Source organism: Bacteroides sp. AF39-11AC, assembly GCF_003474285.1.
GTDB lineage: Bacteria > Bacteroidota > Bacteroidia > Bacteroidales > Bacteroidaceae > Bacteroides.
This window is the reverse complement of record NZ_QROH01000003.1, coordinates 575639-633309: the sequence shown is the minus strand read 5'-3', so window position 1 is coordinate 633309 and position 57671 is coordinate 575639. Positions and strand designations below refer to the sequence as shown.

The 57671-nt window shown below is 42.1% G+C and carries 30 protein-coding genes (2 of these 30 running past the window's edge); 22 read left to right on the top strand and 8 right to left on the bottom strand.

Going from position 1 to position 57671, the window contains the following annotated elements; genetic code table 11:
• From DW036_RS08225 to DW036_RS08145, 16 genes are all read left to right on the top strand, one after another.
• Positions 1–2130 carry the 3' portion of a hybrid sensor histidine kinase/response regulator transcription factor gene (locus DW036_RS08225; RefSeq protein WP_118462910.1) on the top strand. The gene continues 1929 nt to the left of window position 1, outside the view, so only the last 2130 of its 4059 coding nucleotides appear in the window; the start codon falls outside the window, past its left edge; the stop codon is at positions 2128–2130.
• 91 nt (positions 2131–2221) lie between these two features.
• Positions 2222–2578, top strand: a complete 357-nt coding sequence (locus tag DW036_RS08220) for a hypothetical protein (RefSeq protein ID WP_147401445.1) — start codon at positions 2222–2224, stop codon at positions 2576–2578.
• A gap of 165 nt (positions 2579–2743) precedes the next feature.
• Positions 2744–2950: a hypothetical protein gene (locus DW036_RS08215; protein ID WP_187374569.1), complete on the top strand. Its 207-nt coding sequence runs from the start codon at positions 2744–2746 to the stop codon at positions 2948–2950.
• A gap of 180 nt (positions 2951–3130) precedes the next feature.
• On the top strand, positions 3131–6274 hold the full coding sequence (locus tag DW036_RS08210) for a TonB-dependent receptor (protein ID WP_118462902.1): 3144 nt from the start codon (positions 3131–3133) through the stop codon (positions 6272–6274).
• A 23-nt stretch (positions 6275–6297) separates the two neighbouring features.
• Entirely contained in the window at positions 6298–7872 is a 1575-nt protein-coding gene (locus DW036_RS08205) for a RagB/SusD family nutrient uptake outer membrane protein (RefSeq protein WP_118462899.1), read from the top strand.
• A 142-nt stretch (positions 7873–8014) separates the two neighbouring features.
• Entirely contained in the window at positions 8015–9442 is a 1428-nt protein-coding gene (locus tag DW036_RS08200; protein ID WP_147401443.1) for a hypothetical protein, read from the top strand.
• A gap of 99 nt (positions 9443–9541) precedes the next feature.
• Positions 9542–11146 (top strand): sulfatase, encoded by a 1605-nt coding sequence (locus DW036_RS08195; RefSeq protein ID WP_233560350.1) that lies wholly within the window; start codon positions 9542–9544, stop codon positions 11144–11146.
• A gap of 207 nt (positions 11147–11353) precedes the next feature.
• A complete protein-coding gene (gene galB / locus DW036_RS08190) occupies positions 11354–13795 on the top strand; it encodes a beta-galactosidase GalB (RefSeq protein ID WP_118462893.1) in 2442 nt (813 codons plus the stop codon).
• 200 nt (positions 13796–13995) lie between these two features.
• The gene (locus DW036_RS08185) at positions 13996–14976 is read left to right on the top strand and encodes a hypothetical protein (RefSeq protein ID WP_118462890.1); all 981 of its coding nucleotides are present in this window, start codon (positions 13996–13998) and stop codon (positions 14974–14976) included.
• A gap of 416 nt (positions 14977–15392) precedes the next feature.
• Positions 15393–18677 carry a type I restriction-modification system subunit M gene (locus DW036_RS08180; protein WP_118462887.1) on the top strand — a complete coding sequence of 1095 codons (3285 nt, stop codon included), beginning with the start codon at positions 15393–15395 and terminating at the stop codon, positions 18675–18677.
• 17 nt (positions 18678–18694) lie between these two features.
• Positions 18695–19690: a virulence RhuM family protein gene (locus DW036_RS08175; RefSeq protein WP_118462884.1), complete on the top strand. Its 996-nt coding sequence runs from the start codon at positions 18695–18697 to the stop codon at positions 19688–19690.
• A 35-nt stretch (positions 19691–19725) separates the two neighbouring features.
• Positions 19726–24027, top strand: coding sequence for an HsdR family type I site-specific deoxyribonuclease (locus DW036_RS08170; RefSeq protein WP_118462882.1), 4302 nt, complete (start codon positions 19726–19728; stop codon positions 24025–24027).
• A gap of 425 nt (positions 24028–24452) precedes the next feature.
• A complete protein-coding gene (locus tag DW036_RS08160; protein ID WP_118462876.1) occupies positions 24453–24947 on the top strand; it encodes an HU family DNA-binding protein in 495 nt (164 codons plus the stop codon).
• A gap of 204 nt (positions 24948–25151) precedes the next feature.
• On the top strand, positions 25152–25412 hold the full coding sequence (locus tag DW036_RS08155) for an OadG family protein (protein ID WP_118462873.1): 261 nt from the start codon (positions 25152–25154) through the stop codon (positions 25410–25412).
• A gap of 37 nt (positions 25413–25449) precedes the next feature.
• Entirely contained in the window at positions 25450–27285 is a 1836-nt protein-coding gene (locus DW036_RS08150) for a biotin/lipoyl-containing protein (protein ID WP_118462870.1), read from the top strand.
• 6 nt (positions 27286–27291) lie between these two features.
• Positions 27292–28527, top strand: a complete 1236-nt coding sequence (locus DW036_RS08145; RefSeq protein WP_118462867.1) for a sodium ion-translocating decarboxylase subunit beta — start codon at positions 27292–27294, stop codon at positions 28525–28527.
• A gap of 148 nt (positions 28528–28675) precedes the next feature.
• On the opposite strand, the gene DW036_RS08140 is transcribed toward DW036_RS08145, so the two are convergent.
• The 6 genes from DW036_RS08140 to DW036_RS08115 form a co-directional block, all read right to left on the bottom strand.
• Entirely contained in the window at positions 28676–29947 is a 1272-nt protein-coding gene (locus tag DW036_RS08140) for a TolC family protein (RefSeq protein WP_118462864.1), read from the bottom strand.
• 2 nt (positions 29948–29949) lie between these two features.
• Complete coding sequence (locus DW036_RS08135; protein ID WP_118462861.1) at positions 29950–32979, bottom strand: efflux RND transporter permease subunit; 3030 nt, start codon at positions 32977–32979, stop codon at positions 29950–29952.
• A gap of 278 nt (positions 32980–33257) precedes the next feature.
• The gene (locus DW036_RS08130) at positions 33258–34310 is read right to left on the bottom strand and encodes an efflux RND transporter periplasmic adaptor subunit (protein WP_118462858.1); all 1053 of its coding nucleotides are present in this window, start codon (positions 34308–34310) and stop codon (positions 33258–33260) included.
• Between the two features lie 100 nt (positions 34311–34410).
• Complete coding sequence (locus tag DW036_RS08125) at positions 34411–36723, bottom strand: family 65 glycosyl hydrolase domain-containing protein (RefSeq protein WP_118462855.1); 2313 nt, start codon at positions 36721–36723, stop codon at positions 34411–34413.
• Positions 36724–36952: 229 nt separating this feature from the next.
• On the bottom strand, positions 36953–38329 hold the full coding sequence (locus DW036_RS08120) for an MFS transporter (RefSeq protein ID WP_118462852.1): 1377 nt from the start codon (positions 38327–38329) through the stop codon (positions 36953–36955).
• Between the two features lie 113 nt (positions 38330–38442).
• Positions 38443–39450 (bottom strand): LacI family DNA-binding transcriptional regulator, encoded by a 1008-nt coding sequence (locus DW036_RS08115; RefSeq protein WP_118463226.1) that lies wholly within the window; start codon positions 39448–39450, stop codon positions 38443–38445.
• A 412-nt stretch (positions 39451–39862) separates the two neighbouring features.
• Here DW036_RS08115 and DW036_RS08110 point away from each other — a divergent pair, with 412 nt between their 5' ends.
• A complete protein-coding gene (locus DW036_RS08110; RefSeq protein WP_118462849.1) occupies positions 39863–43876 on the top strand; it encodes a two-component regulator propeller domain-containing protein in 4014 nt (1337 codons plus the stop codon).
• 15 nt (positions 43877–43891) lie between these two features.
• Here DW036_RS08110 and DW036_RS08105 read toward each other — a convergent pair whose 3' ends face one another.
• The gene (locus DW036_RS08105) at positions 43892–44374 is read right to left on the bottom strand and encodes a PepSY-like domain-containing protein (RefSeq protein WP_118462846.1); all 483 of its coding nucleotides are present in this window, start codon (positions 44372–44374) and stop codon (positions 43892–43894) included.
• A gap of 214 nt (positions 44375–44588) precedes the next feature.
• Here DW036_RS08105 and DW036_RS08100 point away from each other — a divergent pair, with 214 nt between their 5' ends.
• The 3 genes from DW036_RS08100 to DW036_RS08090 are packed head-to-tail and all read left to right on the top strand — an operon-like array spanning position 44589 to position 50894.
• Positions 44589–47156, top strand: coding sequence for a hypothetical protein (locus DW036_RS08100; protein WP_118462844.1), 2568 nt, complete (start codon positions 44589–44591; stop codon positions 47154–47156).
• Positions 47157–47203: 47 nt separating this feature from the next.
• Entirely contained in the window at positions 47204–48388 is a 1185-nt protein-coding gene (locus DW036_RS08095; RefSeq protein ID WP_118463223.1) for a glycosyl hydrolase 53 family protein, read from the top strand.
• A gap of 25 nt (positions 48389–48413) precedes the next feature.
• A complete protein-coding gene (locus tag DW036_RS08090; protein WP_118462841.1) occupies positions 48414–50894 on the top strand; it encodes a glycoside hydrolase family 2 TIM barrel-domain containing protein in 2481 nt (826 codons plus the stop codon).
• Between the two features lie 42 nt (positions 50895–50936).
• Here DW036_RS08090 and DW036_RS08085 read toward each other — a convergent pair whose 3' ends face one another.
• Positions 50937–52487 carry an ATP-binding protein gene (locus DW036_RS08085; protein WP_118462838.1) on the bottom strand — a complete coding sequence of 517 codons (1551 nt, stop codon included), beginning with the start codon at positions 52485–52487 and terminating at the stop codon, positions 50937–50939.
• A gap of 1674 nt (positions 52488–54161) precedes the next feature.
• Between DW036_RS08085 and DW036_RS08080 the strand changes: the two genes are divergently transcribed.
• Positions 54162–57194, top strand: a complete 3033-nt coding sequence (locus DW036_RS08080) for a TonB-dependent receptor (RefSeq protein WP_118462835.1) — start codon at positions 54162–54164, stop codon at positions 57192–57194.
• A gap of 20 nt (positions 57195–57214) precedes the next feature.
• Positions 57215–57671, top strand: partial view of a starch-binding outer membrane lipoprotein SusD gene (gene susD / locus DW036_RS08075; protein WP_187374568.1) — the 5' end (the start) only. The gene runs 1220 nt beyond the window's last position; only the first 457 of its 1677 coding nucleotides appear in the window; its start codon is at positions 57215–57217; its stop codon lies beyond the right edge, outside the window.

Here is a 57671-nt window from a genome sequence, read left to right as displayed (position 1 = left end):
ACCAATGGAATTGATTGTTATATCCCTAGTCAGAATGTGATAGATTCTGTTATTCCTAAAACTGCTATTGTGGATGTTTCCATAATGAATGTACCGTTACAAGAGTTGGTTGATAAAGGACAGGTGGGTGAGACGTTTTTACCACCTTATACAAAAGAGCTTTTATTGGCATACAATCAGAATAATGTTCAGATGAGCTTCAGTTGTCTCTCCTATACCAATCCGCAGGCGAATCGTTATGCATATCGCATGAAAGGGGTGAATAAGAATTGGATTTATGTGGATGCCAATAATCGGCATATATCCTATAATAATTTGGATACGGGAGAATATGTATTTCAGGTTAGAGCATGTAATGAAAATAGTGTATGGTCGCAGCCTGTAGAGATGAAACTGACGATTATGCCACCGCCTTGGTTGACTTGGCAGGCTTATGTAATTTATACTTTGCTAATTGGTATAATAACATATATGGCTTTTCGTATCATAAGAAAACGTATTCGGTTACAAAATGCTTTGAAGATAGAACAAATCGAGCATAAGAAATCCGAAGAAGTAAATCAGGCTAAGTTGACTTTCTTTACTAATATTTCGCATGAGCTATTTACCCCTCTTAGTGTGCTGCAATGTTCGATTGACAGTCTGAAACAGGATGGAAAGGCTGATGGGCAAACTTTGAATATTATGAGGCTGAATCTGAAACGCCTTCAGCGACTTTTGCAGCAAATACTGGAGTTTCGTAAGGTTGAAAGCGGTAATTTGAAATTGAAAGTTAGCTATAACAATATAGTGGCATTTGTGAAAGAACTATGTGAAGAAAATTTTTATCCTTTGCTGCAATCAAAGAATATCACATTGAACTTTCAGGCGGAACAAGATGTCATAATGGCTTATTTCGATGTGGACAAGTTGGACAAGATTATCTATAATCTGCTCTCTAATGCTTTGAAATATAATTATCAGAATGGAATGGTTCTGGTTTCTTTGTCACAGATGATTCAGGATAACAAAAACTATTTTATTCTTAAAGTAGAAAATACGGGAGATGGAATTCCTGAAAATAAGATACCTTTACTATTTAAACGTTTTTATGAAGGAGACTACCGTAAGTTTAAGACGAAAGGCACAGGTCTTGGACTTTCATTAACTAAAGACTTGGTGGAATTGCATCATGGAACGATTTCTGTACAAAGTATACTTAATGAAACTACAGTATTTACAGTGATGATTCCTTCTGATAAACAGAGCTATACAACAGAGCAAATTGATGAGGAATCTGAAGAAATGAAAAATGAAAATTTGAAAAAGGAACTCGAACCGATTATTGAAGAAGCTGTAATTATTGAAGAAACGAATAATGAACGTGCACATTTGCTTTTAGTAGAAGATGATATGGATTTGCTGGCTGTAATGACGAAAGTGTTAAGTAAACAGTTTAATGTGAGTACAGCTGTCAATGGAAAGATAGCAATTGATATACTACAAGAGGAACAGAATATTGATGCTGTCATAACTGACTATATGATGCCAGAAATGAATGGTGTTGAATTGTGCCGAATAATAAGAAATGACACTGCGTTGAATCATTTACCTATTGTAATGCTCACTGCCAAAACCCAGACTGAATATCATTTGGAAGGATATGATGCTGGGGCTGATGTATATATAACTAAGCCTGTAGAGATGGTGTTATTGACTGCTCAAATCCAAGTGTTAATAACGAATCGTAAATTGCTGATCCAGCAATTCCGTCAACAAGATAATTTAGATATATGTGATTTGGATTTGTCTGTGTTTGACCGAGATTTTTTGGATAAAGCAATTGCAGCCATTGAACAACAAATGGATAATAGTGAGTTTTCTAATGAAATTTTTTCCGAAATGATGAATATGAGCCAATCTACATTATATCGAAAATTGAAATCGCTTACAGGTATGTCTCTCAATGAATTTATTCGTGATGTTAGAATTAAAAAAGCTTGCATGCTCTTACGGCATTCAGATTTGCGAATAGCAGAGATCGCTTATATGGTTGGTTTTACAGATCCTAAATATTTTAGAGAAATTTTTAAGAAAAAGAAAGGAATGACCCCAAAAGAATATCAGGAGTCATTAAAACAAGGCAATTGACGGGATTTTCTCCTCTTTTTGCCTTAATCTTCCCCTGTGTATGAATAGCAGATGGACTACTTTTGAGCCATAATTGTTATTCGCATTTATTATGAATACACACACTTTAATAGAAAGCTTCTTCTATGTATTTTATATTGGTTTTATTGCTATTATTTCTTTTTTGAATGGTAGTAAGGAGGATGTAACAGGATTGTTTATTGGCAATGCTTTTGAAACCACGTTCTTTGGGAATGAGGACGAAAGAGAAATAACTCTATATCATATTAATTGTGGCGGTTACCCTGTTTTAGACAGAGTAAAGCATTACTATGCTCCTCAAATATTAATCGTCTGGTTGCGTAGATGGCGTCCTGTACGATCGGTTATCTGGAATGAACGGGATAATAAGGTTCATGTAATGACATATATGAAACTGTGTAAAATGATAAACAACGTTACCGGGTAGGATGAAAATCCATAAAGAGCATACTGAAAGCCGTTTTTGACTCTTTTTCCCCCGCTGAATGACTTGATTCTCCCTCCCTTCTACATATATAATGCACTATTTTTGCTTTAGAAAAACGTAGATGATTAACTTTAATTTAAAGAATGAAATCACAATATGGATATTATGAATAGACTATTATTTGCATCTGGTACGTTGAAAAACGATTTGGAATGTTACGGCCAGGATCGGATTAGAACTCCGACTATCGATACATGGGGTAGCACAGAGCATGAATTCATTTACCATTATTTCTGTTCTATGGTCAGTGTACTTTTCTGTTATGTACCTTTATGGATAAGTATCCGGATATTTTATATAGGAGAGGATTAGGTATATAAGACAGAGAATGGGCGATGAAGAAATTGTTATATGTGAAATGATTACTTACGAAAATAATGTAGGAAGTAAGAATGACCGATGAGAGCTGGAAGCTCGCCTTTGAGAAATAATCTTTTAGAATCATTTCTTCTTCATGAGAAGAATTATATAACTTAATATTAAGATAATTTTATGAAAAACTACAATCTGAAATCCTTAAATGCTTTTACAAAGTTTAAGTGTACATCCAAGTTATTAGGATGTACGTGGGTTCTCTTGGGATTAATATCTACAAGCACTCAAGTGTACGCTTCTGATTTTAATTCCAGTATAAGTACTTATGGCGTCAGCCAATCTAAAGTAACAATAAAAGGAGTGGTGGTGGATGAACGGAACGAGCCAATTGTCGGTGCCAACATTATGGAAAAAGGAACAAGTAATGGTACAATATCTGATATTGAAGGAGCTTTTACTCTTACTGTAAGTTCTGATGCAATTCTGAAGATTACTTTTATAGGATATGTTGATAAGCAATTATCAATTAAAGGAAAAACAAATTTTCGTGTAGTGCTTTCCGAAAACACCAATGCTTTAGATGAAATTGTAGTGGTGGGCTATGGAACAGCAAGAAAACAGGATTTGACAAGCGCTATTTCATCGGTTAAGAGTGAAGATATTGACAAGTTCTTTAGTGGAAACGTTCAATCCTCTTTGCAAGGACAAGTAGCAGGTGTTACAGTCGTGAATTCGTCGGGTGCTCCTGGCAGTAATCCAAGTGTGACTATTCGTGGTATATCAAATTTTGGAGATAACAGACCATTATATGTGGTTGATGGCATTCCAATGGGAACAGATATTAGATACTTGGATCCAAATGACATAGAAAGTATGGAAGTACTTAAAGATGCTTCTGCCACTGCCATTTATGGTACTCAGGCTTCGAATGGTGTTATTCTGATCACTACTAAAAAAGGTAAAGCAGGTAAAGTTAATTTTCAGTTTGATGCATCGTTTGGCTTTCAAACTATTGGTTCTCCTAATATGGCCGATGGTCTGGAATATGCTAAAGTGTTGAATGAAAAAGCTAGAAATGACAACGGATCGGATGCAGCTTTGCCATTCCCCGACTTAAATGATGTACATACCACGAATTGGTGGAGAGAAGTTATGAACAAAGTTGCTCCACAACAGAAATACAATCTATCATTCAATGGTGGTTCTGATAAGATTGTTTATTCTGCTTCTCTGGGGTATTATCGTCAGGATTCTCAGATGGACAAAGGCTATTGGGAGAAAATATCATCTCGTTTTAATTTAGATTTTAATTTTAATAAATACGTCAGTTTTACACAAAATCTGAATGTTAGTTTTGAAGGACAGGAAGATACTCCGGGAGTCGTTGGTAATATCCTTAAGATGGACCCGACTACTCCAGTTTTTATTCCAGAAGAAGAACGTGTAAATGATGGAGTTAACGATCGTTCCAAACCGCTCAATTGGTATCATCGTTCCATACATAACCAAGCTCATAACCCGGTAGGTGCTGTGGCACGTGCAGGTAATGATTCTTACTCCAGCTATCGTTTCATAAGTAACTCCACACTAACAGTGAAACCGATAGCAGGATTGACTCTTCGTTCGCAATTAGGATTGGGATTTAGATTTAATGAAAAGGATATATTTAGCCCTACTTTTTTTATTGATAATTTGGAAAGAAATGAAAGATCCAAGATAGAACGCAGACACAACAACAGTTCTAATTGGTCGTGGAACAACACAGCTACGTATGAAAAGAAAATCCAAAAGCATTCGTTTACTCTCATGGCTGGTATGACCATGGAGAAATATAGAAGTAGAACATTGCAAGGATCCAGAAATGATTTGCCTGGAGAATTTGAGTCTTTGAGACAAATTGATGCTGCTACGGGAGAAATGACTTTAACTGGTAATACAAGTATCAATACTCTTCTTTCATATTTGTTCCGTGTGAATTACAACTATGACAATCGTTACTATTTAACTATGACAGGACGATACGATGGCTCATCCAAATTTATGGATAAGAACAAATGGGCTTTTTTCCCCTCTGTTTCTGCTGCATGGAGAATAAGTGGTGAAGGCTTCCTAAAAGATTCTGAAATCGTTAATGATCTTAAGTTACGTGTTGGATGGGGGCAGATTGGTAATCAAAATATTGACAACGGTGCTTATCTTGACATCTTGAGCGGTAGCTATTATCCTTTTGGATCGGATAAAGATTTGCAGATTGCTTATCTTCCCGGTGGCGTGAAGAATCCTGATGTGAAATGGGAAACAGTAAAGGATGCCAATGTCGGTGTTGATGCTTCTTTCTTTAGGAACAGATTCTCTGTTTCTGCTGACTATTACGTGCGCAAAACAGAAGATATGTTGATGCAGTGTGCTAATCCATGGTATAGTGGCTATCCCGGAAAGATCTGGACTAATGTCGGATGCATTCAAGTGAACGGTTGGGAAGTTTCTGCAACTTATATGGAAAAGTTCAAGGATTGGAGTATGAAAATTGGATTGACAGCTTCGCACTCTAAAAACAAAGCTAAGACCTTAGCTGATGGTGAGGCTTTGTGGGGTGGTAGTTTCGATGGAGGTGGAAATGTTACCCGTACCGTTGAGGGCGGAATTATCGGTGAATACTATGGCTATATTGTAGACGGAATTTTCCAAAATCAAGACGAAATAGACAATTATGCAAAGGATGGAGTACCTATTCAGGGTAACGCCCGACCTGGTGACTTGAAGTTTAGAGATTTGGATAATAGTGGTACTATTGATGACAAAGATAGAACGGCGATTGGCAATCCTTATCCCGATTTGAATCTTGGCTTAAATATTAACTTAACTTATAAAGATTTTGATTTCTCTACTTCCTTTTACGCATCGTTGGGTGGCGATAATTTCTGCAATACGAAGTTTAGACATACTACGGCTAAAAACGACTTCAATGTATTCAAAGGAGTGTATAATTCTGTATGGCGTGAAGGTAATGAACGAAATGCTACTATGCCTAGATTGTCGGGTGTAGACTTGAATGGAAATCTTAGCAAGGTGTCTACTTACTTTGTTGAAGATGCATCATTCTTGCGTTGTAGGAGCATGCAGTTGGGATATACAATTCCCAAGAAATTTTGGGGCATGTCAAAGCTCCGTGTGTATGCTTCTGTAGAGAATTTGTTTGTTATAACGGGCTATTCCGGACAAGATCCTGAAGTTGGAGGTAGTACATTGAGCGCTGGTATTGATAATGGATTGTATCCTCAACCTCGTACCTATATATTTGGATTAAAAATGTCATTTTAAGTTGTATTTAAAAGAATATTATCATGAAAAAAATTGCAAACTTATATCTTTTGATCATTTTATTATTGGGAGGAACTTCTTGCGAAGGGTTTCTCGATCAGCCAGTTTATGGATCGTTGGATGCTGACTCGTTCTACAAAACCGAGCAAGAATGTATTTATGGACTGAATGGATGCTATCGCTCTTTGATGCCTATTGAATGGGGACAAATCTGTATACTCAGAGTTATGTCTGACATGGCTACTGATGATTGTTGGGCTGGAAATACTACTCAAAATGGAGAGAAATATCTGGAGATAGCTCATTACCTGTTCAAGGGAAAGGCTAACAATGAACATGTGGGTAATTTCTATGCAAGAAACTTCAAAACAATCTATAATTGCAATTTGATAATTAAAAAGATTACCGAAGCTCCTTTTGATAATCAGGAGGCCAAAGATGAAATGATTGCTGAAGCTAAATTTTTGCGTGCTGTTGCTTACTTTGAATTAGTGAAAAACTTTGGCGGAGTACCTTTAACGAGTGAACCTTTGACTCCTATTGAACTGCATTTGTCAAGATCATCGGTAGCGGATACATATGATTTTATTAAGAAAGACTTGATGGAAGCTCGCAAAGTATTGCCGGTAGTTGCAAAAGAAGCAGGAAGAGCCACCTGGGGAGCTGCTACAGCATATTTGGCAAAAGCTAATTTATATACGGAAGATTGGGATCTAGCAGAACAATATGCCTTTGAAGTTATCGATTCTGGTCAATATGACTTGGAAGATGATTTTTCCGATGTATGGAATGTTGATAATAGTAATGGTAAAGAAGCTGTATTTCAAATACAATATAGTAACAATAGCACTTTTGGACAATATGGTTCATATTATACAACGATCATGGGTTGCCGTGATGATAATGGATGGTCATGGGGATTACCTACTTCTGATTTAGAAAAAGCATATAAAGATGAAGGAGATGATATACGCTTGAAAAATACCATTATGGTGCATAACCAAGATGTATATGGTGATCCTGATGCTTTAAAATATAAAATCACCCCTGCGAAACATAAATCCGCACGCGTGTGCCGTAAGTACTACATACCCAAAGCTAAAAGAACAATTCCTTATAATCAACCAAGGCATCCTTTGAATTACCATATGATGCGTTTTGCAGATGTGTTATTGATTCATGCCGAAGCTGCTTATCATAACAATAATGAGTCTGGTGCGTTGGGGTCTCTGAAGCGTGTACGTGATCGTGTTGGTTTAACTACAGACATGGCACTGACCGGTGATGATTTAAAATATGCCATTTACAAAGAACGCAGATTAGAATTTGCTTGTGAAGGGCAACGCTTGTACGACCTTCGCAGATGGAAGAATCCTAATGATGAAAGTAAGTCTATGCTATCTTATATCATGGGGCCGACCGGAACATTTGTAGTTCGTAACATGAATGAAAGTACGGCTGATAAATGGGAATGGGATAACAAAAAGGAAGCTCAAAATAAGGGTTATTATTTTGAAGAAGGTGTTCACAATTTGTTCCCAATTCCTCAAACAGAAATAGACCTTTCCGGTGGTCTGATTGAGCAAAACCCGATGTAGATGTATATATCATTGTGTTTGCTTAAAAAACAATAAATATAGATTACTGTATAGTATTTACTTAAGTGATACTATACAGTAACTTTTCAATAACAGAATAATAATATAGCTCCTGACTATTTGAGAGTGCAATATATTTTATATGAAAAAAAACATTTTGGTGTTAGTATTTCTTGCAATGGTTTTATCCTGTAAAGGTGAAAGTATTGATACTTCTCTCCCTTCCGATGGAGAAGGCCCAGAGATACCTGATTCTGAAGAGGTAATACCTGTAAATATATCAGAAACAGAAAAACAAGATATTTATTTGGGAATTGACGCTGAAAGATTATGGTATTGGAAAAATTATATCAAAGATGAATTAGCCGATTTGGGTGTAAAAGAATTGCAATCGAAATTTGTCCGTGTTGCCATCAATTGTAAGTACGAACGTGAAAAAGGTGTAAAAGATGAGACAGCTTATACGGAAGATATTTTAGTAATGATGGAAGCTATGAAAAAAGCTAATCCAAATATCGAGTTCTTTGCAAGTCCGCGTCCGTTGGGAGAGGCATACACTAAAGAAGAAAAAGAGAGCATATGGGGACATGAAAAAAATGTTCCATGGTCTCCTGTTCCTGCTTGGATAATGAAATTCAAACAGAATGGAACTAAAAAAATAGATGGTGTCGAAGTGCCCAAATGGGTGGATGGTGAATTAGACCTAGATGCATTAATACAATATTATGCTGATTATCTCAATTATATGGGATCAAAAGGATTTAAAATTACTTATTTGGATGTAACCAACGAAAAACCTATAGTGAATCCTGCTCAAGTGAAAATTATGAATGAGCAAATTCGTAGTAAATTGGATCCGGGCGTGAATATGCCTAAACTGATAGGACCCTCTTCCTGGAACTATAAGCGAGGTATTGCTTGGATAAATTCTATTAATACCGGTAATGGTGAGGTGAATGCTATAGATATACTTTCTACTCATAATACAAATGAGGAAGGAAGTAGAGAAGATTTTGTTAAAAAGGCTCAGGAACTTGGGAAAGCACCTTGGAATACTGAAGTGCATGGATGGATAGGCATTGAAACGAAAGATGAGATTATGAACTCTGAAAGTTTATGGAATCATTTCCGTGCTGGTTTTGTAGGGATGAGTACTTGGTTGTTTTATGGTCCTTTTTCAGGTAAGAATCATTCAATGATTTGGGCACACTGGCAAGATGGAAGAATCATAAAAACTACAAAATATGAAATATTCAAGAAGGTTGTAAACAATGTGAATGGAGGTAAATATGTCGATATAGATATGCCGAATTCTGCAGTAACTGCTGCTTTTATAAAAGGTAATATTCTATCAGTTTGGATATTAAACAAGTCGCAAGATGATCTTAAGAATGTTGAATTTAGGTTAGGTAGTAGAAAAATAAAAGGTTCGTCTATTGAGTATACAGTGTGGAATGAAAACTTGCCTAAATATGGAAGTTCTAAAGAACTAACAAAGACGACTCGGAATTCTTTCAGACAAACTATTGGTGCAGAATCTCTTTATTTCTTCAAAGTGGAAGTGGAATAGTAAGAATTCTGCCTACTATGTACAGATATAATTTAAGTGTTTTAAAATAAAAAAAAACGGTAGATACTTGAAGTTCTACCAAATTAAAAATAACTTAATATGAAAACTTTTTTAGTTTTAGCAGGCTCTTTGTGCGCTACTATTGGAGCGCAAGCCCAAATGCAGAAAAAACAAGTAAAATCTCCGTCAAAAGAGCCTATGAATGTGCTGTTTATTTTGGCTGATGACTATGGTTGGAATGATTTGTCTTGTATGGGGAGTAAATACTATGAAACCCCTAACTTGGATCGATTGGCTGAACGTGGCGTAAAGTTTACTAATGCATATGCTACTTGTCAGGTATCCAGCCCTTCGCGTGCAAGTATTATGACGGGAAAATATACTCCTCGCCATGGAGTTACGGATTGGATTGGAGAAAAATCTGGTGAAGATTGGCGTAGCATGAAACGTCACAGTAAGCTTCTTCCTGCTGATTATGTATGGAATCTTCCACAGGATGAATATACATTGGCAGAATGTCTTCGCGATAATGGTTATACCACTTTTATAGCAGGTAAATGGCATTTGGGTGAAGAAGGCTCTTGGCCCGAAGATCATGGATTTGATATTAATAAAGGTGGTTGGAGTGCCGGAAATCCCAAAGGCGGCTATTTCGCACCTTATAATAATCCTAAATTAACAGATGGACCCAAGGGGGAGAACTTATCCATGAGGTTAAGTAATGAAACGGTAAGTTTTATACGTGAGCACGAAAAGAAGAATAAGAAGAAACCATTCTTTGCTTATCTCTCCTTTTATGCAGTACACGGGCCGATTCAAACGACTAAAGAAAACTGGAATTATTTCAGAAATAAAGCGGAACAGTTGGGAATAAAAGAAAGTGGGTTTGCAGTAGATCGTACGTTGCCAGTACGACAAACACAAGACAATCCTGTCTATGCCGGATTAATTAAACAAATGGACGATGCCATAGGCAATGTGTTGGATGCCATAGCTGAAATGGGGTTGGATAAGAATACTTTAATCATTTTTACGAGTGACAATGGAGGTGTCTCTACAGGAGATAATTATTCCACTTCATTATTGCCCTTGCGTGGTGGTAAAGGTCGCCAATGGGAAGGTGGAATTCGGGTTCCTTTGTTGATGCAATATCCCGATTGTCAATCAGGAACAATTTGCGAGACTCCTGTGATAGGTACCGATTTCTATCCTACGATACTTGATTATGCTGGGCTTCCTTTTGTGCCCGAACAGCACAAAGACGGTGTCAGTATATTCCCCCTTATCAATAAAGATAAGATAGAAGAACGCGCCTTGTTCTGGCATTATCCGCATTATGGAAATCAGGGTGGAGATCCTTCGTCAGTAATTCGCAAAGGAGATTGGAAGTTGATATACTATTATGAAGACCAACACTGTGAGTTATACAATTTAGCCATTGATATTAGCGAAAGCGAGCCGTTGAATATTCAATATCCGGAGAAGGTTAAGGAATTAAAGACTTTGCTTGACGCTTGGCTAATAGAAGTAGACGCTAAACTACCTCTGCCTGATCCTGAATATATTCCTCAAAAAGAAGCTCAAGTAAAGCTGGTATGGAAAACTGAAGTTTTACAAAAGCAAGAAGAGAATAGAATGCAAATGTTTAGACCTGACTGGGAGCCTAATGAAGATTGGTGGGGAAGTATGATTACAATAGATTAACTCACATAAACTTAATGTTACTGCCTGATTTATTTGTTTGAATAATAGGAACATAGCGATAAAAGTTTTAAATTTATAGTGTCCAATTATAACATTTATACGATTATCACTATGTTCTTGTAGTCTAAAATTATGGAGGCTTATTTAGTTTTTAATTCACCCTAATTTTAGTGGGGTATTAGTGAGTTATCTATTAAAATTGATATCATGGAAAGGAAAATCATATTTTTTGTTTTGATACTATGGAATGTCTCTGTCATTGCTTGCGAACAGATTCCATTGACCTCTTGGAAATTTCACTTTGGTGATGTTCCTAATGCTATTAGACCAGACTTTGACGATAATGATTGGGAACAAATACGTGTACCTCATGACTGGGCGATAGATAAGCCTTTCGACATGCGTATTGATATGCAATCGGTTCAAGTTTTAGAAGATGGTGATAAGGCTCCTCGGATACGCACTGGACGTACAGGAGCCTTACCGGCTTTTGGTGTAGGATATTATCGTACTGATATAATGTCCAATGCTTCAATGGCAGGTAAGCGGATTAGGGTAGAGTTTGATGGAGCTATGAGTTTGTCTAAAGTTTACCTGAATGGGCAATATATTGGAGAATGGCCCTATGGTTATTCTTCTTTCGCCTTTGACTTGACTGATAAATGGAATTACTCAGGGAAAAACATATTGGTAGTGCGTCTGGAAAATAAGCCGGAATCGTCTCGTTGGTATTCAGGAGCCGGACTTTATCGCAATGTACGTTTAGTGGTAGCAAATCCGATAAATATTGGGCATTGGGGAATATTTGTCACGACGCCGGAGGTATCCAAACAGAAAGGAAAAGTACATATCTCCACATGCATAGAGAACCATGCCGATGAGAAAAGTGCGATACTTTTAGAAAGTGTTATTATTGACGCCCAAGGTAACGTGGTAGGAAAAAAAAGAACTCAAAGAAGAATCATAGGAGAAAGAAATTCTACATTCGAGCAGGATATAAGCTTCCCAAAGCCTCTTTTATGGAGTATCGATACCCCCCACTTATATCAACTGGTTTCCAATGTATATGTAGGCGACCAACTGATGGATACCCATAAAATTAGTTTTGGTTTACGTTTCATCCGTTTTGACAAAGACAAAGGCTTTTTTCTGAATGGTGAATCTATAAAGCTAAAAGGAGTCTGCTTGCATCATGATTTGGGACCTTTAGGAGCAGCTGTCAATGTGCGGGCTATAGAACGACAGTTGGAAATTATGAAAGAAATGGGGTGCAATGCTATCCGCACGTCCCATAATCCTCCTGCTCCCGAGCTGCTTGATTTGTGTGATCGTATGGGGTTTGTAGTACAAGTAGAGGCCTTTGATGAATGGCGAATCGGGAAAAATGCCAATGGTTATCATTGTTATTTTGACGAATGGGCAGAGCGTGATTTACAGGCTATGATTCGGCGTGATCGAAACCATCCATGTGTTATCATGTGGAGCATCGGCAATGAAATACGCGAGCAAAATCAACGTGATGGTGCAGAAGTAGCCCGAATGCTTGCTGACATTTGTCATCGGGAAGATCCGACTCGTCCTGTGACAGCAGGTTTCAATGGGCATATTGCTGCTATAAAAAACGGATTGACGGATGTAGTCGATTTGGTTGGCTTTAACTATAAACCTCACGATTACAGAAGGCAACATGATGCACATCCCGATTACATACTCTATGGAAGTGAAACCGCATCTACAGTGAGTAGTCGTGGTGAATATAAATTTCCAGTAACCGAGAAACCAGGAGCCTGCTATGAAGATTACCATGTGTCGTCTTATGATATGGAATATCCAAGGTGGGCATCTACGCCGGATACAGAATTTGAACAACAAGATGATTGTGATTTTATATTCGGTGAATTTGTTTGGACTGGCTTTGATTATTTGGGAGAGCCGACGCCTTATAATGAAGGTACTCCGGCACGTAGTTCTTATTTTGGTATTGTCGACTTGGCAGGAATGAAGAAAGATCGATTCTACCTTTACCAGAGTAAATGGAGTAAAACGCCTGTATTGCACCTACTTCCGCATTGGAATTGGGAAGAGCGCTTAGGACAAAACGTTCCTGTGTTTTGCTATACTAATTACCCTAAAGCAGAACTGTTTATTAACGGTAAAAGTATGGGGATGAAGGAAAAGAGCAAGGAAAGCAAATATAATCGTTATCGTATGATGTGGCAAGATGTCACCTATCAGCCTGGAGAAATCAAGGTTGTGGCATACAATCATGAAGGTTTGCCTGTAGATACTGCTGCTATAAAGACTGCTGGAGAAACTTATCGCCTACGGACAACAGTCGATCGTCGGGAAATTAAGGCGGATGGTCAAGATCTTGCTTTTGTCACAGTTGAAATTGTTGATAAGGAGGGCAATCTATGTCCCAAGGCCGACAACTTACTTTTCTTTGAGGTAGAAGGCAATGCTCATTTAAAGGCTGCTTGTAATGGTGACCCGACAAGTCAAACTTCTTTTGCTTCTTCTTACATGAGAACTTTCAATGGTAAATTAATGTTGATTGTAGAAGCTGGTGATGCAGTAGGAAGCGCTACCCTGAAGGTTTATGGTGGGCATCTACTACCCGCTGTTGAAAAAATCCTGTGTATTGATTAAAGCTTCATACGTATCTCGATATTTTATGACTCTTATATGCTTGAAGTACTTCAAATATAAAATACCACTTTACAAGCGAGTTCTAAAAATCTATTTATATTGTTACAGGGGCGCAAAGGACAAAAACTTTGCGCCTCTGTGCTTTTTGTAGGTAGAAAGCGCTACCTTTGCACCTTATTATATTAATAGATACATTCAAGATGAAACACGCGTCTCTTCTTCTCTTGCTGACTCTCCTTTTCGGGCTGACAGCCTGCTCGAAACCTGCCGACCCGACTTTGATGAACTACGAACAGTCCCTTGTCCGTGCCGACTCGCTGGTACAATCCGGTGTCGCCGACAGTGCCCGGATAGCCCGTCTGCTCTCCGGCTTGCATCGTGAATACAATCAGGTGAAGGAACATTCCGGTGGAAACCTGGTTCGCCTGAAGCCCGCCGACAAGCGGAAACAATTTCTGTGGGGAACATTCACCGCACTAATGATGGGCCTCAATGTATGGCTTTCCATCAAGGATATTCAGTTTTCCAAGGAGCGCAAGCACCGCCGTTATCTCATAAATCTGAGCGAGAACGAACAACGTCTGCGTAGCAACGAGCGCGAACGCGAAGAATTGGAAGCGTGTTTGAACGAAATGGCGTTGATGGACGAAGAGCGAGAAGAAGTAGAAGAGTCTTTGCTGAATCTCACGGACCGGAATGTACTCTTGCGAGGAGAGAACGACTCCCTCCGTATTCGCCTTAAAGAATATGAAAAACGTCCGTTGCCTCGTGAAGCTGAACTGCTGGAGAAGCAGAATGAACGCATCTGTCTGCTTGATAAGCAAGTGCAGATTCTTACTTCAACGTTAATAGACCGTGATGATGCGGTGGAACGTCTGCGCCGCCAACCCAAGTTTCTCTCTGATAAAGACTGGGAACACCTGATAGAACTCGCAAATCGTGTGTACAATGACTTCACCAACCGCCTTGTCACACGTTTTCCTTCATTAACTGCTGCCGACCTGCAACTTTGCCTGCTGATACGTCTGCATTTCACGAATGCACAGGTGGCTACGCTTATTGCGGTGTCGCCTGCTTCGGTTTCACAACAAAAGTTCCGGTTGAAGAAGCGGTTGGCGCAGGCGAACGAGACACTGTTCAAGGAGGGGGAGACGGTGGATGCGGTTATTGGGGAATGCTGATACCTGAAGTCTTTATCTTGCTGATTGATTTTTTTTGTTACAAATATTTTCTAAAATCCTTCGTTTTGCAGAGAGCTTTCGTTTCACTCCCTGAGTGAACGTGATTCAGTCCCTGACTGAAAGCCTTTCACTCAGGGACTGAATGCCTTTCTGTTCCTGACTCATTGTTCCCCCTCTCAGAAGGTGTTCTGAAGGGAGGGTATAGGAAGGAGAGCAGACATGAGGTGGGAGTAGTAAAAAATGCGGAGATAATTCTTACGCTTGTCTCTAATTGTTGCTTAAACAAATATTTTTTCATCTATTTGGGAGTTATATTTTCCAAATCGGCAATAAATATGAGAATAAATTGTTAATTTTGTATGTATATAATTGATGATGAATTGTAGGAAATAAAAGATAATTAAGACATTAAATATATGAATAAGCAGCAGCTTGCAAATAAAATATGGGCCTCGGCCAATAAAATGCGTTCTAAAATAGATGCCAATGAATATAAGGATTACATTCTTGGACTTGTGTTCTATAAATTCCTATCAGACAATGAAGTGAACTATCTTCGTAGTATCGGATGGAATGATGATGACATGAAGACTCTTGTAGAAGATTATGAAGACCCGGAAGCAACGATGATGATTGCTTATTGTAAAAATAATATAGGATATTTTATCGAATATAAATACTTGTTCAGTACTTGGTTGTTGCCCAATTCTGATTTCAGTGTGGCGGACCTTAGTGCTGCGTTGAATAGCTTCGACCGACTAATCAGTACAAACTATAAGCATGTATATGCCAACATCTTCAAGACGCTACAAGCCGGATTGAGCAAATTGGGTGAAAATCCTTCTTCTCAAACCCGTGCTTTGAAGGATTTGATTAAGCTCATTAAAGATATTCCTACCGATGGCAGTCAGGATTACGATGTGCTGGGTTATGTTTATGAGTATCTCATCAGTAATTTTGCAGCCAATGCCGGAAAGAAAGCCGGTGAATTCTACACTCCTCACGAGGTAGCGATACTGATGTCGGAGATTGTAGCAGAGCATCATAAGGACAAACAGCAGATTGAAATATATGACCCGACAAGTGGATCCGGTTCTCTGCTGATTACCATTGGTAAATCTATTGGCCGCCATATCGCCGATAAAAACCAAGTGAAGTATTATGCTCAAGAACTGAAGGAGAATACCTATAACCTTACCCGAATGAATCTCGTGATGCGCGGTATCAAGCCAGACAATATTGATACCCGTTGTGCTGATTCTCTGGATGAAGACTGGCCTTTGCAAACCATGGGTAGTGATATTGGCAAACCACTCTATGTGGATGCGGTTGTGTCAAATCCGCCTTATTCACAGCATTGGGATGCCACGGATCGTGAACTCGATTCTCGTTTCAAGAATTATGGTGTAGCACCTAAAAGTAAAGCCGACTATGCTTTCTTACTTCACGAACTGCATCACCTCAAACCCGATGGCATTCTCACCATCGTACTGCCTCATGGAGTACTTTTCCGTGGCGATGTGGACGCAGATAGCGAAGGAGAAGGGAAAATCCGTCGGAATCTTATTGAGACTAATAATATAGATGCCATTATCGGGCTGCCGGCTAACATCTTTTTTGGAACAGGTATTCCCACACTGATTATGGTCTTGAAGCAGCATCGGGATAGTGACGATGTGCTTATTATTGATGCTTCCAAAGGATTTATCAAGGAAGGCAAGAACAATAGACTCCGTGCCTGCGACATAAAGCGCATTGCCGATGCCATTCGTGAGCGTACGCCTATTCCTGGCTTTTCTCGCCCGGTAAGCCGTGACGAAATCCGGCGGAATGGATATAACCTCAATATTCCCCGTTATGTGGATTCTTCGGAGGCTGCCGAACAATATGATATCTATGCCACTATGTTTGGTGGCATTCCCGAAAGCGAGATAAATAAATTGCAGACCTATTGGGATGCGTTGCCTTCACTTCGTGCAGACCTTTTCCAGCCCAAGGAGGACGGTAGTCCGTATGCTACGGTGAAGAGCAAAGATGTGGCTAAAGCTATTGAAGAGAATGTGGATGTGTGCAATTTGAAGCAAACCTTTGCGAATGCATTCTCCGATTTTGGAAGTCTTCTTCATAGCCGACTGATTACGAATGTCAGTACTGTAAAGGAGCAAAATGAACAGGACGATATAGCTGACGATATATTTAATCGCCTAAAGCCGATTCCTTTGGTGGATAAATACGTCGCTTTCCAAGCTCTTTCAGATAATTGGCAGGTGATAGCGGGGGATATAGAGACTATACAAAGTGAGGGAATTGATGCTGTGCGGGTAGTAGAGCAGGCTTATAAACTTGTGAAGAAAGGTGATGAAGAGATAGAAGTGCCCGATGGATTGAAGGGGCGCATCTTGCCGTTTGAATTGGTACAACATGAGAAATTTCAAGCCGAACTGGATGCTATCAGTGAAAAGCAAGCGGAAGTAGAGGAATTTACATCCTCGCTTGAAGAACTGCGTGACGGTTTCACCGAAGAAGAAGGGCAAGCCTATCTGGATGAAGATGATAATACCAAGTTCAATAAGAATGCCATAAAGGCCGATGCCAAAGCTAAAGGCGATGAAGTGGAACCGGAAACCAAAGTTAAACTGAAAGAGATTGTGAGTTTATGGGATAAAATTACTAAGCTCAATAAAAATATCAAAGAGGATAAAGCTGCATTGCTGCAACTTACTATTGATGCCATAGAACATCTAAGCAATGAAGATATAGAGTTCTTCTTGCACAAGAAGTGGATTGACCCGGTGTGTGGTGGCATTAATGGCACATTGTCATCTGTCTTTTCTGCTCTTGAGAAATCAGTCACGGCACTGGAAGCAAAGTATGCCTTATCATATAATGAAATTGAAAACAATATTGTTGATGCTCAAAAAGAGTTGTCGGAATTGATTGGTCAGCTTACGGGTGATGAGTTTGCGGTGAAGGGGTTGCAGGAATTGCAGAATAGATTAAAGAATTGGGGAAAATCCTCTTCTCTTATTTCTATGTTTCCACAAGCAGGAGAAGTGAAACCACGTGTCCGTTTTAAAGGGTTTAAGGAAGACTGGAAGACAGTCCCTTTTGATATTGTTTTCCGTTATCTAAAAAACAATACCTTATCACGCGCAGATTTAAATGAAACATTAGGGAGTGCTAGAAATATACATTATGGTGATATTTTAATTAAATTTGGAACTTTGATTGATATTAGAAAAGACGATCTACCATACATTACAAATCATTTTTTAGCTAATCAATTAACCAATAATTGTAAATTACAAAAAGGCGATATAGTTTTTGCCGATGCAGCAGAGGATAGTACCGTAGGTAAATGTACGGAGATTACATTCATTGGTGAGGAAAAAGTTGTAGCAGGATTACATACGATACCGTGTAGAACTTTATTTGAGTTTAGCGAGGGATATTTAGGCTTTTATTTAAATTCCCCTTCTTACCATAACCAACTATTACCACTTATGCAGGGTACTAAAATTTCCAGTATTTCAAAGTCTGCATTATTGAATACAAGTATCTCCTTTCCGAGTAGTATTGCCGAGCAGCGTCAAATCGCCTCTTTCTTCCGTTCCCTCGACACGCAAATATCCTTAGAGGCTCAACGACTTGAGAAGCTCAAGCAAATAAAGTCAGCCTGCTTGGATAAAATGTTTGTATAACGAAACAATTCAATAAAATGGAAGAAAAGGATAAGAGCAATATCATCATCTATCAGAGTGAGGACGGGCAGACGCACATAGAGGTGCGGATGGACGAAGATACCGTATGGCTCACACAACAGCAAATTTGTGAGTTGTTCGACAAGTCGAAATCAACCATTAGCGAACATATTAAAAACGTATTTGAAGAAGGAGAACTACAGCGTGATTCAGTTGTTCGGAAAATCCGAACAACTGCCGCAGATGGGAAATCATACGAGACCTTGTATTACAATCTGGACGTAATCATATCTGTTGGATATAGAGTGAAATCAATACAAGGCACCCATTTTAGAATTTGGGCGACGGCACGTCTTAAAGAATATATCATCAAGGGCTTCACTATGGATGATGAACGATTGAAACAAACGGGAGGAGGAGGTTATTGGAAAGAACTGCTCGACCGCATACGCGACATTCGTTCATCAGAAAAAGTGATGTATCGACAGGTGCTCGATATTTATGCTACGGCGATTGATTATGACCCACGTTCTGATGTATCCATCGAATTCTTCAAAATAGTGCAAAACAAACTGCATTTTGCCGCTCATGGGCATACTGCCGCCGAAGTGATTTATGAACGGGCAGATGCAGATCAATACATGATGGGACTGACCTCTTTCAAGGGAGACCATCCTACATTGCGCGATGCCAAAATAGCGAAGAATTACTTAAGCGAAGAAGAATTGAAAGTTCTGAATAATTTAGTTTCCGGATATTTCGATTTTGCCGAAGTGCAAGCCATGAAGCATCGGGCTATGTATATGAAAGATTATATTCAGCATCTTGAAGCAATCCTTTCCTCTACGGGAGAACAACTCTTGAATGGTTGTGGAACCGTCAGTCATGAGCAGGCCATGGAAAAAGCGGAAAAGGAATATAGGAAGTTTGATGTCCGTACACTTTCTCCCGTAGAACAAGCCTATCTGGATAATATAAAGATATTGAACAAAAAAGTTAAAGGAAAGAAATAGTCTTGTATGTATAACCTATAAATGCCCAAAGCTATATGCCAAACGACAATACGCAATTCTTCATCAAAGAAAGTGCTTTTGAACAGGCACTTGTTGATTTGCTTCCCCACCACGGATGGGAGAAGGAGGTAATAATGCAACCCAGTGAAGCAGATCTGATACAAAACTGGGCCAATATAATCTTTGATAATAATAGAGACATCAACCGACTGGGTAATGCTACGCTTACTACGAGTGAGATGCAGCAAATCATCGACCAGGTGAATCGTTGCGACAATCCATACGCCATGAACAGACTTATTAATGGCGGGCAGGTATGTATCAAACGTGATAATCCTATGGATACGAATAATTGTGGTAAAGAGGTATATCTCAAAATATTCGACGCTCGTGAAATCAGTGCCGGACAAAGCCGTTATCAGATAGTACGCCAGCCTCGTTTCAGAACTTCACACCCTTTAGGTGGAGACCGGCGAGGCGATGTGATGCTATTGATCAATGGTATGCCTGTTATCCACATTGAACTGAAACGTTCGAAAGTGGATGTGAGCCAAGCTACTTTTCAGATCAAACGCTATACCCACGAAGGTGTATTTGGCAGTGGCATTTTTAAGATGGTACAGATATTTGTTGCAATGACTCCTGAAGAGACGCTTTACTTTGCCAATCCCGGACTGGAAGAAAACTTTAAACCTGAATATTATTTTCATTGGGAGGATTTCAATAATACCATCGTTAGTGATTGGCGAAGAGTTGTATCCGATCTGTTAAGTATTCCTATGGCCCACCAGCTTGTGGGATATTACACCATTGCGGACGATAAAGACAAGACGCTGAAAGTACTTCGCAGTTATCAATATTTTGCAGTCAATAAGATAAGTGATGTGACCCATAAAACCAATTGGGATACGCACCAACATCGTGGAGGCTTCATCTGGCATACAACAGGGTCTGGCAAAACCATGACCAGCTTTAAATCGGCACAACTGATAGCTAACTCAGGCGATGCGGACAAAGTGGTATTCCTTATGGATCGTATTGAGCTGAGCATACAGTCGCTTGATGAATATCGTGGCTTTGCCGGAGAATCTGATGTAATACAAGACACACAGAATACTGCCATTCTGGTCAGCAAACTGCAAAGTACTGATAACGATGACCGCTTGATTGTGACCTCTATCCAAAAAATGTCGCATGTTAACAGCGAACATGGCATTTCACAGGCCGAAATAGATAGCATCGGACGTAAACGATTGGTATTTATTATAGACGAATGTCATAGAAGCGTATTTGGCGATATGCTTATCGACATTAAGAATACATTTCCTCGTGCGTTGCTTTTTGGCTTCACAGGTACGCCGGTGTTTGAAGAAAATGCCCACAACGAAATCATGACCGAAACGCTTTTCGGCGATATGCTTCATAAATACACCATTGCCAATGGCATCCCCGATCATAACGTACTTGGATTTGATCCTTATCGCATAAACACCTACGATGACAACGAACTACGCGAAAAAGCTGCATTTGCTCAGTTAAGAGTGAAGCGCATCGAAGAGATTGAAGGTGACGAGGAGAAAATGGCAATCTACAATAAATTTGTCAATGAGTTGCAGATGCCCAGAACTTACACTGAAGGCGGTGAGACAAAACATGGTATAGAATATTATCTTCCCAACGATATCTATCAACAGCCCATTCATCACCAAGCTGTAGCGGCCGATATTATAAAAAGTCGTGTCCGGCTAAGCAAGAACGACAAGTTTCATGGAATATTGGCTACACAAAATATACCGGAAGCTATAGCTTACTATAAACTATTCAAAGCGCAATATCCCTCGTTGAATGTGGTAACTGTGTTCGACAATAATATCGACAATTCCAATGAAGGAATCGCCAAGGAAGATGCATTATTGGAAATACTTAAAGATTATAATGATAAATATCACACCTCTTTTCAGCTTTCTACTTACGCTAAATATAAGAAAGATGTGGCAAAACGATTGGCTCACAAAAAGCCCTATCTTGGTATAGAGCATGACCACAATCAGCAGATAGATTTACTCATTGTGGTTACGCAGATGCTTACCGGCTACGATTCAAAATGGGTGAATACACTCTATGTGGATAAGCTGATGAAGTATGTGGACATCATCCAAGCTTTCTCGCGCACCAACCGCTTGTTTGGACCTGATAAACCTTTTGGCATTATCCGCTACTACACATTCCCATACACTATGCAGCAGAATATTAACGATGCGCTTGAGGTATATGTGGATCGCCCGCTTGGTGTGTTTGTAGATAAGTTAGAAAGTAATTTGGTTAATATCAACCAACGTTTCCTGCATATATGCGACATATTCCAATCACACCGGATAGCCAACTTTGAACGGTTGCCCGATACTCGTGAAGACCGCAATATGTTTGCTAAGGACTTCAGCCAGATGACTCATCTACTCGAAGCTGCTAAACTGCAAGGATTCTTATGGGATAAAGTCAAGTATGAATTTCAGCATGGTGATACTTATACTTATGTAAGAATGGAGCTTGATGAGCAGACCTATTTAATTTTGTTACAACGCTATCGCGAGTTGTTTGAAGGTAGAGAAGGTGGCGGTGAAGCCAACGATTTTGACTATCCTATCGATACTTATATCACCGAAACCGGTACGGGCACCATAGATGCGGAATATATCAACTCGAAGTTTGTGAAGTTCATCAAAAACCTTTATACTACTGGTCCTGGTAGCGAACTTACGAAAGAGGCTTTTAAAGAGCTGCATAAAACATTTGCCTCACTTTCGCAGAAAGACCAACGAACGGCAATGGTGATACTGCACGACATTCAATCGGGTGATTTGCATCTTGCCCCAGGCAAAACTATCTATGACTATATCATAGAATATCAACTCCGTGAGCTACACAAGCAGATAATGATTTTAGTAGAAGCTACAGGTATAAATGCCAGTCAGTTGGAACATATCATGAACAGAGACATTACGGAACAAAACTTAAATGAGTATAGCCAATTTGATAATCTGAAGTTAACCTTGAATATGGCTAAGACTCGTGAGTTCCTTACCAAAACAGAAGGTGTGGAAGTTCCTGCACGCATGGTTATGCCCAAAATTGATAAGATACTTAGAGAGTTTATCCTTGACGGAAGCTGTAGAGAGCGTATCCTAAAAGCCTATCTGAATGAAGATGAAAATTACTCTACTGATACAATCAGTCAGAAATCATTAACGGAACAATCCGTTGTGGTTTTAGAAAATTCACAAGAAACCGAAAGAGAGCAGTCTTTCGACATTGATATCGTAAAAGCAAAAGTAAAAGATATACTGACAACGACTTTAAGTGGAGTACTTCCGCAAATGCGTTCCATAGAAGAAGTGCTAAATAGCGTATTCTATGTGATTGGTAAGGAATCCGTTGAATCGCTTGACAATGTGGGGTTGTTCATCAATAGGGCTTTCAATAATCTATATGGAAAGAAAGTAACCATAGTAGATAAGTTTGTGGCATTCAATTTGCTTGTGACCAAATATGAAGCCTACCTTAAAAAACTATATTACTTGATGCATAACAGTGGTGTACCTGCACGAAACGAAGGTGAGGATGTGACATGGAAAAATGTAATCTATGCTCATAGATGCCTTTGGAACTTGAAATTTAGTACTGATGTAGCCAAACAGCAATTGTATCAATACCTAATGTTAATTAAGGGTTGGCGTAATGATGAATCGCATATTTCGCCTACTGCTTCTGAACAGGAAGTAGATACTGCCATCAGTATAATTATTTCAATGTATTTCTATGCTACAGGAGCCTCTATCACCGATTTGGAAATGGCGGGTCATGATGTAAGTGCACATCGTAGCTGTAGACTTTATTCCGTTACTAATGATGAAAATTATTCTGGTGTAGCTGCAGAAACTATTGATATCAGAAAATTGCCAGAAGAAAAGCGAATTGAAATACTCAGGAAGTGCATTGTTAAGCTTCTGGGGTATAATCCTAAGAAATCGGCTTTCTCCAAGCAACGGCACTGGGAGGCAATTTACCGTATAGCAGCTGATAAAGGATTCATTATTGATGGTGATTACGTTTATTTTAAAAGAATTATTGATGGGATGCAACTATTAAATATTTCTGTACCTTTTAATATGGACTTATTGGAACGGTTAAATCAAGGTATTTATGCAAAGAATATTGGAGATTGGTCACCTGAAGGGCTTGACGGGAAAAAGCTTCAGGAGTACAAAGACATCAAAAGCTGTGCCGATGCGTTCAGTAAAATAATAGATGAAAATACTCAGCAAAAAGATAGTCTTTAAAAATGTATGGCAGTGGTTGAAGTATATGATAAAGATTTGAAATATTCACTGACTACATTGGTTATGCAATTATGAATGGCTATTTCCTTGTTGTAGAGACTACTTTGAATGCTATCATTCATTATCAGTGCTTTACACCTCTTGCTTGTAGAGATTGCCAGAATATTTTGGTTTCCCCTGTTTCTTTGTTTTTTCTCCCTTGTAGAGATATGTATTCTGTAATGTGTTGTTTATGAAGAGTTTGTGCGAAATGATTGTAGATGCCATTTTCTTGTTTTCTCTTGCTATCCACCCTAACTTTGCAACATCGAATTTGAGAAAAGCAGATGGTTGAATCGTTGAGGCCTCACGGTGAAAGCTTCTGCTTCTCGGGTGAGACAAGAGAAATCATATATACATTATTAATCATTTAAAACATTATTATTATGGCATTTTACAAGAAATTTCAATCGAAACTGAATGATTTGTGGTATCCGAAAGCAATTACTATCGGTATACCTATTTCTACAGACAAAGTGGCTGACAAACTGTCCTTGCAATCTACCGTCACCCGTGGTGACACGTATGCCGTGCTGAAAAACCTGGGAAGTGTGATGGCCGATTACATGGCTATGGGGCGTACGGTGAAGATTGAGGGGGTAGGTACTTTCTACTATACCACAGCTACGAACAAACAGGGAGTTACTACGCCTGCTGAGGTGAGTTCGGCACAGATTAATGGCATACGTGTACGTTTCATTCCCGAAGTGAAACGCAGTAGTAGCAAGAAGATAACTACTCGCTCTATGGTGGATGTAGATGTTGACTGGACGGACATAGAGAAGCTTGCCAACGGTGGTAATATCGATGGAGGTAATGGTGGTAATCAGGGCGGCTCCGCCGGCGGCGACGGCGGCATCGAGGGCGATCCGCTGGGCTAATCTCCCGGTTCCGGTAAGTTGGTAACTTCTGATATTTCATGACTTGTGACAGATGGTTTCCATGCTATCTCTCCGCTTGGAGGGAAAACATGGAAACTTTCGTTTTAGCATCTTTTAGTGTTATTTTTCTGTTTTAATTCATCGAAAATCCGTAATTTCGGACGATTTTTTGCAAAACAGACCGAATAACTAATAATTTATAATATGGAAAATCTCAACACAGCGCTTCTGCTGATGGTGGTAGGTATGACGACAGTGTTCGCTATCCTGCTGATTGTAATCTACTTAGGTAAAGGACTTATTCTTCTGGTAAACAAATACGCCCCTGAAGAGGTGGTGCCGGATAAGAAAGGTGCGCAAAGTCCTGCCGCAATTCCCGGAAACATTTTGGCTGCTATCAGTGCCGCTGTAACAGTGGTGACACAAGGCAAAGGTAAAGTAGCCAAGGTCGAGAAAATAAAATGATAATCTTTAATAAAAAACACACACCTATTTATTTAGTATGAAAAAGGAAATTAAGTTCAGTCTGGTTTTCAGGGACATGTGGCAGAGTGCCGGAAAATATGTGCCCCGTGTAGACCAGCTGGTAAAGGTTGCTCCAGCTATCGTTGAAATGGGCTGTTTTGCCCGCGTAGAAACCAATGGCGGAGGTTTTGAACAGGTAAATTTATTGTTTGGTGAAAATCCTAATAAAGCTGTACGTGCATGGACGAAACCGTTCCACGAAGCCGGTATACAAACTCATATGTTGGACCGCGCGTTGAATGGTCTTCGCATGAGTCCCGTGCCTGCCGATGTGCGTAAGCTGTTTTATAAAGTAAAGAAAGTTCAGGGAACAGATATCACGCGTACATTCTGCGGATTGAATGATGTTCGCAATATTGCTCCCTCTATCACTTATGCAAAAGAAGCGGGAATGATTTCCCAGTGTTCACTTTGTATCACTCATTCTCCCATCCATACGGTGGAGTATTACACCAATATGGCATTGGAACTGATCAAGCTGGGTGCTGATGAAATCTGTATCAAGGATATGGCAGGTATCGGACGCCCGGTATCATTGGGCAAGATCGTAGCCAATATCAAGGCTGCACATCCCGAAATTCCTATTCAATACCATAGTCATGCAGGTCCCGGTTTCAATATGGCAAGCATCCTCGAAGTTTGCGAGGCTGGTTGCGATTATATTGACGTGGGCATGGAACCGTTGTCATGGGGTACGGGACACGCTGACTTGCTGAGTGTGCAGGCTATGCTGAAAGATGCAGGTTTCCAGGTTCCTGAGGTGAATATGGAAGCATACATGAAAGTGCGTGCATTGATTCAGGAATTTATGGATGATTTCCTCGGTTTGTACATCAGTCCGAAGAATCGCTTGATGAACTCCCTGTTGATCGGTCCGGGACTTCCGGGTGGTATGATGGGTAGCTTGATGGCTGACTTGGAATCCAATCTGGAATCTATCAATAAATATAAGGCGAAACGTAACTTGCCGTTTATGACGCAGGATCAGTTGCTTATCAAGCTGTTCAATGAAGTGGCTTATGTATGGCCGCGTGTAGGTTATCCTCCGTTGGTAACTCCGTTCAGCCAGTATGTTAAGAATCTGGCGATGATGAACGTGATTGCTATGGAAAAAGGCAAGGAACGTTGGGGTATGATTGCTGATGATATCTGGGATATGCTGTTGGGTAAAGCAGGTAAATTGCCGGGTACATTGGCTCCTGAACTCGTAGAGAAAGCCGAACGTGAAGGTCGTAAGTTCTTCACCGGAAACCCGCAGGATAATTATCCGGATGCACTCGACAAGTATCGTAAGATGATGAAAGAGAACAAATGGGATTTGGGTGAAGATGATGAAGAACTCTTCGAATATGCCATGCATCCGGCACAATACGAAGCATATAAGAGTGGTAAGGCGAAAGAAGACTTCTTGGCAGACGTGGAAAAGCGGAAAGCGGAACTTAATAAGTCTCCGTTGGATGACGCCAAACCGAAAACGCTTACCGTACAGGTGGATGGACAGGCTTATCGCGTAACGGTGGCTTATGGTGATATTGACCTACCGGCAAATGCTACTGCAAAAGTGGAAGCTCCCGTAGGCGAAGGTCAGGATGTGATCGCTCCGTTAGAAGGTAAGTTCTTCCTGACGAAGAATGCACAAGAGACTCCGGTGAAAGTGGGCGACAAGGTGAAGAAAGGTGACTTGCTTTGCTACATTGAAGCTATGAAGACATACAATGCCATCCGTGCCGACTTTGACGGAACAATTACGGCTATTTGTGCCACTCCAGGGGACACTGTTTCAGAAGATGATGTATTAATGAAGATAGGATAAACAGCGATGGAAGAAATATTTGCAAAACTCTATGATATGACGGCGTTCAGCAATATCATTGCCGACCCGTCGTTTCTGGTGATGTATGCCATTGCTTTCATTCTGCTGTACTTGGGTATCAAGAAGCACTACGAACCGTTGTTGCTGGTGCCCATCGCTTTTGGTGTACTTATCGCCAACTTTCCCGGTGGCGATATGGGGGTCATTCAAGCAGATGAAAACGGAATGGTAATGGTAAATGGGGTATTGAAGAACATCTGGGAAATGCCGTTGCATGAAATTGCACATGACTTGGGATTGATGAACTTCATCTACTATATGTTGATTAAGACAGGCTTCTTGCCGCCCATCATCTTTATGGGTGTGGGTGCTTTGACGGATTTCGGACCAATGCTTCGCAACCTGCGTCTCTCTATCTTTGGAGCAGCAGCACAGTTGGGTATCTTTACGGTACTGTTGTGTGCGGTGATGATCGGTTTCACGCCGCAGGAAGCAGGTGCTCTTGGCATTATTGGTGGTGCTGATGGTCCGACTGCAATTTTTACGACTATCAAGTTGGCTCCGCATTTATTGGGTCCGATTGCTATTGCCGCCTATTCTTACATGGCGTTGGTTCCGGTGATTATTCCGTTGGTAGTGAAGTTGTTCTGCTCTAAGAAGGAATTGATGATCAATATGAAGGAGCAGGAGAAACTCTATCCTTCGAAGACGGAAATCAAGAATCTGCGTGTACTGAAAATCATTTTCCCGATAGCAGTGACTACGGTTGTCGCTCTCTTTGTACCGACGGCAGTGCCTTTGATTGGTATGTTGATGTTCGGTAACCTGATTAAGGAAATCGGTGCGGATACCAGCCGTTTGTTTGATGCAGCTGCCAATAGCATTATGAATGCGGCAACTATTTTCTTAGGATTGAGTGTAGGTGCAACTATGACAAGCGAAGCATTCCTGAACTGGACAACTATTGGTATTGTTATTGGTGGTTTCCTTGCATTTGCACTTTCCATTACAGGTGGTATCTTCTTTGTGAAGCTGTTCAACCTGTTCAGCAAGAAGAAAATAAATCCGCTGATTGGTGCAACAGGTCTGAGTGCTGTGCCTATGGCAAGCCGTGTGTGCAATGAGATTGCTACGAAGTATGATCCGAAGAACCATGTGTTGAATTACTGTATGTCCAGTAATATCTCCGGTGTTATCGGTTCGGCAGTGGCTGCGGGTGTGCTGATCTCGTTCTTGGGATAAGGAGAATAGATACGCGGACGACGCGGATTGATGCGGACGAACGCGGACTTTTTAGGCGCGGATTACGCGGATTACACGGATTCTTTTGTTGCAATTTGTTGCAATAAAGAAATGATCCGCGTAATCCGTGTAATCCGCGCCTGAATCTTTATTCACTAATCACTTTCTTGTATTCTGCCACTGCCATTTTCTCTGCCAGATATGCATTAATCAGGTTCGTATGCGCCTGTGTCCACGATAATTGTGCGGACAAGACATCTGCCATACTGGATTTTCCTTCATTATAAGAGAAAGTGACAAGGTCCAGATTCTCTTCGGCAAGAGCCATATTTTCCTTTGCTGTCTTTACTTGCTGCTCCGTTTCCGTCAATTTGGTAGTGGCGGCGGAGAGTTCTTCAAGAATATTATCAGTGATATAACTTTGTTGCAGCTTCTGGATGCCAATGAATGCTTTCTGTTGCCGGTTTGTTTTGAAACGCGCCCCCCAACGGAAGATGGGGATACTGACGTTTACTCCGGCTACAGGCGTATGGGGGATTTCCTGTCCCATGTACGTGATACCGGTATCCCAACCTGTGGCAAGGAACATGCTTACCTGAGGATTGTACTTGCTGAGGGCGGCACGGCGTTGTGCTTCACTTCGGGCTATGTTTACCGTTGTGCTGGCATAATCGGCACGGCGTGGAAGTACATCGTCAAGTCCAAGAATGTCGACGGGGTCACTGGATATACTGATTTCACTTAGGCTATCTACAGGGGTATTGGGGGCTGCTCCCATCAAAATGTTCAGTTGTTGCAGGGCAAGGGTATAGTTCTGGCGGGCCTTGATATACTGCAATTCAGCTTCTTTCTGGCGGGTGGAAATCATCAGCAGGTCTGTACGACTGATAGCGCCATCGTTGAAACGATCCTGAATAATATCGTGCTGTTTCTTTATGATATCTTGAAATGTAGCAGCAGCCTCAAGACTGGCATAGGCGGCTGAAGCATTCCAGTAAACGGCATCGCTTTGATAATGAATCTGGTCGAGAGTTAGTTCAGTGGTGAGTTGACTCAGTTCTTCGTCAGCCTGTGCCATACGCTTCTGAGCCATTAGAGAACCACCGGTATAGAGGGGCTGTGCCAAAGTTGCGAGTGCCTGATAGGTGTAGGGGCGGTATTCACCTTTCGGACTGTTCCACTTATCCAGGTGGTTGAGGTTGGCGGTCCCTTCAGCAGTGATGTCTATTTGTGGCAGGAAACCGGTATTTGTTATTTTTCGCGCTTCGGTGCTTGCCATGGTTTTCAGGCGTTGCTGTTTCAACACTTGGCTGTAAGCTTCTACTTTGTCACGATATGCTTCGCGGCTTAAGTACTGCTGGGCTCCGGCTTTCAGGCCGAAACTGCAAAGTAATGTAAGTATGGTTATTATCTTTTTCATAATTATTTAATTTTATGTATCGCGCAATATGCCACCGGAAGCACGAACAGCGTCAATGCTGAGGCTACCAGCAGACCACCCATGATGGTTGCCGCCATACCACCGAACATGGCGTCGAATAGCAACGGTAACATACCCAGAATTGTGGTTCCGGACGCCATGGCTACAGGTATGATACGGCTGGTTGTAGCACTGATTACCGCATTCAACGGCGCTTTTCCGGAGGCAGCTTCTATATCGATCTGGTCTACCAATACAATTGCATTTTTGATATTCATACCAATTAACCCCAGTAGGCCGAGTACAGAGAAGAAGTCGAATGATTTACCAAGCAAGATTAATCCCAGCACGATGCCGATAAAGATAAGCGGCAACATCAATAGGATGACAATTGGCTTGCGGTAGGTCCTGAACAGGAACAATAGGGTGATGAACATTAGGAAAAACGTCAATGGCATATTAGCTGCCAATGCTGCATTACTTTCTGCCTGGCTTTCCTGTTCACCAAAATACTTCATGGTGTATCCTTCCGGTACCTGAATTTCTTCTTGTACTTCTTTCCATATCTTATTGAATGCTGCTATGGCATTTACTCCCCGGCGTGGATCGGCTTGCGCCATCATTACCATCTGGCGGTTATAGTCTTTCACATTCGAGAACTTATATTGGAAATCAAATTCACTGACTACTTGTTCCAGGGTAGTGGTTTCCTGTGTTGTTCCGAATACGGGTAGTGTACGCAGGTCGTTGATGCGGAAAGAATCGACTGTATTATCCTTTAGAAGGATAGGCAATACTTGATCACCTTCACGATATTCACCTAATGTCATACCACTTGTACCGATCTGAATGCTCTGTGCCATACTTTGCCGGGAGACTCCTAACGGTTGGGCGCGTTCCGGACTGTAAACAGGTTTCCATACGGGAATCTTATTCCCCCATGAATTTCGTACATTGATGAGATCATCATCCCGATGCATGATTTCCAAGACTTTGTTGGTCAGCATCACCAGTGAATCGACATTATTACCGATAAAGCCGATTTCAATGGCGGCATCTACCGCAGGCGATAGCTTAAACAAAGTGGTACGGGTTATGGCATTCGGATAGTTTGACTTCATATACTGGTCGAAGTTCTCTTCGTATTCCTTTGTATATTTACTGTCAGTCAGTTCAATAAGTATATTGGCAAAGTTGGGCTTGGGACCGACGGAAGTAGAAGCCAGATAATAACGCAACGGTGTACTTCCGAAAGTGGTGGATATTCGTTTCACTTCCGGTTGTTGCAGGAGGTGTGCTTCCACTTGTTTCATTTCCTTTTCCACATCACGGATGCTGTAACCGTCCGGATAGAATATATCGGCACGGAAATAGGGCTTATCCAGTGAAGGAAAGAAGTTTTGCGGCATCATTCCCATGATGACCAGTGAGATGATAAACAGGACTACCATACTGCCCAGTGTGAGAGTCTTCTTCTTGATAAGTACTCTGAGAATAGATGCGAACTTGTGATAGAAAGGTTTATCATACGGGTCTTTATTGGTATCGCCGGATTTGGCTTTCAGAATAAAGTTACCGAAAGTGGTGGTTTGTGTGAGTGCCAGTATCCAGCTTAATCCCAAAGAAATGGCAAGCACGACAAACAGAGGTTTCACGATTTCCGCTACGGCAGAAGGGGCGAGGTACAACGGCAGGAATGAACAAATGGCGATGAACGTGGCACCAAGTAATCCCCATTGCGGTCCGGTAGCTCCATCTATCAGGGCTTTTCGCCGGTCTATACCTCGGGCAATGGCTATTTGTGCATTGTCCGTGACTACGATGGCATTATCCACCAGCATGCCCATGGCAATGATGAAACCTGCCAGGGAAGTACGGTTCAGTCCTACACCCATGAAGGACATGATGAGTAACGTACCGCCAATGGTGAATATCAGCGAACTGCCGATAAGTATACCTGCACGCAGCCCCATTACCAGCATTATGATAACGATTACAATGAGGAGGGATTCTATCAAGTTAATGATGAAACCATTATTTGCTTCCTGAGCTATGACATTTTCCGGATACAGACTTTCCAATTCCAGTCCTACCGGGATGAGGGGAAGAAGTTCAGCCAGTTTCCGGTCTACCAGTTCTCCGGTCTTTACTACATCCTTCGTCGGGTCGGTGGAAACGCCGATACCTATGGCACGCTTTCCGTTGACATGCATGATGTTGCCGGGAGGGTTCATATATCCTTTTTCAATGACAGCAATATCGCCCAGTTTCACCTGCCCGCCCGGAGTGGTAATCACTTGGTTCCGGATGTCATTGACGGTGGTATAGGTTCCGTTGGCTACAATGCGCAGTTGTTGCTCACCGGCATTGATTTCACCCGTATTGATAATCTGGTTTTGTGATTGCAACAGGCTTGCCACTTGCTTGGGGTCTATACCCATGCCGGCCAGTTTGTTGACGGATATAAAGATATTCACCACTTCGGTTTGTGTACCGAACAGGGCTACTTTCATTACTCCGTCGGCAGTGATAACCTGGGTTTTGATACGTTCTGCCCAGTTGCGCATTTCTTCGTAAGAGAAACCTTCATCGCCTACCAAGCCGTAGTATATACCGAATACATCGCCGAAATCGTCCGATACCGTGGGAGTGGAAGCGCCGGCGGGTAGCTGCGGTTGTATGTTGAGCACCTTACGGCGCAGTTCATCCCACTTCTGCGGAATAGACTCTGCGGAAAGGGAAGGTTGGAGCTCGAATGTTATCTTGGATAGTCCGTACATGGACTCCGATTTAATTTTATATACACCACTCATCGACTGTATCTCGCGGGAGATCGGTTCGGTGATCAGTCGTTCTACTTCTGCTGGTTCTGCTCCCGGGTAGCGGGTCATAATGACCGCTGACTTGATAACGAAGGGGGCATCCTCTTTCTTTCCCAACCGGTCGAATGATAGTATACCTCCGACGAGCAACACAGCCAGGAAGAAATAAACAATCTTAGTGTTGTCTAATGCATATTTAGCTAAATTCATATGATTTATATTTATGTTTTAGATTCATGAATGATAATTTATCGGGCTGAATTTTAAGCCTGAAAGGCTTGCATTATATAGCGTAGGGTATAGCCCTACGTAATGTGCATCCCCATTTCTAAGCCCTGAAAGGGCGATATAAAGGTTGATGTTTAATTGCGCCCTTTCAGGGCTTAAATTAAAGATATACATAATCACGTAGGGCGTTGCCCTACGCTATGTAATCTCAGGCTTTCAGCCTGTCTTGATTTCAGGTATTCAGTTCCCTAAATTATCATTTAATTGATAACTTTCACCGTCTGTCCGTCTACCAGTTGATGCACTCCGGCAATCACAATAGTTTCTCCCGGCTGTACACCGGCAGAGATAAGAGCATTGGCTTCTCCGGTAGGAGAGTATACGGTTACTTCCCGCTTGCTTACCTTATTATCCTTTACTACCCACACATAGGTTTTCTGGTTCTCGCTTTCACCGAATATGGCACTGAGCGGAATATTCACAAGCTTTTCTTTCAGGAAGGGGGCTACGTCCGAAGCCAGCTTGATTTTACATGTAAATCCCGGTTTCACATCGTATAAGGAGCGGTTGAAAGCAGGATCTTCAATCGTAATAGTTACCGGGATACCTGTTCCGGCTGTAGAAATGTCCAGATATTCTTCCAGTTTTGCATTGAATACCGTGTTCGGATAGGTATCGAATACCACTTTGAATGTTACGTCCTTTGCTTGGAGTAGATAGAGATAATCATCCGGTACGGTGAATTTGATACGGAGTTTTTGTGTATTCACCAATTGTACAATGCCTTCCCCGGAGTTCACGCGCTGATAGTTTTCCACCAGACGCTTTTCTATGGAACCATCGAAGGGAGCGGTCAGTTTGGTATCCCGCATATTATTGCTGGACAATTCATAAGCAGACTTTGCCTTTTGATAATTGGCAACGCTGATTTCATATTCCTGCACGGAGATAGCCTGGCGTCCCAACAAGCGTTTGTTACGTTCTACCTGTGCTGCGGCAGTTTCGTAAGTGGCTTTGTCAGCGGCATATTGCAGGGAAATGTCGCGCGGATCAATGGCGGCGATCAGCTGCCCTTTCTTTACCCGCTGGCCTTCTACCACAGGCAGGTTTATGACCTGTCCGCTAACGCGGAAGGCCAGTTTTACGTATTCTACGGCTTCTACAATACCGGAGAAATCTTTCCGGATGACCGATTGGGAGCTGGCAGTAGCCGTCTTGACAGGTCGGATCAGAGTGGCATCGCCCTCTTTCTTGTGCCCGCATGATGTGGCAAGCAGCATCACGCTGATGGCGAACAAATAGATTTTCTTCATACTGATGTATAGTTGTTCGTTTAGGTATAAAAACATAAAACCGGAAAAACAGATAATTGTTCTCCCGGTTTATTTTGCGCGTTGTTATTGATATAGGCTTCTACTCCTCTATCTTGAGCAACAAATCGGTGCCCAATTTGAGCATATAAACGTTTTTATATACCTGTATGTTCAGTTCTTCTCCGGTGATAAGTGAAATATTTATTTCCTTGCCTACACGTATATAAAGTGTACGTCCCTGATAATTTATCTGGAAGGAGTAGCTGTTCCATTTTTCGGGAATGATTGGGGAGAAAGAGAGTATGCCCTCCAAAATCTGCATCCCGGCAAAGCCTCGTACAATGGCAAGCCAGCTACCCGGCATACTGGTGATATGCAGTCCTTGGTGAGTTTCGTTGTTGTAGTCATCCAGGTCGAGACGGGTGGCATGCAAAAAGAGGTGGTAAGCCTTTTCTACTTCACCGATGCGGGCGGCAAGAATGGAATGGATGTGCGGGGAAAGTGAAGATTCATGTACCGTCATCGCTTCATAGAAATCAAAGTTACGACGGACAGTTTCCTTGTCGAAATTGAAGTAATACAGATATAGGCCCAACAATACATCGCTTTGTTTGATGTAGCATGAACGAAGAATACGATCCCAGGACCAATGCTGATTGATGGGACGTTCTTCGGGTGGAATGGCATCGGTACTTTCCAGTTCCTTATCCAGGAAACCATCATTTTGTACAAAGATTCCCAGTTCTTTATCTTCCGGCAGATACATACGGTTGATGATGTCGCGCCAGCGTTCAGCCTCTTCCTGCTGGCGGAGGTTGGTGACACGGCGTACACGTGCATATTCGTCAGGGTATTCTCCGGCAATGATTTCAAGATAGTTAAGTGTCATCTGCAGGCACTGCACACACGAGTAGTTGGTGTACCAGTTATTATCCACATTATTCTCATATTCATCCGGTCCGGTGACACCTAATATCACATATTTCTGTTTTGGTTTGGAGAAAGATACGCGCTGGCTCCAGAAACGGGAGATGGCAATCATGACTTCCAGTCCGTACTTAGCTATATAATCTTTGCTGCCTGTAAGTGCAGCATGTTGTGCAATGGCATAGACGATGATATTGTTGCGGTGTATTTCTTCAAAGGTGATCTCCCATTCACTGTGACACTCCTCGCCGCTGTAAGTGACTTGTGGAAAGAGGGCTGCACCCGCTTTGAACCCTAATTTACGAGCATTCTCTATCGCTTTCGGCAGTTGGTTATAACGGTATATCAACAGATTTTTTACAATCTCCCTCGGAGTAGAGAGTAGGAAGAACGGTACACAACAAAGTTCCGTATTCCAGTATGTGTTTCCGCCGTATTTTTCACCTGTGAATCCTTTCGGCCCGATATTCAGACGCGGATCATCACCGCGGTACGTCTGGCAAAGTTGGAAGATGTTGTATCGGACCCCCTGTTGTGCTTCCGGGTCCCCTTCGATAACCACATCCATTTCCTTCCATATATTAGCCCAGGCTTGCTGATGATCGTTTTCCAGCTTATCCCAGCCGTCAATTTTAGCTTGACGCGCTTTGGTGATGGAATGCTCTATCAATTCCTGACGTTCATCATAGAGTGACGAACTTATAGCGGTGTATTTGATGAGTATCATATTATCTCCCGGTTTCACATCTGCTCCGATGCTGAATCCGGTTTGTTTCTCCTTTTCAATGCGTATCGGGTTCGAAGTGGTTTCTTTACCGTTCTTGAAGAACTGATAAGTCATGGCATAGCACACTTGCGCATCTTCCCGCCGGGTCTGCGTCCATAGATAAGCGCAATCCTTTGTGACGCCGGAACGTAGGATATTCCATATCTTTTCGTTCGGCTCATCGTCCTTATTGATTATGATTGCATCCAGGGAGGGGATCAGTGATATTCTTCCCGTATAATTGATGGAGGTGACACTGTATTTTATCAGACATAAGTCGGGGTGAGCCATATTGTTGATATGTTCCACATGTACCCGTATTTGGTGTCCTTTGGGAGATGTGGTTTCGAAATCACGGTAGGAGATACCCGCTTTCATATCGAGCTTGCGGCTGAAGTTGTTTACGTCCCATTGTGCCAGGTCCAGTTCTTCGTCAATGAGGCGCAGGCTGACACGACTCCAGTCTGCTGCATTGGGAATACGGGTATAGAAATGAGGAAAACCGTTTTTCCACCAGCCTACACGCGTTTTATCAAGAAAGGTGATACCGGCAACGAATGAACCACGGTATGAGTCGCTCGAATAAGGTTCCTCGAAATTGCCCCGTTGGCCAAAGCGACCGTTCCCAAGACTGAATATACTTTCTGACATTCGCAGGTTGTCGGCGTGAAAGTTATCTTCAATAATATTCCATTCATCGGTTTTAAGGTATCTTTTCATGGTGTGTATCTCAATGGTGATTATGGCGGTAAAGATAAACAAATAAACGGATAAACGGCAATGATGAGGAAAAAAAAGAAGACAAAAAATATCTAAAGAATAAGATGTGTTTGATTCCTTTATAAGAATCGCCCCAGTCCTTTTAAAGGAGCGAGGCGATTATCGTAGAGAAAAGAGTTGTTCGTCGTAGAGGAATAGATATCCCCTTCAAAGTATGTTCTTGTGGGGATTATGCTTTTGCTTGTTCCCCCTTGGTCTCTTTAATTAAATATACACAGACGGCACCGATGATCAGCATCACACCTGCCATGACGAGCATATTTATTTCAGGTGGTAACATGCCTTTTGGGGTAAACAGGGCAAGAATACTACCACCCAGTGCAGCAGCTACAATCTGTGGAATACAGATTGTTCCGTTGAACAGTCCCAGGTAGGTACCCATGTGTCCGCCGCTCAGAGCATTGGTCAAAATGGTGAAAGGCAATGCCAGCATAGCTGCCCATGCGCAACCGATAAGCAGGAATGAGATAAATAATATATATTGATTATGAACGAAATACGTGGAGATAAAACCTATACCACCCAAAATAAGACTGAGTGAGTAGATCTGTTTGCGATTCTTGAACATCGGGATACATACTGCCCAGAGTACGGAGCCGATGGCCTGTACGGCAAACAGTACGCCTACCCAATCGGCAGCATTCTGATACTGGATACTCTTAGTGTCCAGCATTATTTTACTTATGCCATTTACCACTGTTTCAACAGTAGGAGCATCGAATACATTGGCAGCTACACTACCATTGGTATAAGTCCACATGAACATGAAAGCAAACCAGCAGAAGAACTGCACTAAGCCTACTGTCCAGAAAGCTTTCGGTGCTTTCACCAGTAGCTTCACCATATTGATCTTTTCCTTTTCTTCCTCTTCGGTGATACCATGGTATTCTGCATATTCGGCAGGTGGCATTTCTTTCACCTTTACCGTGGTGTAGATGACGCAAAGTATCAGAATGGCTGCTCCAATATAGAAGGAATAGATAACTGAGTCGGGAACTACACCTTGGGGAGCTATGTTACTGATGCCTATCCATGTAAAGATGAACGGGAACAAGAAACCTACCAAGCTACCGGCATTACACAGGAAACTCTGGATAGAGTATGCAAGGCCCTTTTGCTTTTCATTGACCATGTCGCCCACCATCATTTTGAATGGCTGCATCGCCATATTGATGGATGTATCCAGAAACATCAACGATACTAATCCGAATATCATTGCCGTGCTGACTGCCATACCGAAACTACCGGCATTCGGCAGCAGGCACATTACCAGTACGGCTACCAGTGAACCGACAAACAGGTAAGGAATACGTCGTCCGAAGCGTGTCCACGTTTTGTCGCTTGCAGCACCTACGATGGGCTGCACGATGATACCTGCCAATGGTGGCAATATCCAGAAATAACTTAAACTATGTGGGTCTGCACCCAATGTCGCGAAAATACGGCTGATGTTCGCACTTTGCAAAGCATATGCGATCTGTACGCCAAAGAAGCCGAAGCTGATATTCCACAGCTTCCAAAAGCTCAAATCAGGTTTTACTTTCATTCTTAATAAATTATTAGTTACGAGCTACGAGCTACAAGCTACGAGTTCCTTTCGGCATACTGGCAATTTCGCGCAGCCTACTCGTCACTCGTAGCTCGTAGCTTGTCACTCATTCATTTCGTTGTTCCTCTCACTACAAGATTCGTTCTCACAATCTTGTTACTACTCTTGTCATCGCCTCCTTCCAGCTTGTCTGCCAGAATGCTGAAAGCACTTTTTCCGACTTCTTCTCCGTGCTGTTCCACGGTGGTCAGTTTGGGATCTGTGCTTTGGGCAATGGCACCGTCGGTAAATCCGCAGATCGATACTTCTTCGGGCACTTTCTTTCCAACCAGTTTACAGGCATACAGAATGCCCGAAGCTGTTTCGTCATTGATGGCGAAGAAACCATCGGGATGGCCGGGACCTTCCAGTATGTCAGGGGTGATGGATATGGCGCGTTCTCGTGTATCACACAGCATAATCATGCTGTCGTCCACGGGAATTTTGTATTTCTTCATGGCATCCAGATAGCCATTCCGGCGATTCTTGGTGATTTCCAGATGCGGTGCTGCTCCATAAAACAGGATACGCTTGCAACCTGTCTGTATCATATACTCCACGGCGGCAAAAGAACCGGCATAGTCGTCTACTACCACCCGTTCCGTTTTCAATCCGGTACAGATGCGGTCGTAGAACACAATGGGGATATTATTATTCAGCAGGTCCTGATAATGGTCGTATTGGGAAGTATCTTTTGCCAGAGAGGCAATCACACCACAGACGCGGGCGGCAAGGAATGAATGTACGATTTTTACTTCCTGCTCATAAGATTCGTTGCTCTGGGCTACCAGAATATTGTATCCTGCTTCGGCAGCAGCCTTTTCAATGCCACTCAGCACGCACGAGAAAAAGTGATGTACCAGTTGCGGCACAATTACACCAATTGTATTCGAACGGCTGGCTCGAAGATTTACTGCAAGTACGTTAGGCTTATAATTATGCTCGCGGGCGTAAGCATGTATAAGATCGCGGGTTTCCCGGCTGATATCCGGGTTGTCCTTCAACGCTCTTGACACGGTAGAGGGCGAGACGTTCAACGCCCGTGCTATGTCCTTGATGGTAATCTGCGGTTTATTCATGGTATTCTCTAAGTATTCCTTTATCCAAAGGTAGTGCAAACCAAAAACAATACAAAATAAGTTTGTTTGTTTTTTATTGCTGAGGTGCAGCTTATCTTATTGAACTGACCTATCCGGTTGCAAAAATAGCTGAATACATGAAATATCGCTTCTTCACTGACAGTTATCGGGTTAGAGAGTTGTGCAAACGTTTGCATGTATTCTAAGAGTTGGTAAGTATGAGGCAGAATGTATTGGGCTGGGTGTTACATAGAAGGAAGAAGGAGTGAAAAGTTTCAGAGCATAGCAAACGATTAGATAGGTTACTTTAAAGGATTCCCTCATAAGATTTAGGCAATTTTTCAGAAAGATGCAGGGCGTTTGTGACAGATTAATTTTATCTTTGTCCCCGACCTTTAACAACCTGAAGTGTATGCACAGACCTGTTTTTCTTCTTCTATTCATACTTTTGCAGATAACGCTTCCCGTCAAGCTGTCCGGACAGAAACCGGATTATCGCTTGTTCGATAATATCAGTCCGGGGACGGAAGCTTCTGTAATCTATTGCTTCCTGCAAGATACACAGGGACTGATATGGATCGGTTCCAATAAAGGGTTGTTCAGTTATGACGGTTATTCTACGCAGCCACATTTCACTTTCGCCAAGCGTAACAATACACAGATTTATTGCGGTACAGTGGTAGACAGTACCTATCTTTATCTGGGTGCCGACAATGGTCTGCTGATTTACAACTATCGCACAGATACCTACGAAGAACTGGAAATGCAGCTTCCGACCGATATCCGCGCATTGCTTGTGCATGACGGTATGCTGTGGTTAGGAACATTGAACGGCCTCTATACCTATTCGCTGAACGACCACCAACTCTCTGCCGTTACCGAAGGTATTCCACACCCGACCATCTATTCACTGATCCGCTCTTCGGATGGGCTTCTTTATATTGGCACCTATAATGGCTTCTGCCGCTATATTCCCGCTACCCGGCATTTTGAAGTAATAGACCTTCCTCGCAGTGGCAACCGGAGCAACCAGTTTATCAATTCCCTACTGGAAGATACGGCACGTGGCTGCATATGGATCGGTACGGAAGGGTGTCTTTTCAGATATACGCCTGCTGACGGGCGTATTCAGAGGATTGATGCTTTCCATGATAATTCCGTCAAGTCGTTGGCACTGGATGGCAGTGGGCAGTTGCTGGTGGGAACGGACAATGGTTTGTATGTATATCAGGAAGGAGAACCTTTGCTGCACGTGGTCCACGACTCCCGAAATCTGCAATCACTCTCCAATAATATCATCTGGACCATCTTTGCCGACCGGGAACATAACATCTGGCTGGGCACGGATTACGGAATTTCCATGTCACGGAATAATAATGCGTTGCGTTATATCCCTATTTCACAAATCACCGGAACGGGAGAGGGGAACCAGTTCTATTCCATGCTTCGCGATACGCACGGAAACTACTGGTTTGGCGGAACCAACGGACTGATCCGTTTCACCCGGCCCACGGGGGGAGAACAAGAGGTTGCCTGGTATAAAATGGGGGATCGGAAATACCCCTTGTCGCACAACCGGGTACGCCATCTTTATGAAGACCGGGAGCGGCAACTCTGGGTGGCTACCGATGGCAGCATCAGCCGTTATGATTCGAAGAACCGCCAGTTCGTCCATTATAGTATTGTGGACAGCACCCGCCGCTACAATGCCAACTGGGCGTATCATTTATTTGAAGACCGGGAAGGGCAGCTCTGGATAGCCACTTGTCTCGGTGGAATCTTTGTGGTGGATAAACAGAACCTTATGCGTTCCTCCGGTGCTTCCTATATGGCAGAGAAGATGTATTCCATCCACAACGGCCTTTCGGGCATGTTCATCAACCAGCTGATTCCCGACCGTGAGGGGAATGTATGGGCATTGCTGTACAACAGTGCCAACAGCATCGAGAAGATAAATCCCCGCACAGGCGAGATAACCCATATTGCTCCGGACGAGCTGACAGGCGAAAGAACCCCCAACTTCATCCTCTCTGCCCAAGACGGTCATATCTGGATAGGCTTTCCCGGTGGTGTGATGCGTGTACAGCCCGATAACGATAGTATCCGCATGCTTCCTTTTGATGAGTACAACCACTATGCGATACTCTCCATGGCTGAGGCTGACGGAAAAATCTGGATATCTACCACCGATGGTTTCTGGGTGGCAGACCAGCGGACACTGGAAATTCGCCGGCTGAATATCACCGATAAACGCTTCACCAGCATGTTCTTCGACCGGACAAGCGGAGAGTTTTATTTGGGTACGGCAGATGGCTTTGCCATATCTTCACCGGAAGTTCTGCTGGCAGAACACACTGAAAAGCCTCTTATCCTGACTGCCATTTACATCAACAACCAACAGTATCAGCCCAATGCCTCACAAACTGATGTTTCACATTCCGATACCAGACGCTCCGGTACTTTCTCATTGCCCGGACAAAGTATCCGTTACTCGCAACGGATAGAACTGGCTTATGACCAGAATAACCTTGCCTTTGAACTTTCCGACCTGCCTTATTCTCTTGAAGAGAAAAGCAAATTAGTCTATCGTCTGGAAGGCGTGGATCGTGAGTGGAACTTGTTGAAAGCGAATACGAACCGTATTACTTACAATAACCTGAGTTATGGAGACTATCGTCTGCTGGTGAGTAAGTTGGACATTTATGGAAAACCATCGGACCGGGCTTATACACTGGAGGTTCATATCATTCCGCCCTGGTACTATACTCCGTGGGCAAAGGTATTCTATGCCTTACTCTGCTTGGTACTGGTGATCTGGACCATCAACTTCTTTCGTGTAAAGAATCGCTTGAAGCTGGAACGTATGGAGAAGGAGAAGATTCTGGAACAATCACAGGCGAAGATAGAGTTTTTCACCAATCTTTCCCACGACTTGAAAACTCCGTTGAGCATGATTATCGCTCCTATCAGTAAACTGCTGCCCGGTATCAAGGACCAGCAGGAAAAGAAACAACTGGAGCAGGTGCATCGCAATGCCATGAAGCTGAATTCACTTATTCATCAGGGACTGGACTTCAACCGGGTGGATAGTGGCAACAATACGTTGCTGATATTTTCTCAAATCGAACTAGTATCTTTTGCGCGTGGTTTATTTGCCATGTATGCAGAGGAGAAGACGAAAGAGAAGAAGCTAACTTTCCATTTCTATACCGACCGTGAAAAGATATACATACAGATGGATGCCATAAAGCTGGAATCTATCTTGGATAATCTTTTGTCTAATGCTGTGAAGTATACTCCGGAGGAGGGTGAGGTAACGCTTCGTTTACAGGCTTCTGATAAAAAGGTGAATATCTCTGTATCAGATACAGGTATCGGTGTTCCCCACCAGGATCAACCGTATGTCTTCCAGCGTTTCTTTCAGTCTCCCAAGACGGCAGGCAAAAAGGAGGGAACGGGTATCGGGCTATATTTGGTAAAGACTTATACGGAACTGCATGGCGGTAATGTTTACCTTTCTTCAGAAGAGAATAAAGGTACTACCATTATGCTGACTCTTCCGGTGATTGCTATGGAACAGCCTGTCGTAGAAATTTCTCCGGAAACTGTTTCTTCTGACATCGAACTTACTGTTGCCAAAGTAGAAATTCCGGCTTTCGATACAGATATGCCCGCTCCGGATGCCCCAGTGCTTCTGATTGTGGATGATACTCCGGAAGTTTCAGAGTTTATCTATCAGCTATTGCATACCAAGTATCGTTGTCGTTTGGCAGGAAATGGTAAGATAGGTATGGAACTTGCCTTGGAACTAATGCCCGATCTGATTATAGCTGATGTCATGATGCCCGTAATGGATGGGCTTGAAATGGTGCGTCATATCAAGAAGCATGTTCCTACATCCACCATTCCCATCATCTTGCTGACAGCGAAAAGCGATAAGGAAACAGAGCTTGAAAGTATCCGGTTGCATATAGATGCTTTCATTCCTAAACCCTTTGAACCGGATATTTTACTTTCTCGTGTGGAGCAATTATTACATAGCCGGGAGACGCATGAGGCGAAAGCCCGCATGGAAGTTCTTTCTACCCCGAAAGAGATAGAGGCAGTTTCTTATGATGAGAAGTTCCTGGCAAGTGTGATTCATCTGATTGAAGAACACATCTCAGACTCCGAACTGAATGTGAATGCCCTTTGCGAATGGACCGACATCAATAACAAGCAGATGTACCGCAAGATAAAGCAACTGACAGGTATGACACCTGTGGAATACATTAAGTCCATCCGCATGAAAAAGGCGGCTATGCTGCTGAAACAGCAGAAGTTTACTGTGGCCGAAGTGATGTATATGGTCGGTTTCTCCAATCATTCCTATTTTTCTAAATGCTTCCAGGCAGAGTTTGGGGTGACTCCGAAACAGTATGTGTGAGGGAGGGCTTCTCTTTTATAAGAAGACTTCCGCGCCAAGCAGGTTGTTGAAATAGGTCGCATTGCGTTCATCTTCCAGTCCACCGTCAAGGGTGAACAGTAGTTGGTACCTGGTCTGTGTATTCGCCATTCCCACAACTACGGAAACCACTGCTTCCCGTTTGGGGAACTGAACTAAGGTGACTCCCTGCACCATTCCGTCGGAATATTCGCTTGCGGCAAAAGCATTGTATACGGCATTGGGCACCTCATCCATTGTTCCCCAGTCAATCTGTTTCATTTCCCATTGTGCCTCGGAATTGAACCAGACCTTTGTATCGAAACCATTCTGTATAAAGTCCGCTACATAGTAGGTCTCATCCCGTGACCAGGCAACATCCTTGGCGGCAGGATACATCTTTTTCAGTGCTGTCTGTACATTGACAGGCGCATAATCGGCAAGGGCCGGAACTGATGTCAGGAGCATCAGGAACAGGAAAGAATACGTTAACTTTTTCATTGTTTCTTTATTAGATTGTTATCGTTCCGAAGAGAACAACGAGTGGTGAGTTTTGTTTAGCAAAGCTGCTCTTGAATCATATAAATAGTCTGTTTATGTTGTTGATAATCAGTAGGTGTCCTTTTTGTTTCCTTTTATGTCCGATATCTGCTTTGACGAATAATCGCACTCCATTACTTTTGCCGTCAAGAAAAACCAACTTGAATTTGATGACATGCAGAGACACATTCTTATCTTGATTACTTGTTTGCTGGCAGTAGTTGCTCCGGCACAGAACAAAGTACAAAAAAGCGTTCCTACTATCTATGTAGATGCCGGCGGCGTCATGCGTTGGTCGGATACGAAGAAAGAAGCTTCTTTCTTTGGTGTGAACTATACCTTACCCTTTGCACATGCCTACCGGGCAATGGGCTATCTGGGAGTGGACCGTAAAGCTGCTATCGATCGTGATGTCTATCACATGGCACGCCTGGGACTGAATGCTTACCGTATTCACATCTGGGACGTAGAGATTTCCGATGCAGAAGGTAACTTGCAGGAAAATGAGCACTTGGAACTATTGGACTACCTTATCCATAAATTACAGGAACGCGGTATCCGTACCGTTATCACGGCACAGACAAATTTTGGCAACGGTTATCCGGAACGCAATCAGCCCACCGGTGGCTTCTCATCCCATTATGATAAATGTGCTGTTCATAGTGATGTAGGAGCTATTGCTGCACAGGAAAAGTATATTGCTGATCTTGTACGCCATGTGAATCCTTATACAGGTTATGCTTATAAAGATGATCCTTATATCGTAGGCTTTGAAATAAACAATGAGCCTTGTCATCCCGGCACTGTTGCTGAAACGCGTAATTACATAGATAAGATGCTGTCTGCCTTGAAGCGTGCAGGCAACCGCAAACCGGTGTTCTACAATGTCAGTCATAATCAGCATGTAGTAGAGGCTTACTATTCTACAGCCATACAGGGTACTACCTATCAATGGTATCCTATTGGTCTTGTATCCGGACATACCCGCAAAGGGAACTTCCTGCCTTCCGTAGACCGCTACGATATTCCTTTCTCCAATCTGAAAGGTTTCAATAAGAAGGCTCGTATGGTTTATGAATTTGATCCCGCTGATATTCTTTATTCCTATATGTATCCGGCCACTGTACGCACTTTCCGCACAGCCGGTTTCCAGTGGATTACTCAGTTTGCCTATGATCCTATCGACATGGCGGCCTACAATACCGAATACCAGACTCATTACTTGAATGTTGCATACACTCCGAATAAGGCTATCGGATTGATGATTGCCGCAGAAGTGGCACAGAAAGTGGGTAGGGGAGAGAGTTTTGGCAGTTATCCGGCAGATACATTATTCAATGACTTCCGTGTCAGCTATGTGCAGGATTTAAGCGAACTGAATGACGGAGAGAAATTCTACTATTCCAATACGACTCAAACTCGTCCGAAAGATATTTCTCAGCTTCGCGCAATAGCCGGTTGTGGCAAATCTCCGGTGGTGAATTATGAAGGTACGGGCGTTTATTGGCTGGATCGTTTGGAAGAGGGTGTTTGGCGTTTGGAAGTAATGCCCGATGCGGTACAGGCTAGTGATCCGTTTACAAGGCCTTCTTTGGATAAAGAAGTAATGCGCATTGTCTCCGGTGCATGGGATATGACTCTGAATTTACCTGATTTAGGTAAGCAATTCCGGGTGAACGGTTTGAATAATGGAAATACATTCAGTTCACAAGCTGCGAATGGCAAGATTTCTACTCTTCGTCCGGGTGTTTATCTGTTACAGCGTGAAGGTATATCTACTTCCGGTAAATGGACTGCTGATGCCCATTGGCAGAATATTACTCTTGGTGAATATGTACGTCCATCCATTTCTGATAATAACGGTTTTACTGTTACTCATTCTCCTGCCAAGACAGTAGATGCCGGTAAAGAACTACAGATAGAGGCTATTGTGGCAGGCCATGAAATGCCCGATTCCGTTATTATTTATACAGATAAGATATCCTTCTGGAATGAAAAGAATCCTTATCTGAAAATGAATCATACAGGCGGTTACACTTATCGTGCTACCGTACCTGCTACAGAGATAAAAGAGGGTTGTTTTAGGTATAACATCGTCGTTTGTCAAGGCGATAAGCGACAAACGTTTCCTTCGGGAGTGGCTAGGAGTCCACTGGATTGGGACTATACTTCGGCTACTCTGTGGGAAACCAACGTAGTTGCTCCTGAAAAATCACTGCCTCTATTGGAAATAGTGGATGCTGATAGTAAGTTGGAAACATATACTATGCCCGAATGGAGCCGCACGAATCGCCAGTTAATACAAAATGCACCGACAGAGAAGCCGACCTTGCGCATCACTTTCGAGTCTAAAGATAAGGCGTCTGTCTTCGTTCTTCGTCGTTACATTAAAGATGATATCGATGGACGCCCTGAGCGACTCGCTTCCTGCCGCACTTTGTGTATCCATGCAAAGAAGATTCCCGAAGGACTAAAAGCTGGCTTCATTACTTCTGACGGATATACCTATCTTGCTTCGTGTGCCGCTGCGACTGATGGTATCATTCGTGTACCCTTGCAGGATTTGAAGCAAACAAATACAGCTTTACTTCCCCATGTCTATCCGGTCTTCCTTGATAATTATTTCCGCCCGCAGACTGAAATACCTTTCAAGGTAGAGGGGATTGAAACTCTCGAACTCTCTTTTGATGGAGTTGCTGAAAAGGCTACGGAAATAGAGATAGGGAGTATCTGGCTTGAATGATTATGCTTTTATTTATTATATTTGTATCATTGATAACTATATTTGCCATGAAACACATGAAATTTTTGTCTTTCTTTTTGGGTATTACTTTTTCTATAGTAGCGTGTAGCAGTAATAACGAAACAATTCCTGTGCCCGATGTCGATCCCGATGGTGACGACGGAACTACAGAGGTGGAGTTTGCCAAAGGTGCTGACATAGGATGGGTCACCGAATACGAATCCAAAGGCTACAACTTCTATAATGCCAAAGGTGAGCAGCGTGAGTGTACGGCTCTGATGAAGGAACTGGGGCTTAATGCCATCCGTATTCGCGTATGGGTAGACCCGAGCAAACATGGCAATTGGTGTAACACTGCCGATGTGGTGGAGAAGGTCAAAAGAGCCAAAGAGTTGGGGATGGATGTAATGATAGACTTTCATTACAGTGATTGGTGGGCTGACCCCGCTCAGCAAAACAAACCCGCGTCATGGGTAGGAAAAAATCTGGCAAACTTGAAAAGTGCCATTAAAGACCATACGGTAAGTGTGCTTCAGGCCTTAAAGGCGATAGGGGTTATTCCTAAATGGGTACAAGTGGGGAATGAAATTCGCCCGGGCATGTTGTGGGATGAAGACGTGGCTTTGAGCGGCGCATCTTATAATGTGACGGAGAAGGATTTGAAAGATGCACCAGCAAGTGCTACCGACAAAGTGGTATATCCCATGAATTGGGCTAACCTTGGTGCTTTCGTCACTACCGGATACGATGCTGTGAAGTCGGTTTTTCCCGATGCTATTGTGATTGTTCACTTGGACAATGGATGGGACAGCAGCTTATTCACCTGGTTCTTCGATGAATTGAAGAAGAACGGCGGCAAGTGGGACATGATAGGCATGTCGCTTTACCCTTATTGGTCGCGTGATGCCAAAGAAGGCTATTCATCTGCCGATGCCGTCATTACGGACTGTATCAGCAACATCAAGGCTTTGAGTACCAAGTACAATTGTGATGTAATGGTGGTAGAAACCGGTATGGAGTGCGCCGATGACAATGGTAGGTTGGCAAGTACCTCTGTTTTGAACGAGGGAAAGAGACAGCTTGCCCGTATCTTGAAGGAGTGCAAGGAAAATACCAACGGTCGTTGTAAAGGAGTGTTCTATTGGGAACCGGAGTGCAGGCCGAGTCAATATAGATTGGGAGCATTTACAGAAGATGGGCGTCCTACTGTTATAATGGATGCTTTTAAATAACATTAATTAAATACTTTGATTGAAAATGAAGAAGATACTATTCATCTCTTTCTCCTGCTGTATCCTTTTTTCTTTGATAGCAAAAGCTCAGCGTATAGAAACACTGTTGGAGAAGAACTGGAAGTTTACGAAGGGTGAAGTAGCGGAAGCTATGAAGCCTGAATTTGATGATCGCAAATGGGAAACCGTAACCGTACCTCACGACTGGGCCATCTTCGGTCCTTTCGATCGCAGCAATGACTTGCAGGAAGTAGCAGTAACGCAGAACTTCGAAAAGAAGGCTTCTGTCAAGACCGGACGTACAGGTGGACTCCCTTACGTAGGAATAGGTTGGTATCGTACTACGTTCGATGCTCCCGCTGATCAGCAGACGACACTTGTCTTTGATGGTGCAATGAGTGAAGCCCGTGTATATGTCAATGGGCAAGAAGCATGTTTCTGGCCATTCGGTTATAATTCTTTCCATTGCGATGTCACCGGACTTCTGAATAAAGATGGTAAAAACAATACCCTTGCTGTACGTCTGGAGAATAAGCCTCAATCTTCCCGTTGGTATCCTGGTGCAGGACTTTATCGCAATGTGCGTGTAGTGAGTACTGATAAAGTGCATGTTCCTGTATGGGGTACTCAGCTGACTACTCCTCATGTTTCTGATGAGTATGCCTCAGTACGTCTGTTGACGACTATTGCTAATGATGAAGGAAAAGATATCCGTATCGTAACAGAAATTATCTCTCCCGATGGGAAAGTTGTTGCAACGAAAGATAATACCCGTAAGATTAATCATGGGCAGCCTTTTGAACAAAACTTCCTGGTGAATGCTCCTTGCTTGTGGTCGCCGGAGACACCTTATTTATATAAGGCTGTTTCCCAAGTCTATGCCGATGGCAAGCAAACGGATGAATACACTACTCGTTTCGGTATCCGTAGCATAGAAATCATTGCCGACAAAGGATTCTTCCTGAATGGTAAGCACCGTAAGTTCCAAGGGGTATGTAATCATCACGATCTCGGTCCGTTGGGTGCTGCCATCAATGTTGCTGCATTACGTCGCCAACTCACACTGTTGAAAGATATGGGTTGCGATGCTATTCGTACCGCTCACAATATGCCTGCGCCGGAGTTAGTGCAACTCTGTGATGAAATGGGCTTTATGATGATGGTGGAACCTTTCGACGAATGGGACATTGCCAAATGTGAGAATGGCTATCACCGCTATTTCAACGAGTGGGCAGAACGCGATATGATAAATATGCTGCATCAGTTCCGCAACAATCCTTGTGTCGTGATGTGGAGCATCGGCAATGAAGTTCCTACCCAATGTAGCCCGGTAGGTTATAAAGTTGCTTCTTTCTTGCAGGATATCTGTCATCGTGAAGACCCGACACGTCCTGTTACTTGCGGTATGGATCAGGTTTCCTGTGTTTTGAAGAATGGCTTTGCAGCAATGATTGATGTACCCGGTTTTAATTATCGTGCACACCGTTATCTGGAAGCTTATGAACTGCTACCGCAGAATATAGTGCTTGGTTCCGAAACTTCTTCTACCGTTAGTTCCCGTGGCGTATATAAATTTCCTGTAGAGAAACGCGGGGATGCAAAGTATGACGATCACCAGTCTTCCGGTTATGATTTGGAGCATTGTTCTTGGTCTAATGTCCCCGATGAGGATTTTGCTTTAGCAGATGATTATGACTGGACTATCGGTCAATTCGTTTGGACAGGATTCGATTATCTGGGTGAGCCTTCTCCCTATGATACGGATGCATGGCCGAGTCATAGTTCTTTGTTTGGTATTATTGACCTTGCCAGCCTCCCTAAAGACCGCTACTATTTGTATCGTAGTCTTTGGAATAAAAATGTGAATACACTCCATGTACTTCCTCACTGGACATGGCCGGGTAGGGAAGGGGAGAATACTCCTGTCTTCGTTTACACCAGCTATCCGGTTGCCGAACTTTTCGTTAATGGGAAAAGTTATGGTAAACAGCATAAACTGACAGCTGAAGAAAGTAAAGCTATTCAAGGCAAAGATGCGCTTGCTCTCCAACGTCGTTACCGCTTGATGTGGATGGATGTTCCTTATGAGCCAGGTGAGGTGAAAGTCGTAGCTTATGATGTTTCAGGTAAAATAGCAGAGGAGAAAGTGGTCCGTACTGCCGGTAAACCTCATCACTTGGAAGTGGTAGCTGATCGTTCGCAACTTACTGCCGATGGCAAAGACTTGGCCTATATCACAGTTCGCGTGGTTGATAAAGATGGAAACCTCTGTCCTTCGGATAGTCGTCTTGTTAACTTTACGGTGAAAGGTGCGGGCTATTATCGTGCTGCTGCTAATGGAGATGCTACTTCACTCGATTTGTTCCACTTGCCGAAGATGCCCGCTTTCAGTGGCCAACTGACAGCCATTGTTCAAATGGCCGAACAGCCCGGTGAAATCATTTTTGAGGCTAAGGCTAAAGGGGTGAAATCTGGTAAGCTTGTGCTGAGGTCTGTTACAGAGTAAAGAAAAGAGGGCGTCACTTTCAAATGAGGTGATGCCCTCTTTTTATTCTACCACCCATTTTTCAATGTTCCGGGTTTTCTCACTGAAGTTTATTCCTATTTTAAATAGTTTTCGTTCATCCATCTCGAAAGGAAGTGCATAACGCTTGTCATTAATTTGCTGCAAAGCTTCTTCGGCAGTACCTTCCAACTTGAATTCCATGATATAAATGAATTTGTCTGTCTTCAATACGAGGTCGATGCGTCCGTTGTTGGTATTATATTCCACTTGGGTATAGAAACCTATTAATTTAAAAACGATGAAGAGTACATTTTCGTAGTGCAGTTCCTGTTCGCGGATTACTTCGTAAGTGGTATCTGCAAAGAAACTTTGCAGGCGGCGGAAGAAGGAATCATAATCTCCCGATTCCACTTCACGAACAAATTTCTGAATGGCAAACGGGGCTTCTACTTTGTTGATATTTGTATAGAAAGGCAGGAGGAAACGGATGAAACCTTCCTCTACTTCACGGTTGGGAAAACCTAAGCGATACATACCAAAGCGTTCATCGTATCCTTTGATGGTAAGATACCCACTTTGATAAATCACCGGAATGGGATTGGTCGATTCAGAATCGATGCTGTTCAGTACTTGGGCGTCGGTTTCTTCATGTGCCATCTGTTCCAGGTCGTAATGGTGCTTCTTTAGCAGTTTTACCAAGTAAGTAGGCGTTCCCGTTTCAAACCAATAGCTGTTGAATTCCTTATATTTGAAGGCATTAAGAAGGCTGAATGGATTGTATATACCGATAGAGTTATGAGTGAAATGATAACCGTCATAGTTTTCTCTGAGTTCGGCGCAGAGTTTGTCATACGTCACTCCCCGTGCAGCTGCAAATTCATGGATTTCATTTTCCAAATTAGAATGAATCTCCTGTTCGCTAACCCCACAGATTTCAATGTACTGATTCCGCATTGATATGTCGTCCAAGTTGTTTAGATCACTGAACACGCTGACCTTTCCAAACTTTGTCACTCCCGTCAGCAGGGCAAACTTGATGCAGCCATCCATCGTTTTGAGTACGCCATAAAATGCCTTTAAAGTATTCCGGAATTGTTTTTGTAGCTCTTCGTTACCGATAGCCTGCAACATGGGCTTGTCGTATTCATCTACCAAAATTACTACGCGTTGCCCGGTTTGTTCGCAGGCACGTTCTATAATACCTGCAAAGCGCAGGGAGAAGGAGCGTTCGGATGGTTCGGCGCCGTAGAGTTTTTCCCACGCTACCAACGATTTCTCAAGTATATTATCCAAACTCTCCGGTGCGTCATATTTCTCAATATTGAGGTCGAGATGCAGTATCGGATACTTTATCCAGTCTTTTTCCAATTTTTCTATAGCCAGTCCCATAAACAGTTCCTTTTTCCCCCGGAAGTATGCTTCCAGTGTTGAGATGAGCAAACTCTTACCGAAACGACGTGGACGGCTCAGGAAGTAATAACGGCCGGTTTTTACCATTTGATAAATTAATGCCGTCTTATCAATATAGAAATAATCATCCTGACGGAGACTTTCGAAATTTTGTATTCCTATGGGATAAATCTTATTGCTCATATTTGTCTGTTTTTATACATCAATACACAAAAGTACTTATTTATGTTCTATTTTCAGTATTAAAAAGGGAAATTTAATCAGGGCAACCGCATCAAAATTTGTTCGTTTCTATATGGTTATGAACTAAATGATAAATAATCTTTTAGACGCGGATGACACGGATGACGCGGATCTTTTTTTTATCCATTTTTATAGCGCAGCCTTTTAAATCCGCTTTATCCGTGTCATCCGCGTCTAAAAAATAATATACCGAATGGCGCTAATCACTTATCACCAAACACTAATCACTTTTATTCCTTTCTATTTCCGTTATGAGGGTAGTTGTCCCCTCGTTACCTTACTATAAGTTTAACGTCATATTTACTTGCACGCTTGCACTATTTGCTGTAAGTTGCTGATAAATAGTTGAAAAAGCGTGGTGGCAGCAACTTTATTTGCGTGCAAGTAAAAAGTTGCTTGCACGCTTTGTCAGGGATAGAGCCTACTCTTCTTTCTGTTAATGACACATGTATATTCCGCTGATATACAATGTTCTTTTGATTAATATACGTTTAATTTAGAATGGCCACAATTGTGGTTCACCTGTTTCATAATGGTGGTTCATGTGCTCCATCAATGTGAAGCAGTTGTACCACAAATGTGGTTACTCGTAAATTGGCAATGTGGATTTAATAAATACTTGGTATTATTCGTAAAGAAGTGGCATCAGACAGGTATAGAATAGTGTGGCTTTTCCTCCGAAAAACCTTCATAAAGGACACGAAACACTAGGAGACTGCATCTATATATGGGTGGTGTTGGGTATATAGATACAATCGTCAGGAAGGTTTTAACTCATGCATCGGAAATATCGGCTGAACCTAATGAATAGCAGTATGCGGTTTGCAATGATTTCGGGGTAATTAGGAGAGTGGATAATGAAAAAACGGGAAATAGGGATAAGTGTCATTGTGACAAATTGTATTTTTAGTTGACTGAGAATGCACTGTTTCTGTCCGTATGTCTACCGAGATGGAAATATGGGAATGAAAAACGGTAAATGTCAGAATAATAGTTGGATAGCGAAATTGTTACATTTGTTCTGGAACGAAACAGCTCTCTAAAACCGTTTTTATAGGTGAAAAAACTGACACAAATAAGTGCGTTGGCGATAAGTAGTAACCCTTTTGCCTATAAGTAGTAACCTTTTTACCTATAAGTAGTAACCCTTTCACCCGTAAGTAGTAACCCTTTTCTGCATAAGTAGCTATCAAAGCTGCAATTATATGCAATAATAGCGTATTCTTATCCCTTCTTTATTCACTGAATATGCTGGTTTGTGAATTTGTAAACTAAAGTGTGTTGCGAAAATGAGGAATATACTATCATTGTGGATGCTGAATAGATGTAGGTACTATTGTTTTGATATTTTGTATCTCTTAGTTTCTTGAAAATGATTGTGTATAGGTCTCTTTAAAATGAAGATTTTTATCTTATGCGACGGTGCAACTCTGTGCAATCGTTTGCACTGTTGCATTTGCATATTTCTTATATTTCTTATATTTTAATATTTTTATAAAGCATATTTTTGTTGCGTCATGTTATAGATACCTTATAAAAGAGAAAGTAATCGAAAGATAATTTCGAATATATAATATAGGTAATTAATATTGTTAACTTTAATTTTTTAAATGCATGAAGCAAGTTAATCTTAGAATCTATCGAATGATTCTTCCCCTATTAGTAGGGTTATTCTTGTCTGTTGGCGTTTATGCACAGAACATTACCGTGAAAGGGCATGTAAAAGATGCTACGGGATTGGAAGTGATAGGCGCGAATGTTGTAGAAAAAGGAAATACCTCTAATGGTACAATCACCGACCTTGATGGAAATTTCACCTTGAGTGTTCCTAAAGGTGCTACATTAACAATATCTTTTATTGGTTATCAGACACAAGAAGTAGCTGCTGCTCCTATGGTGATGGTGACACTGAAAGATGATGCAGAATTATTGAGTGAAGTAGTAGTAGTGGGGTATGGTCGTACCAAGAAAGATGATCTTACAGGTTCGGTAACGGCAATCAAACCGGATGAACTCAGTAAAGGTATCACCAACAATGCGCAGGATATGTTGGTTGGAAAAGTGGCCGGTGTCGATGTTATCACTGCAGGTGGTACTCCGGGTGCAGGTGCTCAGATTCGCGTGCGTGGCGGATCTTCTCTTAATGCTTCAAACGATCCGTTGATTGTTATTGATGGTTTGACCATTGATAACAATACTCCAAAAGGAATGAGTAATCCCTTGGCTATGGTTAATCCGAATGATATTGAAACTTTTACAGTTTTAAAGGATGCTTCTGCTACTGCCATTTACGGTAGCCGTGCTTCAAACGGTGTTATCATTATTACCACTAAGAAAGGTAAGAGTGGTTCTGCCCCTAAGGTTTCTTACAACGGTGACATGACAATTTCTATGATCCAGAAAAAGTATGATGTACTCAATGGTGATGAGTTTCGTGAACTTGTTAATAACATCTGGGGCGATAAAGCCGGTGAAGTAGGTATGGGTAACGCTAATACTGATTGGCAAGATCAAATATTCCGCACTGCTATCTCTCATAGTCATAATGTATCAGTATCCGGTGGTTTGAAAAATATGCCTTACCGTTTGAGTTTGGGATATAACGCTTCTGACGGTATCGTTGAAACCTCATGGATGCGCCGTGCCAATGTCGGCTTGAATCTTTCTCCTTCTTTCTTCGATGATCACCTCAATTTGAAGATTAACGCTAAGTATATGTATGAGAAAGACCGTTATGCTGATGCAGGCGGTGCAATAGGTTCTGCTCTTTCAATGGATCCCACTCAGCCGGTATACTTTGATGCTGATGATGCCCGTGCTCCATTTTTCGATGGTTATTTTCAACATTCGCAGTCACCTAAAGATTTCAATGCAGAATGGAAATATACTAATAATCCCAATGCTCCTCAGAATCCTTTAGCTCTGTTGAAACTTAAGGATGTACAGGCTGTTGCCAATGACTTTACAGGTAACTTTGATGTAGACTATAAGGTACATGGCTTTGAAGATTTACGTCTGCATGCCAGTTATGGTGGACAGTATACTGAAAGTAAGCAGGACGATATAATCTCCAAGTATTCTTATTCTAACAACTACTTTGGTTGGAATGGTATAACGCAGACTTATAAATATAGTGTCACAGCTAATGCTTATGCTCAGTACGTTAAGGAAATAGGCGCCCATAATTTTGATATAATGGTTGGTGCCGAAGAAAGTCACTTCCACCGCAGTGGTTATGACTATGGTCAAGGTACCGATCCTTACGATGGTACTCCTCATGATGCCAAATTGAGAGAGGAACAAGCATGGGCTACGCATAACTCTTTAGTTTCTTACTTCGGTCGCTTAAATTATACGTTGCTCAACAGATATATGCTTACGGCTACGTTCCGTGCCGATGGTTCTTCTCGTTTCTCTGAAGACAATAGATGGGGTTACTTCCCTTCTGTGGCATTGGCGTGGAAAATCAATGAAGAGGCATTTATGAAGAATCTTACTTGGTGGAATGAATTCAAACTTCGTTTGGGATGGGGTATGACAGGTCAGCAGGATATTAACTCTGATTTCGGTTATGAAACTCATTATACTTCAAGCGACTCTTTCGCTCAGTATCCTTTTGGCGATACTTACTATGGTACGATGCGTCCGTCGGCTTACAATCCTGACTTGAAGTGGGAGACTACAACTACCTATAATGCCGGTATCGATTTGGGCTTCCTGAATAACCGCATCACAGCCAATATTGATGGTTACTACCGCGAAACCAAAGATTTGCTGAATTCTATCACTATTCCTGTAGGTATGCAGTTTGGTTCTCAGTTGACAAAGAATATCGGTTCGCTGAAGAATTATGGTGTGGAATTCTCTATTAATGCTAAACCTATTGTAACTAAAGATTTTACTTGGGATGTAAGCTATAATATTGCTTGGAACCATAATGAGATCACTGACTTGGTGGATGGCGATGCAGGCTATTATGCATGGTCGGGAGATAAGATCAGCCGTGGTAACAATACCTTGATTCAGGCAAATACTGTAGGTAAAGCAACTAACTCATTCTTTGTGTATCAGCAAGTATATGATGAGAATGGTAAACCTATTGAAGGTATGTACGTAGACCGTGATGGTAACGGACGTATTGACAATGGTGACCGTTATTTCTACAAGAAACCCTCTGCTGATGTTATTATGGGTCTTACAACTAAATTCCTCTATAAGAACTGGGATTTGAGTATGTCTTTCCGTGCTTCTATTGGTAACTATGTTTATTACGATTTCTTGTCGAATCGTGCAATGGTCAGCCAATCCGGCTTGTATTCTAACAGTGCCCTGCATAACTCTACTGCCGAGGCTGTAGCATTGGGCTTTACCGGTGTAGGAGTAGGTAACGATAATTATTTGAGCGATTACTTCGTACGTAATGCTTCTTATCTGAAGTGCTCAAACATTACTTTAGGTTATTCTTTCCCTGCATTATTTAAGGTAGCCGGTCATGAAACATGCTCTGGCCGTGCGTTCCTTACTGCTCAAAATCCTTTTATTATTTCTAAATATAAAGGCATCGACCCTGAGGTAGCAAGCGGTATTGATTCTAATCCTTATCCGCGTCCTTTCAGCATTCAAGTTGGCTTAAGCCTGAATTTTTAACCTATTAAATGCATATAATGATGAAACATATATTTTTGAAAACAGCCCTTGCAGCCCTTCTTATGGGTGGAGTGGCAACGTCGTGCGTCAACGACTTGAATATTTCGTCTATCGATCCGCAGTCCAGTTCATCGTATGGAGATATGGAACTGTTGGCAAAAATCTACAGTACACTGGGCCTGACAGGCCAGAAAGGTCCTGCCGGTAGTGGAGATATCAGTAGTGATGAAGGTGAAAGCGGATTCTACCGTACTACATTCAATCTGCAAGAACTTTGTACCGATGAATGCCTTTGGGCTTGGCAGACTGACGCTGATATTCCTCAAATCACCAATATTGACTGGACGGCTTCATCTGTTCGCGTGCAATGGACGTTCCAGCGTCTGGCTTTTGATGTTACTCTTTGTAATTTCTATCTCACTAACACTGAGGATAAAGCTGATGATCCTGATTATAAACAGTATCGTGCAGAAGTTC

Bases quoted from the DNA above. Each gene is read 5' to 3' on its own strand.
- DW036_RS08195 (WP_233560350.1), top strand. From the start codon at position 9,542: ATGAAAACTTTTTTAGTTTTAGCAGGCTCTTTGTGCGCTACTATTGGA.
- DW036_RS08100 (WP_118462844.1), top strand. From the start codon at position 44,589: ATGCAGAGACACATTCTTATCTTGATTACTTGTTTGCTGGCAGTAGTT.
- DW036_RS08155 (WP_118462873.1), top strand. From the start codon at position 25,152: ATGGAAAATCTCAACACAGCGCTTCTGCTGATGGTGGTAGGTATGACG.
- DW036_RS08135 (WP_118462861.1), bottom strand. From the start codon at position 32,979: ATGAATTTAGCTAAATATGCATTAGACAACACTAAGATTGTTTATTTC.
- DW036_RS08145 (WP_118462867.1), top strand. From the start codon at position 27,292: ATGGAAGAAATATTTGCAAAACTCTATGATATGACGGCGTTCAGCAAT.
- DW036_RS08090 (WP_118462841.1), top strand. From the start codon at position 48,414: ATGAAGAAGATACTATTCATCTCTTTCTCCTGCTGTATCCTTTTTTCT.
- DW036_RS08185 (WP_118462890.1), top strand. From the start codon at position 13,996: ATGAAACACGCGTCTCTTCTTCTCTTGCTGACTCTCCTTTTCGGGCTG.
- DW036_RS08180 (WP_118462887.1), top strand. From the start codon at position 15,393: ATGAATAAGCAGCAGCTTGCAAATAAAATATGGGCCTCGGCCAATAAA.
- DW036_RS08130 (WP_118462858.1), bottom strand. From the start codon at position 34,310: ATGAAGAAAATCTATTTGTTCGCCATCAGCGTGATGCTGCTTGCCACA.
- DW036_RS08080 (WP_118462835.1), top strand. From the start codon at position 54,162: ATGAAGCAAGTTAATCTTAGAATCTATCGAATGATTCTTCCCCTATTA.
- DW036_RS08120 (WP_118462852.1), bottom strand. From the start codon at position 38,329: ATGAAAGTAAAACCTGATTTGAGCTTTTGGAAGCTGTGGAATATCAGC.
- galB (WP_118462893.1), top strand. From the start codon at position 11,354: ATGGAAAGGAAAATCATATTTTTTGTTTTGATACTATGGAATGTCTCT.
- DW036_RS08140 (WP_118462864.1), bottom strand. From the start codon at position 29,947: ATGAAAAAGATAATAACCATACTTACATTACTTTGCAGTTTCGGCCTG.
- DW036_RS08110 (WP_118462849.1), top strand. From the start codon at position 39,863: ATGCACAGACCTGTTTTTCTTCTTCTATTCATACTTTTGCAGATAACG.
- DW036_RS08125 (WP_118462855.1), bottom strand. From the start codon at position 36,723: ATGAAAAGATACCTTAAAACCGATGAATGGAATATTATTGAAGATAAC.
- DW036_RS08085 (WP_118462838.1), bottom strand. From the start codon at position 52,487: ATGAGCAATAAGATTTATCCCATAGGAATACAAAATTTCGAAAGTCTC.
- DW036_RS08095 (WP_118463223.1), top strand. From the start codon at position 47,204: ATGAAACACATGAAATTTTTGTCTTTCTTTTTGGGTATTACTTTTTCT.
- DW036_RS08175 (WP_118462884.1), top strand. From the start codon at position 18,695: ATGGAAGAAAAGGATAAGAGCAATATCATCATCTATCAGAGTGAGGAC.
- DW036_RS08115 (WP_118463226.1), bottom strand. From the start codon at position 39,450: ATGAATAAACCGCAGATTACCATCAAGGACATAGCACGGGCGTTGAAC.
- DW036_RS08200 (WP_147401443.1), top strand. From the start codon at position 8,015: ATGAAAAAAAACATTTTGGTGTTAGTATTTCTTGCAATGGTTTTATCC.
- DW036_RS08150 (WP_118462870.1), top strand. From the start codon at position 25,450: ATGAAAAAGGAAATTAAGTTCAGTCTGGTTTTCAGGGACATGTGGCAG.
- DW036_RS08105 (WP_118462846.1), bottom strand. From the start codon at position 44,374: ATGAAAAAGTTAACGTATTCTTTCCTGTTCCTGATGCTCCTGACATCA.
- DW036_RS08160 (WP_118462876.1), top strand. From the start codon at position 24,453: ATGGCATTTTACAAGAAATTTCAATCGAAACTGAATGATTTGTGGTAT.
- DW036_RS08210 (WP_118462902.1), top strand. From the start codon at position 3,131: ATGAAAAACTACAATCTGAAATCCTTAAATGCTTTTACAAAGTTTAAG.
- DW036_RS08220 (WP_147401445.1), top strand. From the start codon at position 2,222: ATGAATACACACACTTTAATAGAAAGCTTCTTCTATGTATTTTATATT.
- DW036_RS08215 (WP_187374569.1), top strand. From the start codon at position 2,744: ATGAATAGACTATTATTTGCATCTGGTACGTTGAAAAACGATTTGGAA.
- DW036_RS08205 (WP_118462899.1), top strand. From the start codon at position 6,298: ATGAAAAAAATTGCAAACTTATATCTTTTGATCATTTTATTATTGGGA.
- DW036_RS08170 (WP_118462882.1), top strand. From the start codon at position 19,726: ATGCCAAACGACAATACGCAATTCTTCATCAAAGAAAGTGCTTTTGAA.